This window comes from Corynebacterium sp. KPL4015 (assembly GCF_040225725.1).
GTDB classification, from domain to species: Bacteria; Actinomycetota; Actinomycetes; order Mycobacteriales; family Mycobacteriaceae; genus Corynebacterium; species Corynebacterium rhinophilum.
This window is the reverse complement of the sequence record NZ_JBEHGF010000002.1, coordinates 113919-164003: the sequence shown is the minus strand read 5'-3', so window position 1 is coordinate 164003 and position 50085 is coordinate 113919. Positions and strand designations below refer to the sequence as shown.

Genomic DNA, 50085 nt, shown 5'->3' with positions numbered 1-50085 from the left:
TGCAATATCGGAATCAGACCCTTGAACCCCTCATCACCTAGAATTAAACCAGTCCAACTTTCGGGGGCCAGTTCAAAGCCGAAGGGTGGGTGTTTAGCGCTCCAGCTTCAGCGTCTTCTGGGTGTATTCCCACATCTCGTTGTAGAAGTCCTCATCATTGGCCAGCTTCATGCCGTAGGACGGGACCATCTCGCGAATCTTATCGCTCCAGTCAATCATGCGCTCGCCAAAGCAACGCTCGAGCAGCTCCAGCATGACGGCTGGGGCAATGGAAGCACCCGGGGAAGCGCCGAGCAGGCCGGCAATATTGCCTTCCTGGTTATTGACCAATGCGGTTCCGAACTCGAGGGAACCGAAACGCGGTGCGCCTGCAGGCTTAATGACCTGTACGCGCTGACCGGCAATCACGGTCTCCCAGTCGCTTTCCTTCGCATTCGGGACGTATTCGCGAAGGGACTCGACGCGGTCAGAGAAGTCCTTGCGCACCTCATCAATGAGGTACTTGGTCAGGCCGAATTCCTGTACCGCAACACCCAGGTAGGAGGTGATGTTATCCGGGCGGATAGACTTGAAAAGGTCCAGGTAGGAACCCTTCTTCAAGAACTTCGGGCTCCAACCGCCGTACGGGCCAAACAGCAGGCCCTTCTCGCCGTCGATAACGCGGGTATCCAGGTGCGGCACGGACATCGGAGGAGCACCCACTGCAGCCTTACCGTAGACCTTGGCCTGGTGCTGCTCAATGAGCTCCGGGTTCTTGGCACGCAACCAGAGACCGGAAATGGGGAATCCGGCGTATCCTGCCACTTCCTTCACCTTTGCCTTGCGGAGCAAGTCTAGGGCGTAGCCGCCGGCACCGACGAAGACGAACTTCGCCTTCACCACGGTGATATCGCCGGTGTGCTTATTTTTGGAATAGACCTTCCAGTCATTTCCATCACGGTCGATATCGAAGACATCGTGGCCGTAACGGATCTCCGTACCAGATGCGCGCGCAGCGGTCAGGAATTGCTTGGCCAGGGCGCCGAAGTTCACATCGGTTCCGACTTCGGTCCAAGAGATAGCGACCTTATTGGAAAAGTCGCGGCCGTCAGCCATGAGCGGCAGCTTCTCCGCGAAGGTGGATTCGTCATCAGAGAACTGCATGCCGGGGAACATGTGCTTTTCACTCAGCACCTCGTAGCGGCGCTTCAGGTAGTCCGCCTGGATTTCACCTTGAGCGAAGGACACGTGTGGGACTGGGTTGATGAACTCGCTAGGTTCAGTCAGGATGCCGTTGTTGAGCTGGTGGGACCAGAACTGGCGCGACTTCTGGAACTTCTCGTTGGTGGCAATGGCCTTAGAGATATCAATGCGGCCGTTCTTCTCTGGCGTGTAGTTGAGCTCACACAGAGCAGAGTGACCGGTACCGGCGTTATTCCACGGAGAGGAGGATTCCAGGGCGGGGCCATCAAGGCGCTCAAAGATCATCTGGGTCCAGCTCGGCTCCAGCTCGCGGAGCATAGCGCCCAGGGTGGCGCTCATGATGCCGGCACCGACCAGTGCGACATCAACCTCATCTACAACTTGTGCTGTCTTCTTTGCTGAGGACACTGTGTTATAACCTCTTCGGATTGAAAATTTATATACATCGGCGCATTCTGCACCATATATTTTAAGCGCTTTGCGCCCCACACCGCGACTGTTTTGCACAGACAACCTGCCGATGTGTCACGCATTAACGCCTTACCTTACGCTTTTCTCCACTCGATTGGTTTTTCTCCCCCACCCTGGCCGCCACATTATAGGACGCCGTGTAATACACTTCACATTGAGTGGAAGTAATGGCAGGTCACGCAGCTACCGTAGCGAACCCCTAGAGTTGACTAGACTCGTGTCATGGCTACAGCAACTCCGTCATGGGGGCCCGATATCCTCGGCCCCGATTTTCAATCAGCCACCCTCGACCTTGGCCCCGATCCCGATGGCGAGGGGGACGTTGTCACCACCCTCGTCCATTACGCACCAGGATCAAGCGAAGGCTCCGGGGCGGCGGGCTCTGCCGATTCTTCATCGCCTTCCCGCCCGGCCCTGGTGTGGCTGCACGGGATGACTGACTACTTCTTTCACTCACACGTTGCAGAACACTTTGCGGCGCAAGGCTATGACTTTTATGCGGTCGATCTGCGCAAATGCGGCCGCTCGCATCGCCCGGGCCAGTCCTGGCACTACGTTTCAGATTTGTTCTTATACAACGCGGATCTTTCCGTGGCCCTCGATGCCATTGCGAATGACAAGGTAATCGTTATGGCCCACTCCACCGGTGGCCTGATTGCGCCGCTATGGATGGACTTTTTACGCCGCCATGATCCGGAGCGGTTCTCCCGCCTTAAGGGGCTGATTCTCAATAGCCCTTGGCTCGACATGATGGGCGTTCCCGGTTGGGCAGCCTCCGCGCTGAAGCCTGTCATATATTCCACCGCCAAAATTGCACCCAAGACCGCCTTGTTTGGGGGCAACCTCACTGCCTACGGCGAATCGGTGCACAGTGATTACTACGGCGAGTGGGACTATGACCTCAGCATGAAACCCCTAGCCGGGCATAAAAAATATATCGGATGGTTGGCCGCCGTATTCCACGGTTTCGATGCCATTCACAGCGGCCGTATTAACACCGGAGTCCCCGTATTGACGCTGCAATCTACCCGCTCCCTATTGGGAACTCCGTACTGCGATGCGGTCAATCATGCGGATTGCATCATCGATGTCGCCCAGACCCGGCGGTGGGCAAAAGAGCTCGACGCGCACTACACGCTGCATTCCATCGAAGGCGCGCGCCACGATGTCTTTTTATCCCTCCCCCACCCCCTAGAAGAGGCCTTCGCAGCGTGCGATGCGTGGCTTCCCACCATCGTGGAAGCCCCTACACCAGCATAAATACCCGAATTGGACACATGAATTAAGGTACAAATATGACCACAATTGATACAGCAAATACTCCTGCCACAGAGGAACACTTCGACCTCATCATCATCGGCACCGGTTCCGGCAACTCCATTGCTAACCGCGACTTTCACGATAAGAAGATTGCCATCATCGAAAAGGGCCGTTTCGGTGGCACCTGCTTGAACGTCGGCTGCATCCCCACCAAGATGTACGTCTACGCCGCCGATGTCGCCCTCGCCGCCCGCGAAGGCGAGCGCCTCGGCATTGATGCCCAGGTCAACAACGTGGAGTGGAGCTCCATCGTGGAGCGCGTCTTCCACAACCGCATTGACCAGATCGCCCAAAGCGGCGAGGACTACCGCCGCGGTGACAAGACCCCAAATATCACCGTCTACGATGAGCACGCTCGCTTCGTTGGCCCTAAGACCATCCAGACCGGCGATCACGTCATCAGCGCCGACCAGATCGTCGTCGCTACTGGCTCCCGCCCGGTAATCCCTGAGGTCTACGCCAATTCCGGCGTGAAGTACTACACCAACGAAGACATCATGCGGATGGACCGCCAACCAGAAAGCCTGATCATCGTAGGCGGCGGCTATATCGCCATGGAGTTTGCCCACGTCTTCGATGGCCTCGGCACCAAGGTCACCGTGGTCAACCGCAGCGAAACCCTGCTGCGCCACCTCGATTCCGATCTCTCCTCGCGCTTCAACGAGCTTGCCCGCGAGCGTTTTGATGTGCGGATTGCTAATGGCACCAAGCTGGAAGAAACCGACAAGGGTGTGAAGCTCGAGCTCGATAATGGCGATACCCTCGAGGCAGATGCGATCCTGGTCGCCACTGGCCGCAAGCCGAACGGCGATCTCATGGATGTGGACAACGCCGGCATCAAGCTACTGGACAATGGCCGCATTTCCACCGATGCTCATGGCCTCACGGATGCAGAGGGCGTATGGGCGCTTGGCGATGTCTCTTCGCCCTACATGCTCAAGCACGTTGCCAATGCCGAAGCCCGCACCATCCAGCACAACCTGCTCCACCCAGAGGATCTGCAGGAGCTTCCGCACGACAACGTTCCTGCCGCCATCTTCACCCACCCACAGATCGCTACTGTGGGCTTGAAGGAAGAAGAAGCTCGGGAGCAGGGCTTCGATGTCACCGTGAAGATTCAGAACTTCGGCGATGTGGCCTACGGCTGGGCCATGGAAGATACCACGGGTATTTGCAAGCTGATTGCGGACCGCAAGACGGGCCAGCTCCTCGGTGCCCACTTGATGGGCCCGCAGTCCTCCACCCTGATCCAGCAGCTGATTACCGTAATGACCTACGAGATCGACCTGCGCGACTTTGCCCGCAAGCAGTACTGGATCCACCCAGCTCTTCCTGAGGTCGTAGAAAACGCCATCTTGGGTCTCGAGTGGGACTAAAGCCCCAAAGGCCCCATAGCTAAAGCCGCCTCCCCGACCCTCGCGCAGTAATTCACGCGAGTGAAAAAGGAGGCGGCTTTCGCTGTGCCTCGGGCCTTTTAAGAAGGGCCGCAGCGGTTAATCCTCATCTGGGATGGTCAGGATTTCATTGCCATCCTCTGTAATGACCAAGGTGTGCTCGAACTGGGCGGTGAACTTACCGTCTCGGTTCTGCACGGTCCAGTCATCATCCCAAATATCGTAATCCAGCGAACCCAGGTTAATCATCGGCTCTACCGTCAAGGTCATGCCCGGTTCCAAGATATCGCGGTACGTGGTGGAATCGTGGTGCAAGACCACCAGCCCATTGTGGAAGGTGGGCCCTACGCCGTGACCGGTGAAATCACGTACAACGTTGTAGCCAAAGCGCTTGGCATAAGACTCGATAACGCGGCCGATAACGTTGATCTCACGGCCCGGCTTTGCGGCCTTAATGCCGCGCATCGTGGCCTCTTTGGTGCGCTCTACTAATAGTCGGTGCTCCTCAGATACGTCACCGGCCAAGAAGGTAGCGTTATTATCGCCGTGCACGCCATTCTTATAAGCAGTGACATCGATATTGACGATGTCGCCCTCTTCAATCACGGTGGTATCCGGAATGCCGTGGCAGACGATTTCATTAAGCGATACACAGGTGCCCTTGGTAAATCCCCGGTATCCCAGGGTGGACGGGTACGCACCGTGGTCACACATATACTCGTGCGCCACGCGGTCGACCTCATCCGTCGTTACGCCAGGCTTTACCGCCTTGCCGGCTTCCTTCAGCGCGTTGGCCGCAATCTTGCAGGCCTCCCGCATCTTCTCAATCACTTCGGGGGACTGTACAAATGGCTCGCCGATGGCCTCTTGTACCTCGTCTTTCCACACGTATTCCGGGCGCTCGATGTCATCTGGCACCGGCCGGATGGGGGTTGGTTTACCTGGCTTCAATTTTCCACGAGTACTCATAATTGCCCATGGTAGTCCTCATACCGGTTAGCGCAGTATCCGGGTACCGCGTCCGAGGCCGCGGCTTACTCCACCATCGGTGCTGGGCCATCATTGGGGCGCGAACGGTATTCATCCAACTTCTGCAGGAAATTATCCGTGATGGCTACCGAAGATTCAGAGCCGCCGCCCAGCACGATGAGCGTGGCGAAGGCGATATCGTCTTCTTCCCGGTAGCCCGTAAACCACGCGTGTGAGCCTTCATTAATCTCGGCCTCACCAGTCTTGCCGTAGATGGTTCCGCCTGCTTGCATGCCGCGGGCGGTACCGCTAGTAACCACTTGGCGCATCATGCCGCGCACGTTATTCAGCACGTGCTCTGGGATCTGCGCCGGCTTATCCGATGCCTTGGTCTCACGGCCCTCAATAAGCTTCGGCGTTGGGGTCTTTCCCGCCGCCACAGAAGCAGAAACCAAAGCCATGCCGAACGGACTAGCGAGGTCGTAGCCCTGACCATAACCGGCTTCGGTGCGCTCCAGTACTTCCTTGCCCTCCGGAATCGAGCCGGTAGTGGTGGTGAGCCCGGGGATTTCATAATCCACCCCAAATCCAAACTTCTTGCCGGTTTCCTTCAACTCACCGGGTGCCAGCTTGGTAGAAATATCGGCGAAGGTGGTGTTGCACGATTGGGCGAAGGCTTGGCTTAACGGAACATTGCCGAGCGAAAACGCGTTGTAGTTGGTCACCACGCGGCCATAGATATTCATCGTGCCGGGGCACGGAACGATGGTATCCGTGGTTAGGTCTTGCTTTTCCACACCTGCAGCGGCGGTAAGGATCTTGAAAACCGAGCCCGGCGGGTATTGGCCTTGCAGGGCGACGTCGCCGTCTTCGTCCGCCTTTTCGGTCTGCGCCACCGCCAGGATATCGCCATTGGAAGGCCGGATTGCTACCAGCATGGCCTGGGCGTCCGAGCGCTGATCCACCGCTTCTTGGGCCGCGCGTTGGACGTCATAATCGAGTCCAACCTTGATTGAGGGAGCGGCCTCTGGCGCATGCTTTTCGACATCGGAAAGCGCCGCACCATTTTCATTGACGACGGCGATGGACCAACCTGTCTCGCCGTCGAGCTCGTCATTGACGGCCGAACGCACGCGAGATAAGAGATCGGGCGCAAGGCCGCGGTCCCGGGTCACCAGCGCGGGTTCCTCATTAATGCGAACGCCGTCCATCCCCTCCATCTTGGCGCGGATGACAGACTCCTGTTCTTCTGTATAAAGCCCCACCGAATAGGCAGAATCTGCCTTTTCTAGTTTTTCGGCGAGATCCTTGGCGTCTACCTCCGCGATCGAATCGTCCTCGCGGTGCGCCGCAGCTAGGGCGCTGCTGACCTTGGAGGCCGTGGGGCGGACATCGGAAAGCGAGCTAGTATCCACGATGACGCGGTAATTCAGCCCAGGACTCATCAGCTCCACCCCATTGGAGGAGACGACGCTGGCGCGCGTAGCTTCCAAGGCGCGCAGCTCCAAGTGCTGGTGCGCGCCCAAGTCCGGGTGAATTATGCTGGGCTTCCACCGCACCGTCCATTCATCTTCGGCCTTGGTCAAGGTCATCTGCGTGGTATAGCTCAGGCTGCGTTCCTTGGGCAGATCCCATTTGACCTTATAATCCGCCGTGGCCATGGTTTCGTTCTGCTTTATCCCCTCGAGCTCAATATCGAGACCCTCTGCCTGCAAACCCGAGTACGTAGCATCGAGGGCCTGTGTGGCGTCATCGGGGGAATCTGTAAGCTCCTCCAAGCCCTCGTTATTTCGGCTCTCCATGCCTTCAATGAACTCTTCTGCCACCGGCTCTGCAGATACGGGCTTAGGGGTACAAGCAACCACACCAGTTGCAGCAAACGAGACTGTAGCAACCAGTGCGAATAACTTCTTCATGCTTTGGCACATTAGCAGCGCACGCAGCAAAAAGGACTGCCCCACACCGAAGTGCAGGGCAGTCCTTAAAAACTACCGCGTGGAAGGAAGCTGCTTACTGCGTCACGCGAACATCGGCCTTGGCGCCATCCACGGCTTCGATACCTTGCTCATCTGCAATGCGCATTGCCTCTTCAATGAGGGTCTCCACGATCTTGTCTTCCGGCACGGTGCGCACCACTTCGCCCTTGACGAAGATTTGGCCCTTGCCGTTACCGGACGCCACGCCTAGGTCGGCGTCACGGGCCTCACCAGGTCCGTTGACAACGCAACCCATGACGGCAACGCGGATGGGAAATTCCATGCCCTCGAGGCCGGCGGTAACTTCTTCCGCCAGCTTGTACACGTCCACCTGCGCGCGGCCGCACGACGGGCAAGACACGATTTCCAGCTTGCGCGGGCGCAAGTTGAAAGACTGCAGAATTTGATCGCCCACCTTGACCTCTTCTTCAGGCGGAGCTGATAGCGAGACGCGAATCGTATCGCCAATGCCCTCTGCCAAAAGGGCGCCGAAAGCAACGGAAGACTTAATGGTGCCCATGAACTTCGGGCCCGCTTCCGTCACACCCAAGTGCAGTGGGTAATCGGTCTGCGCGGCCAGCTGGCGGTAGGCCTCCACCATCAGGACTGGGTCAGAGTGCTTAACTGAGATGGCGATATCGCCAAAGCCGTGCTCCTCAAACAGGCCCGCCTCCCAGATAGCGGACTCCACGAGCGCCTCTGGGGTGGCTTTGCCGTACTTTTCCAACAGGCGCTTATCCAGCGAACCGCCATTGACGCCAATGCGGATGGGGATTCCCGCATCGCCAGCGGCCTTCGCCACTTCCTTAACGCGGCCATCAAATTCACGGATGTTGCCGGGGTTGACGCGGATTGCCGCGCAGCCAGCATCGATGGCCTGGAAGATGTACTTGGGCTGGAAGTGGATATCCGCAATGACCGGGATCGGGGATTTCTTGGCGATGGTCGGCAGAGCCTCCGCATCCACCGGCTTAGGGCAGGCCACGCGCACGATATCGCAGCCAGAGGCAGTAAGCTGTGCGATCTGCTGCAGGGTGCCATTGATGTCGTGGGTCTTGGTATTAGTCATCGACTGCACCGAAATTGGGTAGTCAGAACCAACGCCCACTGGGCCTACGTGCAATTGCCGCGTTTTCCGGCGCGGGTGCAATACTGGCGGAGGCCCGTCAGGAATTCCTAGACCGATAGGACTAGACATGAATGCTCCTTATTTCTAGCTCGTGGCTCGTTGCTAAATGTTATTGCACAATAAGTGTTGAACGTCCCCACTCTAGCACTAGATGGTTAAGCGCTAAAGTGCCCGCTCGCGCTGTACACGTGCGCTAAGCGTTGGGCACTCTACTCACGCCGCGCGGCGGGCACAACGGCTAACGAACCTAGCCAAATAGTCTGATCGGATTGACCACATCCGCGATGATGATCACTACGCCCAGCGCCATAAGTAGGGCCGCCATGACATAGGTGATGGGCATAAGCCGGGTGTAATCGGCAGGACCCAGCGGCTGCTTGCCCATCAATTTGCGAATGCCATCGCGAATCTTCTCATACAAGATGATCGCGATGTGGCCGCCGTCAAAGGGCGGCAGCGGAATGAGGTTAAAAATAGCGAGGAAGAAATTCAGCGTCGCCAGCATCATGAAGAACGATGCCCACAGGGAACGCTCCACGAGTTCGCCACCAACCCGCGACGCACCGACTACGGACATCGGCCCGTTCACATCCCTCTCGTGACCAAAGATGGAGGCCACCACGCCCGGTACCTTAGCGGGGAATTGTTTGATTCCCTCCACCGTGGCCTCGAGCGAATAGGTGGTGAAATGCCACGTTGCAGGAACCGCCTGTGTTGCTGAATACTTCTCGACGATGTCGAGGACCTCATTGCTCAGCCCGATCGATCCGGCATCCACCAATTCGCCCTGTTGATTCAGGCGCTTGACCGTTTCCAATTCGATGGAGAAGTCTTTTTCCGCGCCGTCGCGCTCTACGGTAAGCGTCACGGTCTCGCCGGGACGTTGCATTACCTCATCGCGCAATTGCGTAAAGGAATCCAGGTGCTGGCCATCAAGCGCGAGAATGATATCGCCTTCCTGGACACCGGCCTTACCAGCGGGCCCGTTGCCAGTGCACGATTCCAGCTCCTGGTTTTCTTTTTGGTCTGCGGTGCAGACTACGTCCCCCACCCGCGGGCGCACATCGGCATCGGGATTGGGTAGCCCAGCCGTCATCGCCACGAAATACAAGATGACAAAACCGAGGATCAGGTTGACCCCAATACCGCCTGCAAGGACGATGATGCGCTGCCACCATGGCTTTTTATACATCGCATAGGGCTTTTCTTCCTCCGTAAGGAATTCATCCTGCGCGGTCATCCCGGCGATATCGCAAAATCCACCCACCGGAAACGCGGCGAGACCGTATTCGGTATGCCCCTTACGGAAGGAGAAAATGCGCGGGCCAAAGCCGATAAAATACCGCCGCACCCGCATGCCAAAGGCGCGGGCCGTAAACATATGCCCCGCCTCATGGAGTGCCACGGTCAGCCCAATGCCAAGGGCGAACAACACAATGCCCAGCAAATTTGCCATTAAAGAAAGCTTTCTAGTCAGCTAAACGGTCAATGCGCGCATTCGCACGCCTGCGAGCCTCACCTTCTACGGCGAGGATTTCATCGAGGGTAGAGACTACACCAGCAAACTGGGAAGATTCCCCGAGGATCTCGCCTACGACATCAACAATCTCTGGGAGGTGGATACGCCCGGCCAAAAAGGCCGCCGCGGCCTCTTCATTGGCAGCGTTATAAATCACTCCCGTCCCCTTCGCCGCAGCCTCGCGGGCGAGGGATACGGCGGGAAAGGCGGCATCATCAAGCGGCTCAAAATGCCACGTATGCGCCTGGGAAAAATCGAGGGCCGGCTGCGCCCCCGGTACACGCTGGGGCCAATTCAAGGCTAGGGAGATGGGCAGCTTCATCGATGGCGGAGAAGCCTGGGCGATAGTGCAGCCGTCTTTAAAGGTGGCCATCGAGTGAATGACCGACTGCGGGTGAACCGTGACTTCGATGCGCTCTGGCTCAATATCAAAAAGCAGAGTCGCCTCGATGAGCTCGAGCCCCTTATTGATCAAGGTGGCGGAATTCAGCGTATTCATCTGCCCCATGGACCACGTGGGGTGCTGCGCGGCTTGCTGCGGGGTAACGTCCCACATCTGCTCACGCGTCTGACCGCGAAAGGGGCCGCCCGAGGCTGTGAGAACGAGCTTGGCCAGCTCGCCTTTTTCGCCCGCGCGCAGGCATTGTGCCATCGCAGAGTGCTCCGAATCCACGGGGATGATTTGACCTGGCCGCGCGGATTTCGTGACCAAAGTGCCGCCGGCAACCAAGGACTCCTTATTCGCTAGTGCGAGGTACTCGCCCATGTCCACCGTTGCCAGGGTGGCTTTGAGCCCGAGGGAGCCCACTAGGGCGTTGAGCACGGTATCGGCAGGAACCGAGCGCACCAGCTCTTCCGCCGCACCATCGCCAGAAAGTACTGTGCCGCCTAAAGCCGCAGAAACCTCCGCAGCCGCCGCAGGTTGGGCCACGGCAATGTGGTCAAACGAAAGGTGGAAGGCGCGGGCCTGCTCAATGATCTGCTGCGGATGAGAACCGCCCGCAGCAATGCCCACGACCTCAAACTTATCGGGGTTATCCGCAATTACTTCTAATGCTTGCGTGCCAATAGAGCCGGTGGAGCCGAGAATAAGTATTCGCTGAGTAGTCACCCCTCTACCCTAGCGGTCATTTATGTAGCCCTGCTATGGGGTGGAGCCGGGCAAGAAGGCGGGGGTGTTTAATCGCCTTTGCAGCCACGATGTTTTAAAATAGTAGGCAGTCAAATGGCATTGGTGTGCCCCTCGATAAATGGACACACGCGATAGCGAAGGAGAGCAAGTGTCTTCCCACAAGCCGGTACCGCAGGTTTATGACGGTGTTTCTACCGAAGATGTTCCATCCGCAGGCTTCGGTTGGTCCCGCATCAGCCGCTCTGGTGTGCAAATCGCGGGTTGGATCTCCGTGATTTTCATGATTGGTTTCAACTTTGGTAACCACAAGGGCCACGTGGAGACCGTCTGGCTCGTCACCCTAACCGTCCTTCTGGTTGTGGGCCTGCTCATCTTCACCTTCGAGCCAAAGCTCAACCAGGTGCGCACCATCACCTCTAATAATAAGCCGGCCGACCACCAAGAACGTGACTGGATTTATGACCAGAAGACCGTTTCCGGTGCCTACACCGAGTTGACCGACTCCCAGCTGCGCGCGTTGAATATCGAGCCTTCCCGCGTATCCCACCTGCGTGTTGACTCTGCCTCCGATGCTGCCGAGGTAAGCACCGGCAAGCACGCGCTGTAATCCTAGCTACGAAAACCGCCGAGTCTTCCTCATTGCGAGGAGGCCCGGCGGTTTTGTGGTTTGCCGGGCGTGTAGTTGTGCTGCCCCGCATACGCCAACACCCGCAAATACTAAAGACAAAGCCACCTAGGCACTTTTCAAACTATGCCTAAGTGGCTGTGGCGACCTGCCGGTTCTGGCTTAGGCCGACATGTCTTCTCGCTCATCGGCGGCAAGCTGGCCACAGGCTGCAGCGATTTCATCGCCCTTAGTATCGCGCACAGTGCACGGCACTCCTTGCGCCTGGACGCGACGCACGAATTCATCGAGGCGTGCCTTGGGAGCTGCGTCCCACTCTGAACCCGGAGTCGGGTTAAGCGGGATCACGTTGACGTGCACCTTAGAGCCAAGTTTCTGGTGCAACTTCCGGCCCAGCATATCGGCGCGGAAATCCTGATCGTTCTTATCCCGGATGAGGGCGTACTCGATAGATACACGGCGGGCGGATTTATCGGCGTAGTACCGTGCGGCATCGAGGACTTCATCAACGGACCAACGATTATTGACCGGCACCAAGTTATCGCGCAGTTCATCATCCGGAGTGTGCAGCGACACTGCAAGCGTGCAGGCAAGGTCTTCGTCCGCAAGCTTGCGAATGGCAGGTGCCAAACCCACGGTGGATACGGTCACATTGCGCTGCGAGAGCCCAAAGCCCGTCCCATCTTGGCCGGTAATCTGGCGCACCGCCTGAACCACACGCTTGTAATTTGCCAGCGGCTCGCCCATCCCCATGAAGACAACATTGGATAAGCGTCCGCCTTCGGCTGCCATCGCCGCGGCTGCATGACGGAACTGTTCGACGATTTCGCCGGTAGAAAGGTTGCGGTCTAGCCCGCCCTGGCCGGTGGCGCAAAACGGGCAGGCCATTCCGCAGCCAGCCTGAGAAGAAATGCACAAGGTAGCGCGGCCGGGGTACCGCATCAAGACAGACTCCAAAAGGGTGCCATCGTGCAAGCGCCACAAGGACTTAGTGGTCTCCCCATCATCCGTAGAAGTCGTACGAATAGGCTTCATGAGCTCAGGGAAGAAGGCGTCTTTGACCTCCTCGCGCTTGCCGGCGGGGATATCCGTCATCTCTTCGACATCGTCCGTGAGATGCTCGTAGTAGTGCTTAGCTATTTGCTTAGCGCGGAATTTAGGTAGACCGATTTCTGCGAGCTTATCAATGCGCTCGCTTTCAGAGAGATCCGCAAAGTGCTTCGGTGGCAGTCCGCGCCGCGGCGCGGAGAAGTTAAGTTTTACTGGTTGAGCCATAATGATGCCCATCATTCCACGGTTTACCGGAACTTTTCCAATTGTGAACGCCTCATTTTATAGCCAAGTGGAATTTTGGAAGGGTTTACAGAAATAATGGACATATGACCAATCCGAAATACCCTGAAGATGACTTTTCTACCTCCGATGATAAGGCCACCGCGGCAGAAGATAATGCCGCTCTGACCGAAACCGGAAGCAAGGAAGTCTCCACCGACACCGGCACCACTGAGCCTGCTTCCGCCCCACAAAAAGCCCAAGGCTCATTCGCCGCTAGCACTTGGGCAGCGCTCATCGTGGGCTTCCTCTTGCTGATCGTATTAATCATCTTCATTCTGCAAAACCAGCAAGAAGTTCCAATGAACTTCCTCGGCTGGTCGGGTCAGTTCCCGGCGGGCATTGCCTACTTGATGTTCACCATCGGCGGCGCGCTCATCATGGCGCTTGTAGGTGTGTGGCGCATGCTGGAATTGCGCCGCCAATTGCGCAAGCAGGCCCAAGGCTAAATAGCCCTACCGCCGCTTTCTCCTGCCTCGGAACGTTATTCCAGCAATGCAGTGGGAAGCGGCGGTTTTATATTCAGCCCCCTTTGACACGCGGTGGTTTCAGCTCGGATTAGACCGCAAGGTTTGCCATAAAACTAATGGCCACCCAAGTAACCATGGCAGAGGGCAGCATGCCATCAAGGCGGTCCATAAGGCCGCCGTGCCCAGGGAGAATGTGGGACATGTCCTTAATGCCCAGCTCTCGTTTAAATTGCGATTCCACCAAGTCACCCAGCGAAGCGCAAATAACAAGGCCAAGGCCCATCAAAGCACCTACCCACGCCGAGTGGTGCAAGAGGAAGTGGACGGAAAGCGCCCCAACGATGACGCCGAAGGCTATGGAGCCGCAAAAGCCCTCCCAGGACTTCTTCGGGCTCACGGCCGGTGCCATGGGGTGCGAGCCGAACATCACACCAACGATATAGCCACCCGTATCAGAGGCGACCACGCACAACATAAAGACTACGATGGAAGCGGCGCCGCTGGCCACTGGGGAAGAAATCAGCGACAGCATGGCTGCAAAGGTCGCGAAAAGCGGAATCCACGTCAGCACGAAGATACCGACGGACATGTCCCGCAGGTAATTAATGGGTGGGCGATGCCGACCGTTATGAAAAAGCCTGCCGAACATCAAAATGAGGACTGCTGTGACATATACGGCCACGAGGCCGGGCGCGCCAAGCGGCCAGGAAATCCACACCATGGCTTGACCCAAAATGATTAACAGGGTGCGCGGGATATAGTACGAGTTCTCCCGCAAGCGGGTAAGAACTTCCCACATGGCCCCGCCGACCGCGACTGCTACCACCGCATACCAAGCCAAGGGGCCAGCCCAGACGGCGAGGACGACGAGGGCGCCGAGCCCCACGCCTACTCCAATAGCCGCCGGCAAGTCACGGCCGGGACCATTTTTCGGCTGCGGCAATCGGCGGTTCAAGGCGTCACTCACCGTGACCGGCTCCTTTCACTTGGCGTTGTATGCGCGTCGCGGGGCTTGTCTATTTCCTATACAAAAATACTACGTATAGAAAAGCGCCGCCGGCCGATTGGGCGCGGCGGCAGCGGAAAAGTCCTAGACCTCCATCAATTCGGATTCCTTGTTTTCCACTAGCTTGTCAATCTGCTCGACGTAGCCAGCGGTAATCTTTTCCATTTCCTTCTCTGCGGCAAGGACCTCATCCTCGCCCTCTTCGCCATCCTTTTGGAGCTTCTTCAGCTGTTCCATGGCCTTGCGGCGAATATTGCGGATTGCGATCTTGCCGTCCTCGCCCTTGCTCTTAGCCAGCTTGACCATTTCCTTACGGCGTTCCTCGGTCAGCTGGGGAACGGTCACACGCAGTACGTGACCGTCGTTGGTGGGGTTAACGCCCAAATCCGAGTTGCGGATGGAGTTTTCAATCTCTTGGATCATGGACTGCTCGTATGGCTTGATGAGCAACATGCGCGGCTCTGGGACAGAGATGGTAGCCATCTGAGTAATCGGCGTCGGCGCACCGTAGTACTCCGCGATGAGCCCGTTGAACATCGCCGGGTTCGCGCGTCCGGTACGAATGGTCACCAGCTGCTCGCGGGTGTGCTCGACGGAAGCGGTCATGTGCTCTTCGGCTTCGAGCTGAATGTCATCGATCATGAGGCTGAATCATCCTTCAACGTTGAGGGGTAGCTGTATAAAAGGTAGCAGGTTCTGTGTCGTTTTAGAATTAGGACTGCACCAGCGTGCCGATAACCTGGCCGCTGGCCGCGCGGGCGATATTTCCCTCTTCTAGGAGGTTGAAGACCAAGATCGGCATGTCATTGTCCATGCACAGGCTAAAGGCGGTTGCATCGGCAACCTTGAGACCCTTTTCAATGACCTCGCGCGGAGTAATTTGGGTGTAGAGCTCCGCATCCGGGTTCGTGCGTGGGTCATCGGAGTACACGCCATCAACGCCCTTGGCCAAGAAGAGCACATCGGCGCCAATTTCCAAGGCGCGCTGCGCGGCCGTGGTGTCCGTGGAGAAATACGGCATGCCCATGCCGGCACCGAAGATAACCACGCGGCCCTTCTCTAGGTGTCGGTCAGCGCGCAGCGGCAGGTACGGCTCGGCGATTTGCGCCATGTTGATAGACGTTTGCACACGGCAATCAACGCCCTTTTGCTTCAAGAAGTCCTGCAGGGCCAACGAGTTCATGACTGTGCCCAGCATTCCCATGTAGTCAGAGCGGGCGCGATCCATGCCGCGCTGCGAGAGCTCTGCTCCGCGGAAGAAGTTGCCGCCGCCGATCACCACGGCGATTTCGATCCCCTGCTCAGCTACTTCAGCGATTTGGCGAGCTACATTTTCGACAACGTCCGGGTCAATTCCGACTTTGCCTCCGCCAAACATTTCGCCGCCGAGTTTCAGCATTACTCGTTTGTATCCGGTTCGCTTTTCGTCTGCAGAAGTCACGCCTTCATCGTCTCCTTTTGCGCGGGCTGATTTTATTTCTTTTCCATCTTACCTACACTGCCGCCGCTTCCCCACACTGCACCATAGGCCAGCAGCCGCCGCTTCCCCAGTGTCCCTAGACAGCACAAAAGCCCACAGAGAGGACACTCCTCCCGTGGGCTTTAAAGGCTAAAAAGCGGGCTTAAACTTAAGCGCCAACCTCGTAGCGGACGAAGCCGGTAATGGTGGTGCCGGCCTCTTCTGCGACCTGCTTGACGGTCTTCTTGTTATCGGACAAGGAAGCCTGCTCCAGCAAGACAACGGACTTGTAGAAGCCGTTCAGGCGGCCTTCCACGATCTTTGGAAGAGCAGCCTCAGGCTTGCCCTCCTCACGAGTGGTGGCCTCAGCGATGGAGCGCTCCTTCTCGACGATCTCTGCAGGAACGTCTTCGCGCTTCAGATACTCAGCGTTCATAGCTGCAATCTGCAGTGCGGCAGCGTGTGCGCCTTCCTTGTTGCCTTCGTAGGAAACCAAGACACCGACTGCAGGAGGCAGGTCAGCGGAACGCTGGTGCAGGTAGACAGCAACATTGTCGCCATCGACAGTGACTGCACGACGTGCCTGCAGCTTCTCACCGGTCTTTGCGGACTCCTGGTCAACGAACTCGGAGACCTTCTGGCCGTCGATCTCTACGTTGTTGAGTTCTTCCGGGGAGTTAGCCTTGGCTGCGGCTGCAGCTTCAACAATCTTGTTAGCGAAGGACTGGAAGCCTTCGTTCTTTGCCACGAAGTCGGTCTCACAGTTGATCTCAACCATGGTGTTGCCGGATACGGCAACGAGACCTTCGGTAGCCTCGCGGTCAGCACGCTTGGACACGTTCTTAGCGCCCTTGATGCGCAGGAATTCAACGGCCTTGTCGTAGTCGCCGCCGTTTTCTTCCAGGGCCTTCTTGCAATCGAGCATGCCGGAGCCAGTTGCTTCGCGCAGTGCCTTCACGTCTGCAGCAGTGTAGTTCGCCATAGTTAGGGCGATCCTCCTTGAAAATCAATCAGTGTTCGTTGAGACAGCGTAGCCGAAGTAGCGGTCTCGCGCCGTCTTTGGGTGGGGAAATCTACCCCATTTTGCCTTCATCAATGCGGTCGTACTGAGGCTAATTGTAGCCGCCTCCAGCATAGATAAAAGTAACCCCCACCGCCGTAGCACACGGTGGTAGGGGTCAGGTAAACAGCCTTGTACAGGAATTATTCCCTAGCTGCCCCACACCAAAATGTGCGTGGGGTATTCAATTAAGTGCAGTTAAGAAAGAATCCTCACAAGAGGCAGGCCTACTGTGCAGGCTTGTCTGCGGGTGCTTCCTCGGTCTTTTCTGCAGAAGCAGGATCGGATGCGGCTGCAGCAGCCTCAGCATCGCGCTGTTCCTTCTCTGCGGAATCGCCGGCAGCTTCCTTAGCGGCTGCAAGCTGACGCTCCTCGCGAGCCTTCTTACCTTCTTCGACGGCAGAAGCCACGATGCCGGACAGCAGCTTGGTGGAACGGATTGCGTCATCGTTGCCCGGAATCGGGAAGTCAACATCATCTGGGTCGCAGTTGGTGTCCAAGATGGCAACAACCGGGATGTTCAGCTTGTGAGCTTCCTTAACCGCGATGTGCTCCTTGTTGGTATCAACAATCCACAGTGCGGACGGGGTCTTAGCCATCTCGGAGATGCCGCCCAGAACGCGCTCAAGCTTGGCGCGCTCGCGGTTAAGCATCAAAACTTCCTTCTTGGTACGGCCCTTGTAGCCGTCCTCACGCTCATCCATAGCCTGAAGCTCCTTCATGCGCTTCAGACGCTTGGACACGGTCTGGAAGTTGGTGAGCATGCCACCCAACCAACGGTGGTTGACATAAGGCATGCCGACGCGGGTTGCTTCTTCAGCAACTGCTTCCTGCGCCTGCTTCTTGGTGCCAACGAAAAGGATGGTGCCACCGTGAGCGACGGTTTCCTTAACGAATTCGTATGCCTCATCGATGTAGGTCAGCGTCTGCTGCAGGTCGATGATGTAGATGCCGTTACGGTCAGTGAAGATGAAACGACGCATCTTCGGGTTCCAGCGACGGGTCTGGTGGCCAAAGTGCACACCAGCGTCGAGGAGCTCGCGCATGGTTACAACTGCCATGATTCGCTCGCTTTCTTTTAATTGTCTTTCGGTTTTTCCAAATGTGCGGTGTTTTATTCCGCACCCTAGCAACGAAGGCCCTGCTAACACCTTGTTTCCAAGGACCACGTCAGCTATCGGACCGCCACATCCTTAATGCAGGATGCGACAACTTCGTCGCGCGTAGTCAATGCCTCCGTGATGATTACCACCCAGCGGACACACTGCTATAGAAGACAATAATCCCAGCCAGCTGGATTTTCCAAACCGAACGAGCACTTTTCCACAAGTTCCTCTGGCCGCTGCATCTCGATTGTCACTCGAGTTTCTTCCGCCCCAACGCTGTCAATTTATCCACAGCTAATCCACGCTTCGCAGGACAATATTGGCCCAACGCTTCACACTGTGCCCCATGAACCGTTTGCTACGACCACACAACAACGCCGCTTGCCGATGCCCCCTTCTCCCCTCCGTCACCACCATCCTGACTGGTGCGCTAGTGCTACTGTGCGCTGCGCCCGCTGCCGCATATGTCGATCCCGCCTCCGGAAAGACGCGCCCGGTTCGGGTGCTACGCGGCTTTGATAAGCCCGAGCATAAGTGGAGCGCCGGACACCGCGGCGTCGATATGGCCCTGCGAATAGGCGGTACCGTCGTCGCCGCCGAATCAGGCACCGTAGCTTTTGTCGGCACCGTAGCGGGCACCCCGGTTATTTCGATTGACCATGCCGATGGTATTCGCACCACGTATCAACCCGTGCACGCGAGCGTTACCCAAGGCCAAGAGGTGCGCGAGGGCCAAACTATAGGCAAGCTCGGCCACCCAGTAGACGGCACACCAGGGCTGCATTGGGGCGCCCGAATCGCCAAAGACAGCTATATCGACCCACTAAGCCTGCTAGATATGCCGGTCATCCGGCTTAAGCCTTTATGAGAATTACTCAGGCCCGCGGGTGCGCCTGGGAATAGACCTGCTTTAACCGCTTTGCGGAGACATGCGTATAAATCTGTGTGGTACTCAAGGATGAATGGCCCAGTAGCTCTTGGACCACGCGCAGATCCGCCCCGCCTTCTAGGAGGTGAGTAGCCGCAAGGTGGCGCACCCCGTGCGGTGTTAGCCCGCTTGTGCCCGTAACCGCTGCGGCTTTTTCCACGATACGTCGCACCTGGCGCTGATCAATGCGCGCTCCCCTACTGCCCACAAAAATGGCCTGGGTATCTCCCCGCGCCAGTTCTTTGCGCCCGCCATCTATCCACTGCTGCAGGGCATCGGTTGCGGCGGTACCGAAGGGCACGACCCTTTGCTTGTTTCCCTTACCAGTAACGCGCGCGGTGGAACGCTTAAAGTCCACGTCCCCGATATCGAGGCGGGCCAATTCCGCAACGCGCATTCCGGTGGCATAGAGCAGCTCCAAAATGGCGCTATCGCGCTGAAAATGGGCTTCATCGACTGAAACGGCGTTGCCCACAAGTTCACCCGCCTGTTGCGGCGCCATGACCGTTGGGAGATGCTGGCCCACCTTCGGTGTTACCAATCGTGCCGCGACATCACGGCTTAGGTAGCCTTCCCTTTCCGCCCAGGTAGAAAAGGCTTTAACTGAGGCAGTCCTGCGTGCCAGCGTTGCGCGCGCTTTGCCTTCTGCAACCGCGTTGCCCAGCCACCGCCGCAGGTTATTGAGATTAAAGTCCGCAAAAGTATCGATGTCTTGGGCCAGGTTTTTTAAGTCCGCGCGGTAGCCACGCACCGTGGCCTCCGCACGGCCTTTGACCTGGAGCTGGAAGTCCGCAAAATCCTCGATGGCCTCATCCATTTGTCCCACCGGAGCATTGCTTTCTGCAGCCTTCCGTTTATCACTCATACCCCATGAGTTTACTTCCTTTTCAGCCCATCTCTAAGCGAACCCAGTTATTTCCTTCCCGCACGATCACGCACATTTTCTCTAGGGTAAGCAATAAGTGGATAGTAAGAGGAAGGCGGAATCCCGCGTCGCGTGCAATATCTTCAGCGGTGGCTGCAGGGCGTCCCGGCGGCGGGGTAGCATCAAAAACACGTAACTCATTCCGCGATAGCCGCTGCGTTAAGGACGCCGCAAAATTCATCTCATATTGCGCCTCCGGATCGACCGTCCCGGCGCGGCTGACTAGGGCGCGAACTTCATCGGCGCTGGCGACCAACTGGGCCCGCCCGTCTTGGATGCGCTGGTGGCACCCGAGCGAGCCGCTCGTCGTAATTGGTCCCGGCACGGCCATGGCAACGCGCCCTAAAGCTTCCGCCCAGTTGAGGGTATTAAGCGCGCCGGAACGATACGCGGCTTCCATGACCACGATTCCTTGGCTCAGCGCTGCAACAAGGCGGTTGCGAATAAGGAAGCGATGCCGCTTGGGTGCTGTCTCGGGGGCAAATTCGGAGACGATGCAGCCATTATCGGCAATCTGATCGAAGAGTCCACCATTGCGGGCCGGATAATTCTTGTCGATTCCGCATGCGGCTACCGCAACGGTGCGCCCCGCATTGTGTAAGGCGGTCTCATGCGCCACCGTATCTACTCCCAAGGCGCCGCCGGAGACGATCGTCCATTCGTGGTTTACCAGGCCTGAGACCACGCTTTGGGTTGCCTGCCACCCATAGCGCGAAATGGCGCGCGTGCCCACGATCCCTACGGCCTGCCCTACCTCGGGTTTGAGTGCTGAGCCGCGTACCCACAAGCTATGTGGCGGCACTGCTTGTTCATCGAATGTGGCCGGCGCGTCCGCGCCATTCTGGTAGAAACCGAAGGCGGAAGAGAATTCCTCTGTCGGCCACTCCGGGCTATCGGCCGTAATCAAGCGCGCCCCTACGCGCTCTGCCGCAGCGAGATCTTCTTTTTGCCGCACACAATCAAACCGCGAGGCGGTGCGGGCCAAAAGCGGCCCGATCCAATCGGCTCGGTGATAAATCCCGTGGGCAATCTCTTCCGCCGAATGGTGCTCCAGCAAGGCCTGCAAGGAGGCAGACGGGCCCTCAACCACGCGATTGAGATATACCCACGTGGCAAGTGGAGTGGATAAATCAAGCTCACTCATGCCGAAATCCTCCCCACCGTCTGGCTCGAGCGAAGGTCGAGGGCTTGGCCCACTTCCGCAAGATCCGGCCTAGAGCTTCCGTGCAGATCGGCCAAGGTCCACGACACGCGCAGGATGCGGTCGATACCGCGCTGCGAAATCTCGCCTTCGGCTAAGTAGGCAGACAGCATGATCATCGCGGACTCGGAAGCTGGGCGGTGTCGGCGCAAATAGGACGAGGACACGGCGCCGTTGACGCGTGCCGGAATGTCATCAGCTGCCCAGCGTGCCCGGGCGCGGTCACGGGCTGCGGCGACGCGCTCAGCAATGGCAGAAGATGATTCTTCGCCCTCCGCGTTAATGGTGGCTGACTGCCCAGACAGGGTGACCACCATGTCCAAGCGGTCACGCAAGGGCCCAGACAGGTTCGATAGATAATTAAGCCGGTCATGCGGATTGCAGGTGCATTTAGAGGGATCCTCGGCAGCGCACCGGCAGGGATTGGCGGCCATAATGAGCTGGAAACGCGCCGGGTAGTCTATTTCTTGCTGCGCGCGTGCTAGGCGGACATGGCCTTCTTCTAAAGGCGCCCGCATGCCGTCGAGGACCGGTGCGCTTACCTCGCTGACTTCATCGAGGAAGAGCACCCCATTATGGGCCAGGCTCACCGCACCTGGGCGAGGATGGCCACTTCCACCACCAAGGAGCGCTGCGCGGGTGACCGAAGAGTGCGGGGCGATGAAGGGTGCGTGGGACACCACTTCACCAGGGGTTCCCGTCAGCGAGTGGACCGCAGTGGTTTCCACCATCTGGTCTGGGCTTAGCGCCGGAAGAATGCTGGGCAGGCGCGAGGCGATCATGGATTTTCCCGAACCCGGTGGGCCGATCATCAACAGGTGGTGCCCACCGGCGGCGGCGACTTCTGCAGCCCACTTGGCATGGTGTTGCCCGGCTATATCGCAGAAGTCTAGCCGCTCCTGTGCGGGCGCCGCTGCAGGCTGGTCAGAGCAGCACTCGGCCGCGCGGGGCAGGTCGCGCTCTCCTAGCGCCCACGCAAAGGCATCAAAGAGCGTAGCTGCAACCAGCACATTCATATCGGGCACGAGGGTGGCCTCGGCGGCATTTCCTGGCGGAATAACCAGCGTAGTAATGCCCTCCTCGCGGGCGGCAAGAAGTGCTGGGATAATGCCGGGGACTGCTCTAACCGTGCCGTCCAGCCCCAGTTCCCCGAGCACCAAGGTTTCTTCGAGAACCCGGCTGGGTGCCTGCACGAAGCGCGCGTAATCAGCGCCGTGCTGTTCTACGTGGGCGGCGAGAATCGCAAGGGCCATGGGCAGGTCAAAGTGGGAGCCTGATTTTGGTAAAGAGGCCGGCGACATGGACACGATGACCTTGGTTTTCGGCCACGGCAGGCGGGAGTTCGCGGCGGCGGTCTTGATGCGGTCGCGGGATTCAGATATCGCAGTATCCGCATGCCCCACCACATGGATTCCGGGAAGCCCGTGCCCCACATTCGCTTCGACGTTGATAACGCGGGCGAGCACGCCGTGTAGGGAGACTGCTAAACATTTACCGAGAGCCATCCTCGACCCCCGTAAAGTGTTCTAGCTCAAAGCCCTCGCCTTTGGCCACGAGGGCTATGACATCAAAGCGCACTGTGGAAAATGGCTTGCCATCTAACCATTGGACGGCGGCCCTGCGCATGCGCGAAAGCTTGTGTGGAGTTACGGCCTCAGCTATGCCAAAGCTCGCTGTAGAGCGGGTTTTCACCTCGACGAAGACGATGGTGCCATCTGGCTCGCGGGCGATCAGATCGATTTCTCCCACGCGGTAGCTAACATTGGCGACGATGATCTCGGATCCGCGCTGGCGGAGGTAGCGCGCGGCGAATGATTCGCCCCGCTTGCCTAGCTGTTGTCTATGCCGAGGACGTTTCGTGGCCAAGTGTTTATCTGATGCAAATTGCATGTGCGGTCTCCTTTTCTTTCGTGCTGTTTTGTACTGCACGCACAGAACACCGCAGGATGCGGGCAGGCTACAAGCCCGAAAACCAGAAAACCGCCGCAGCTGTGAATAACTTCGACATCACGAAGAGTTATCCACAGCTGCGGCGGAATGCAGCGGGCGCCGAGTTGACAGGCGCGCTAAGCCCTAGTCCGGCATGATGAAATCCGGCTTATCCAATTCCTCGATATTGACGTCCTTGTAGGTAATGACGCGGACGTAGCGCACAAAGCGCGCGGAACGATACATATCCCATACCCAGGCATCGGACATGCGCACCTCGTAGTACACATCGGGCCCGGCGGTATGGGGAATCAGTTCTACGGCATTGGCCAGGTAGAAACGACGCTCGGTTTCTACGACATAAGAAAACTGGCTGACGACATCGCGATATTCGCGGTAAAGGGACAGCTCTACCTCTGCCTCGTAGTTTTCGAGTTCCTCTGCACTCACTGTGGACCTCCAAAAGATGGGATAGCTCGCCCTAGCTTAGCGCGCAGAAACCACAATTTTCGCTAGGCACGCGCAGTGAATTGGGCATGGGCGCGCTGCACATTGCTGTAGCTCATGCGGTGTTCTGGGCTCGCCCCCAAAGCGGCAATCGCGGCCTCGTGCGCCTTGGTGCCATAGCCCTTATGCCCAGCCAAGCCATAGCCCGGAAAACGCTCATCCAGATCCCGCATGAGGTGATCCCGGCTTACCTTGGCCAACACGCTTGCCGCCGCGATGCATCGCGCCGCCGCATCCCCGCCAATAATGGGCAGGTGAGGTTGGGTAAGGCCGGGGATATAGAGGGCATCGGAAAGCACATAGCCCGGGCGCTTGTCCAGGCGCGCTACCGCCCTGCGCATGCCTGAGGTATTCGCGTGCTGGATGCCGCGCTTGTCGATGTCCCCTGCCGCAATATGGACCACCGCCCAGTCCACAGCCTTGTCTTTAATGATGGGAAAGAGCTTTTCTCGTTGGCGGGGCGTGAGCTTCTTGGAATCGGTTAAGGTATCCAATTCTCCCACGATGCGCTCGGGCAGGATGCAGGCGGCGATGGTGATGGGGCCGCAGCACGCACCGCGGCCGGCTTCATCCACCCCAGCGACGGGGCCGAGCCCCGTTCGGGCCAGCGCCACCTCAAAGGTGCGCTGCTGTTTAAGCCGCCGCATTCTGGATATCCGGATCGTCGATGCCACCAAAGCGCGATACGGGCAAGACCACGGCTTCTACCTTGCCGCGCACATTATCGACCGGCACGGTGCCTTGCAGGTGATCTCCGATGTGCGCGCGGGAATCAAGGGAATTGGTGCGGTTATCCCCCATGACCCACATATTGCCTTCCGGGACGGTCACGGGGCCAAAGTACTCGCCGCCACAAGCCTGCGAGCCGGAGCCAGGATCCACCGGAATCTCGGGAGGATCCAACGTGAAGCTCTGATCTATCGGTTCACCATCCACCATCACCGCGGAATCGCCCTCTTCGCACTTGACCGTCTGGCCCTCGGTGGCGATAACGCGCTTGACCAGGATATTTTCCCCATTGGGCAAAAGCCCCACGGATGCAAGGGCATTTTGGGCACCGCGCACCAGCACGTTTTCGGAGCGCTGAACTTCAAATTCGGTATTCCAGGATTCGGGTCCTTCAAAAACCACGACATCGCCTGGATCTGGGTCGTGGAAATAATAGCTCATTTTCTGCACCGCGATGCGGTCATTATCGCAGCCAGTACAGCCATGCAGCGTGGGTTCCATCGACGCGGAGGGAATGACATATATCCGGCCGACGAAAGCCTGCAGTAGGACTAAGAGCACGAAGCCGCCTATGACCGGTGCGAGGAAATCGCGGGTGCGCAGGCGCTGTTGTTGCGGCTTAGCTTTGGATGTCTGGGTCATCGACCCCACCAATGCGGTTGAACGGCCAGAATACGAACTGCACCTTTCCGCGCACATTCTCTACGGGGATCGTGCCGTGGAAATTATCACCCATGTGGTAGCGCGAATCAGCAGACGCGGTGCGGTTATCCCCCATGACCCAGATATTCTCTTCGGGCACCTTCACTGGGCCGAAATACGGGCCGCCGCATGCTTCCGATCCGGTCGACTCATCCACTGGGTAGGTCGGCGGATCCTGTACGTAGTCCTGGTTGATGGGCTTGCCATCCACCATGACGGCGGGATCGCCCTCTTGGCACGACACCGTCTGCCCACCGGTGGCGATAACGCGCTTGACCAGGGTATTTTCATCTGGCGGTGCCAGGGAAATAAAGCTCAACGCATCCTGGATGCCATGAATGACGGAATTGGATGAGCGCGGAGACACGTAACTCCCGTTCCAGTCGTCCGTGCCCTTAAAGACCACAACGTCTCCTGGCTCTGGGCCCTTATCGCCGTAGTAGGAGACCTTTTCTGTAAAGATGCGGTCATTTGTGCATCCCTCACAGCCGTGCAGTGTCGGCTCCATGGATCCTGAGGGAATCACGTATTGGCGGCCAATGAAGTTTTGGAATAGCCCCACGACCACCAGCACGGAAATGACGACCACGAGAGTCTCCAGCCACCACGGCATTTGTTTTTTCTCCGTGGCTACCTTCTCTGTGGCCGCTTCTTTGCCCTGCGAGATGCTTTCGTTATTCACCCGTCAGATCCTAGCAACTGCATGCCCGCAATACGGATTGGCTCCCGTGACTGCGGGGCGATTCACAGGAAATCGAAATGATTTGAAGAGAACGCAATAAAAATCTCCCTCCCTTTCCCGGCACTGTGGATGTGGGAAAGGAAGGGAGAGAAACGCTGCGCGCAGCGGCGCTAGAACTAGCGACGCTCCTTGATGCGAGCCTTCTTGCCGCGCAGATCGCGCAGGTAGTACAGCTTCGCACGGCGGACGCGGCCGCGGCGGGAGACCTTGATGGACTCGAGGTTCGGGGAGTGAACCGGGAAGGTACGCTCTACGCCGATACCGAAGGACACCTTACGCACGGTGAAGGTCTCGCGGATACCGGAGCCCTGGCGGCGGATGCAGATGCCCTTGAAGAGCTGTGCACGCTCGTTGTTGCCCTCAATAACCTTGACATTGACGTCGAGGGTATCGCCGGGGCGGAAGGACGGGATGTCGTCGCGCAGCTGTGCTGCATCGACCTTGTCGATAATGTTGGTCATACCAATATTCCTTTTCAGTTTGGGACAGAGGACCCTGGCGGCTTGAAGCCTGACCGGTTCGTGCCCGTTACATAGAACGATGGACTATCTTTCCATAGGAACCGGCCAATTCCAAATTCCTCTGCTTCGCAGATTTACTACCCTACCTGGGGCGAACGGGCCGGGCGCAGCTTAGGCAGGCATGGGAGAGCGGAAGCGGGAATGGTGCTCATCGAGGATCTTCGCCGTGCCCAGGTGCCGTGCTCGGAAGACGAGGTACGAGGCCCCCACCGCAATCACCGTGATGCCAAAGAGGATGATAATCCCGCTCCAGAACGTTCCATCATGAATGCCATCGGTGGCGCGGGTAAAGGCATCCTTGGCGTAGGACATCGGATGGAAGGGGTGCAGCAGGCTCAGCGCACGCGGAATCGCCACGACCGGCCATACCCCGCCAAAGACCATGACGCCCAGGGCGAAGGCGCCGGCGGCAAAGATCGAACCAATCTTGCGCCCGAAGGTAACCAGGAAGAACTGGTAGGTCGCAGCGCCTACGGCGGATATCGCAGCAAGTACGAGCGCGATCATGGACCAACTTGCCGGCTGCCATCCCAGGGTAGAAGACATCAGGGCCATAAACGCTAGTACGAGGAAGTTCAGCCCGGTCAGCGCGGCAAAGGCGCCGAAGACGCTGCGGGCAGGGCTAGTTATCCGGGCTCCCCTACGCGCCATGTAGTACGGCAGCGTCATCGCCAGCAGCAGCATCACGAGGAAGCCGAATACGAGTACGAAGAGCATGGAGGCGCCGCCGGTAATATTCTTCTCGGTCGGGTCCGCTGGGTTTACCACCGTTTGCACGGGGTGGACATTGGATGCGGTGAAGTTGATGGGTACCGCCATGTTTTGCGCGGAATCCTCAGGACGGGAAACGGTGGGAGCTTTAGCTGCACCTTCGGCAAGCTTCGTGGATAGTTCGCCAGAGCCTTCCTTGAGGCGATCCATGCCGCCCTTCAGCTCAGCTCCGCCTTCTGCCAGCCGGCCGGTGCCCCCCTTAAGCGCGCCCGTGCCATCGTGGAGGCGAGATGCGCCATCCTGCAGGCGGGACGCGCCGTCCTGCAGCTGCGAGGTACCGTCACTAAGCTTCCCGACTCCGCCGCGCAGTTCCTTGATGCCATCAGACAGGCGGTGTGCCCCGCCGTTCAGGGTGGTAAGGCCGCCCAAATATTCCGATTGCGGATCGGACAGGTTGTAGTGCAGCTGGCCGGTACCTGCGGAAAGTTTTTCCAGCTGCCCCACCAAATTCCCACTCGATGCGGGATCAAGCTTGGATACGAGCGAATAAAGCTGGTCTGCTTGTTGGGTCATGCCGAGCCCGCGCAAAATGTCTACCAGCTGGGTAAGACCAGGCACCACGGCTTGGGCTTGTTTCAGCACGGGGATGAGCATGCCCGTGAGCTGATTGACACCGGCATCGATTTGGCCCGCACCATCGGCGAGGCGGCCGGTACCGGCAAGGAGCTTATCGGAGCCATCGGCAAGCCGGGTGGCACCGTCATCGAGGCGCGCGGCGCCATCGCTCAGCCGGCCCGCACCATCATTCAACTGGCCGACGCCATCATTGAGCCGCGTCGTTCCGTTGAGGAGCTCGGCCGTGCCGTTATTAAGCGTTCCCGCACCGTTGTCGAGCTTATTGATTCCGTCAATCGCGCGCCCGCCGCCCTCTTGCAGCTTGCCGACGCCCTCATCGAGTCGCCCCGCGCCGTCCGCGGCATTGTTCAGGCCGTCGCTCAACTTAGTAAGCCCTTCGATGACCTGGTCAGCGTACTTTTTGGAAATGGCGTTTTCCACGCTGGTTTGCACCTGCGGAATGAGGCTGGAGGAAATCACTGAGCCATTCGTGCCGTAGTAGTCATTGGTAGCGAAGTTTATCTCAGGCTTTTCGGGCTTTTCGCTGATAATGGTGACGGCTTGTTCGGAAAAGTTCTTCGGGATCGTCACCACCATCAAGTACTTGCCCTTGACCAGGCCCTCATCGCCGTCGTTCTTATTGACCTCAGAGAAGTTGAGGTAATCGGTATCCAGCAAGCCCTTGACCACCTGGTCGCCATAGTTGGTGTGCTTGCCCTGCTTATCCACGCCCGCATCTTCATTAACCACGGCAAGGTCAATATTGCGCATGTACTTGGATGGATCCCACATAGCCCACATCATGGTTCCGGCCACGATGATGGGAGCAACGAGGAGGAATACGATAAGCACCCGCGACAAAGCGCTGCGCGGGCGCCAATCCAAGAGGCGGTGCCAGCCCAGCACTCCCCGACCCTTGGGTTCCTCGCCGCTTATCGAAGGCATCTCTGCGGTGTCCCCGGCACCTTGACCGCTATCGGCCGCACGACTCATAGTTGTCTCCTTATGGCAGTAGTTCAGCGTCCCCCTTGCCCCGCTCTACTCAGCAGTGCCTCGCTGAAACAGGAAAAGAAGGACGCCATTTACTTAGTTTTGCCCAACTTACCATTAATAGGCGCGGGAGTCCGCATCGACTGCGAAGTGGCGGTCATATTTTTCGGCGCATGCGCGGTTGGCGGGGATATTATCCCCACCGCGGCCTCAGGCAGCGGCCCACCCTGCGGTGCCGGTAGGCGACTGCACAGAGAAGTTAGAAGCCGGCTTTCTTCAGGGCATCGGCAATGGTCCCCTTGGCTGCCGGGCGCCCGCGGGAACCTCCACGATCGGAGTTGCGGCCACCCTTCTTCCCTGCTGCGCGCGAGGGCTTTTGACCGCCGCGTTTGCCGGATCCGCGCGGCGAATCGCCGCCGCGACGCTTCCGTGCAGGCTGGCCTGGTTCATCATCCAGCCGCAGCGACAGGCCGATGCGCTGGCGATCAACGTCAACCTCCATCACCTTGACCTTGACCACCTGGCCAGAGCGCACGACCTCATGGGGATCAGAAACGAACTGATGGCTCATGGCAGAGACATGGACGAGTCCATCTTGGTGCACGCCGACATCGACAAACGCACCAAAGGCCGCCACGTTGGTGACCGTGCCCTCTAAAACCATGCCCGGAGTAAGGTCAGAGACCTTATGTACGCCTTCTTTAAAGGTGGCGGTCTTAAACTCAGGGCGCGGATCGCGGCCCGGCTTATCTAGCTCGGCGATGATATCGCTCACGGTAGGGATACCGAAGGTCTCGTCCGCAAAATCGGCGGGATCCAGCTTGTCCAGCACCCGGTTATTGTCAATGAGCTCGCCGATGCCCAGCCCCGTCTGCTCCGCAATCCTTGTCACGATGGGATAGGCCTCGGGGTGAACCGCCGACGCATCGAGCGGGTCCGCTCCCCCATTAATGCGCAGGAAGCCGGCGGATTGTTCAAAGGCCTTCGGGCCTAAGCGCGGCACCTTCTTCAGCTCCTTGCGGGTAGCAAAAGAGCCATTGTCATCGCGGTAGGCCACGATATTGGCGGCGATGGTGGGGTTAACACCCGCCACGCGCTCCAATAGCGGCGCCGAGGCCGTATTGAGGTCGACGCCGACGCCATTGACGGCGCTTTCTACCACGCCATCCAACGTCCGGGCCAGCGACGTCTGGTTCACATCGTGCTGATACTGGCCCACTCCGATGGCCTGAGGATCGATTTTCACCAGCTCTGCCAGCGGATCCTGCAGGCGCCGGGCAATAGAGACCGCCCCGCGCAGCGAGACATCCATATCGGGGAATTCCTCCGCCGCCAGCTGCGATGCGGAGTAGACCGATGCGCCGGATTCGGAGACCACGACGGGCGTCGGCCGCTGACCCCCAGCCTGTTTGAGCAGGTCAGCAATCTCGTGCGCGAGCTTTTCTGTTTCCCTGGAGGCAGTGCCATTGCCGATGGCCATAAGGTCAACCGAGTGCCGCGAGCACAGTGTGGACAGGGTCTGTACCGCCTGCGACCACTGGTTTTGCGGCTGATGGGGATAGACGATGGTGGTATCGAGCACCTTGCCCGTTTTATCCACCACGGCGCATTTGGTTCCGTTGCGGTAGCCCGGGTCAAGGCCGATGGTGGCGCGCTGGCCCGCGGGGGCGGCAAGCAGCACATCGCGCAGGTTCGTGGCAAAGACCTTGAGCGCGCCTTCTTCTGCTACTTCTTTCAAGCGCATGCGCACATCTAGACTGGAAGAAACATACAGCTTGGTGCGCCATCCCCAGTGCACGGCGTTATCCAACCACGCGGAGCTGCGTTCCAACTCGAACCGATCCGCGATGAGGTTCTCGTAGTCGGCGTCGTCACCGGCATCGAGGTGCAGCTGCAGCACTCCCTCGTTCTCCCCGCGCAGGAGTGCCAGAATGCGGTGGGAAGGAAGCGAAGAAAAAGGTTCGTTGAAGTCGAAGTAATCCTTGAACTTCGCCCCCTCGGCTTCCTTTCCTTCCACCACCTGCGCCTGCATGGCACCCTGGTTAAACATGCGCTCGCGCACACTGCCTACCAAGTCTGCATCGAGCGCGAAGCGATCGATAAGAATGGAGCGCGCCCCCTCTAGCGCCTTCTTGGTATCCGCGAAACCTTCCGTAAGAAAACCCTGTGCCAGTTCCTCCGGCTGGGCCTGCGGCTGCGCAATCAATATGTCGGTCAGCTCTTCCAAGCCGGCTTCGCGCGCGATATCCGCCTTTGTCTTGCGCCGCTTTTTATACGGCAGATACAAATCCTCAAGCCGGGCTTTGGTATCGCAGGCAAGGAGCTGGCTGCGCAGGTCATCGCTAAGCTTGCCCTGCTCATCGATGGCGGCAAGGATTGTCTCTTTGCGCTCTTCTAGCTCGCGCAGGTAGGTGGCCCTCTCTTCGATGGTGCGCAGTTGGGCATCATCCAAACCACCCGTGACCTCCTTGCGATAGCGCGCAATGAAAGGCACGGTATTTCCCTCCGCAAGGAGCTTCAGCGCCGTCGAAACCTGGGTTTCTTGAGCGCCGATCTCCGCCGCGATGGTGGCCGCAATATTCACGTAGATTCCTCACACTTCTATTTCAAAGCTTGGTACGGGACCCACCCAATCTACCGCATGCCTTGTCCACCGCCCCGGCCTGCCACCGCCGGACACACAAAAATCCTCTCTCTCCCGCACGCTACAAGCAGGAAGAAGAGGAGCAAAAGACGCGCTATTTTAGTGGATGACTACCTGGGCCCTATCGCCGCCAGAGCAGCTCACCCGCGAGGAGTTCCCGGAGCAGTACATCGTATAGGTACCACCGGTAGTCGGTGAATAGACGCTCAAGGTGACATCCGTTCCGCCACCGGACACCCAGTTATTCATAAAGGTGTTGTAGACATTTTTTGCAAATGCCTCTGACGTTTTACTGGTGGCAGCGTAATAGCTCGTGTAGTCGCCCCACGAGTGCCCATTGCCGCTACTTACAGGTGCCTGTGCTGGGGCGGGCGCAGGTGCCTGCTCAGTCTTGGTCACGGTAGCTTCACTACCCGACGACTTCTCGTCGTCCTTGTCATCAACGCTTGTGGAGTCCGCCTTTTGCTGAAATTGGGTTTCCTGCGCGGTGGCGTTGGAATTATCGCCATTTCCCTGCACGAAAAAGACTGCCGCAGCGGCAATGGCAAGAAGTGCCACAACTCCCAAAATGATCGCCGCAATCATGGCCCCATTCCCGCGGCTTTGTTGCGGCTGAGAATACGCGGGGTACTGGTTGTACTGCGGCTGTTGGTTGTATCCGCCAAAATCATTTCCATTGGGAGAAGTCATGCGAGAGAGTCCTTGGAGAGCAAGTAAAAAAGCGAGTGTGTGCTGCACTTACAGTAGCACTACCCAGCACCGATACAAGTTTTCCAGGGAATTTTTCTTAATTTTCTTCGCTGGATTCTGCACTCCACACCGGCTCGGCCGACCACGCGAATTCGGTATGCCCGATTTCTGTACTTCCCAACCACGCCGCGGTGGGCGGTAAGCACTCAGCAACCATCGGCGCGACGGAGGGCAGGGCTGCTGTGGTATCGCCATTGACGATGACCCGCCACAGCGGCGTGCCCTCCGCTGCGGTTCCATTGCTGAATTCATATTCCAGGGCCAATGGGCTAGCTTTCGGCGGCGACGGGGAAACTACGGTGGCAAAAATATTTACCGGCACAAAACCAGCATCGCGCAGTTTCTCCGGCATACCAGCCAGGCTTTCTTCCCATTCTTCCTGGCTCATCAGCACAGAAAGATCCACGCTCACCCGCACTACTGTGCCTTGCCTTTCGGTTCACGCTCGCTCAATTGCGCTACAAATGCCTTATCCGCCTTACTCAATTCCACCTGATCCAATAACTCCGGGCGGCGCTGCCACGTGCGCTCCAACGCTTGTTCCCTGCGCCACCGATCTACCAGACCATGATTTCCAGAAGTCAAAACCTCCGGCACCGCAAGCCCGCGCCACTCGCGCGGTTTGGTATAGCTCGGGCCTTCCAATAGGCCATCTGAAAAGGAATCCTCTTCATGCGAGCGCTTATTACCCAATACCCCGGGGATAAGGCGGACTACGGCTTCTGCGATCACCAATACGGCGACCTCCCCGCCAATGAGCACATAATCCCCGATGGATACTTCCCGAACGCGGTAGCGCTTCTTTGCATCTTCAACCACGCGCTGGTCGATGCCTTCGTAACGCCCACAGGCAAAAACAATGTGCTCTTCAGTGGACCATGCCCGCGCATCCGCTTGGGTAAACGGCGCCCCAGCCGGGGTGGGAACCAGAAGCAGCGGAAGCTCGCCATCTTCGTTCTCACTATCTGGCTCGCCTTGTGACGCTTCAGCGTCATACGCCTGGGCTTCGACACCTTCTAATTCATCGTGGCGTGGGCGGTTGAGGTGCGGCAGGGAGGAATCGAGGGTGGGGGCGGTGGTCCCGAGTGCGACATCGTCAAGCGCAGGGCCCCATACCTCAGGTTTCATGACCATTCCTGGGCCGCCACCAAAGGGGGAGTCATCGACCGATTTATGAGCATCCGTAGCCCACTGCCGCAGATCGTGCACGCCCACCTCAAGACGGCCCTGCTCGATTGCCTTGCCTAAAAGGGCATGGCGCAGCGGCTGCAGGTATTCCGGAAAGATGGTCACGACATCGAGCCTCATAGATCCAACAATCCTTCTGGGGGTTGGATGGTGCACGAGCCGGCTTCCAAGTCCACCTCGGGGACGATGGCATGGACAAAGGGCACCAAGGCGGAGTTGCCCGAAGCCAGCTCAACCTCTAAGAGGTCTTGGCTAGGCCCGTGCACGACGGAGGTCACAGAGCCGATGTCTTCCCCCTCGTGGATAACGCGCAGGCCTTCGAGCTCGTGGTCATAAAAGCCCTCGTCGTCATTCTCTAATGGGGCAGCGAAAAATTGGGTGCCGCGCAGGCTTTCCGCCTGCGTGCGGTCGGCAATTTCCTTGCACGTCACCAAAAGCCTGCCCTTGTGGCTGCGCACCGCAGAGATAGTCAACTCGTGCTCCTTGCGGCCCTGCCTTCCCCGCAGTGTTTCTCCTACCGCAAAGCGCACCTCAGGCTCATCGGTGGTGGGCTCTACCACCACTTCTCCCTTGATCCCATGCGACTTAATGACGCGCCCAATCATCAATTCCATGGCGCAGAGTTTACCGCATACACCCAGTTGCTCTTATTTCCTGCCGCGCTCCCCACAATCTCGCTCTTAGGCATTACGCTTGAAGCATGAACGACTCTTCCCACCCGTCCTCCGATCCTCGCAGTGCGCATCAGGAGGCACCGAACTCCCCCTTGACCGACCTTGATCTGGTGGCTTTGGCGCCTCCCACCGATCCTGAACGCGAGCGCCCTGGGGTTAAGCGAGTCTTAAACGGTGAGCGCGCAAACCTGATCCTTTTCAGTTTTGCCCCTGGTCAATCCCTGCCAGATCACAAAGCCGCCCATCCGATCACCGTGCAGGCGATACGCGGCGAAGTGAATTTCACTTGTGGGGAGAACACGGTCGCACTAGCCCCAGGTAACATTGTGCACTTACCCGCCTATATAGTGCATAGCGTTGCCGCACCCCTACCGGATGTGAACTCGGACTCACCGACAGAACAGTCAGACGGGCAACCGGCACTAATGCTTTTAACGATGCTTACAGGCTAATTGGAATACACACACCGTTAGGACAGATTTTGGATACATCGCAGTCTCATAACAAGCCTTACCACCACGGAAACCTCCACGACGAGCTGCTACGGATCGCCGTGCAATTAGGAAAGGAAAAAGGCCCAGAGGCTATTACCATCCGCGCCGTCACCCGCGCGGCAGGAGTGTCCCCCACCTCGGCCTACCGGCACTTTAAGGATCAGGAAGAACTGCACGATAAGGTAGCCGAACTAGCCACCGACGAGCTCGTGCGCCGCCTTCACCACACCACCGATAAAGCTGGCGTCCTCGCCTTCCCCGATCACCTCGTGCAGGTTGGGTATGCCTACCTCGAATTTGCCTTGGATGAAACGAACTTCTTCCGTTGCATGTTGGAGTGGAAGGCGCTTCGCTTTATGCTCGGCGTAAACCCCTCAACTCCCGATGATCCAAAAAGCGAGCACCTGAATCTGATTCAGCGCTACTTCGATCTCTTGGCCCGTCACGCCCAAGCCCAAGGCCAAACGCCCAATAAAGAGTATTTCCTACACAATAGCTTGCTGTCTTGGTCCGCCGTCCACGGGTTTACCGTACTTGCCATTGACGGGCCCCTGTCTAAACTGCCGCGGGAGGAAATCTATCAGCTATTCAAACCCGTCGTCGCAGGCAGCTTGCGCGGGATGGATTTTAAAGATCCAGGCGATGTATACGCCAATTACCCCGAATTGCGGCCACGCTCTGAATAGCGCTAGCCACTAGCCTCAGTGGCGGCCGCGCGCTGGCCGAGCGCGCAAAATCCCCCACTCGTTATCGCGCATAAAGGCAACGATGACAGGTGGGGGATGAAGCTTATGCACAGCGCCCTAATCAGTAAAGGGCGCTAGAGACCGAGCAGATTACTCTGCGGACTCCTCAGAAGCTTCTGCTTCAGCGTCTGCCTCGCCGGCAGCAGCAGCGGCAGCCTCAGCTGCAGCAGCCTCTTCAGCTTCCTTCTTCTTCTTTGCTTCTTCCTTGGCCTTCTTCTTTTCAGTGATGGCCTCGATGGTTGGGCCGTTATTAGCCTCAGCCAGTGCCTCGTTGAAGAGGTCCAGCTTGGACTTCTTCTCTTCGGCAACCTTCAAGGTGCCTTCTGCGCCCGGCAGGCCCTTGTGCTTCTGCCAGTCACCGGTGACCTTCAGTAGTGCCAAAACAGGCTCGGTAGGCTGTGCACCAACGGACAGCCAGTGCTGTGCGCGCTCGGAGTCGATCTTGATGAGGGAAGGCTCTTCCTTCGGGTGGTAGATGCCAATGTTCTCGATGACCTTGCCGCTGCGGCGGGTACGAGCATCAGCGATAACTACGCGGTATTCAGCGGCGCGGATCTTACCTACGCGCTGCAGTTTAATTTTGACAGCCATGATGGCTCCTTTTCTAGTCACTGGGCAGTTCAGACACGCGCTTTTTAGCACGCCGGTTCAACCCTTGGATTTTATCTGCGCGTGACGTACCGGCCGACCGTAGACGGGAACGGTGTTACGCAGAATGAAACGTCTCATTATCGTCAGCAGTTCACACCACTGCGATAACCCGAACCATTTTAGCGTGTGCAGGCAGTATTTTAAAATCTCCGCGTCTCCCGCATTCTACCTTGCCTCGTTATGCCTCCGAGACCATTAAAGAGTACCCTTATTAGCCGAACGTAAACCTTTGACCCAGAAGGCTTAGAAGTACGCCACGCTTGTTTCCCCATGAGCAAGCGCACGAAATGACGTTTTATGACAAATGATTCTCCACGCAACTTTCGATACCGCTATGACCTCGATGGTCTGCGCGGTATCGCAATTGGCCTCGTAGTTATCTACCACGTCTTTGTCGGTCGTGTCTCTGGCGGCGTGGATGTCTTTTTACTGCTTTCCGGTTACTTCTTTTTAGGCTCACAGCTGCGCTATGCCGGCAAGCCCAACGCGTCATTGAACCCATGGTGGCCAATCTGGCGCACGTTGCGCCGCTTGGTACCAAGCCTTGTTTTGGTCATCGGTGTGACGTATATCTTCGTGCGCCTTTTCACGCCGCAGCTCATGCGCACTGAATTTACCCAGCAAATTACGGCAACCATGCTGTACTACCAGAACTGGGAGCTGGCGCGCCAACACGCTGACTACACTGCGGCCGCCGCCGATACTTCCCCGCTGCAGCATATGTGGTCGATGTCCGTGCAGGGCCAGTTCTACCTGATGGGCATTGCCTTTGCCCTCATCCTGGCTGCGATAATGAAATGGCGCCCGCAGCAATCTTCACTGCGCACAAACCGCTTCCCCACGGTCAACCAAATCGCCGGCCCCATCCTCATCGTGGTGACCATCATTTCCTTTGCCTATGCCTCGCGCCATGGGCTACACGGAACTCCAGAAAACTACTACTCCACGTGGTCACGCGCCTGGGAGTTGACCCTTGGTGCGGTTCTAGCCATCTACGGTTCTGCATGGAAGATTCCTGCGCGTTTTTATGATCTGTTTACTGGCCTTGGCCTTTTCATGCTGGTCTTTACCGGCGCCATCATCGCAGAGACCACCGCCTACCCAGGACCGCTCTCGCTTTTGCCTTTGGGCGGTGCCGTACTCATCATCTTGGGCGGTGGCGGCAAGATCTCCAAGGCCATGGCCTCTAAAAAGGCGCGCTGGCTAGGCGATGTCGCCTATCCACTGTATCTATGGCACTGGCCGCTGCTTATTTTGTCCACCTCGTACTTGGGCCAGCAGACCCCGTCGTGGTGGCTGGGCATCATTATTATTGCCATCTCCCTGCTGCTTGCAGATATCACGCATCGCTTCATCGAGCGTCCCCTGCGCCAGCACCGCAAGCGACCCTTGGCAGAGGATCTTCCAGCCCACAAGGCAGTCTCCAGTCTGTCCACTCGTGCCGGTGCCGGTCGAGCCATCGGCGGTGTCGTGGTCGCCAGCTGCGTCACGGCGCTGCTTCTCATTCAGCCGCTGTGGCTGCGCACCCTTAATATCGCCGACGCGGAAATGCTCAATCCCCAGCAATATCCCGGCGCTACCACGTTCATCAATGACATCACCCCGCCGGACGGAGTAGAGATCAAACCGGATCCTATCGTGGCTAGAGGGATCCAGCCGCCGGTTGCTGCAAACTGGTGCTTCGTGCCCGATAGCCAGCCCGCTGATTTCTTCTTTGAAACGCGCAGGGACGGCAAGACCCCCTGCATTTTCGGCGACACTACTGCCGAAAAGGAAGTCTATTTGGTGGGAGGATCCCACGCGGAGCAATACTCCTCTGCCCTCGACCGCCTCGGCCGAGAGATGGGTTTCAAGCTGGTTCCCCTCTTGCGCCAAGGTTGCCCCATCGAGCTTGGCGATGACGTCACGGTCAGCCCCGAATGCGCCGAGTGGGGTGAACTGGTCATGGACCGCATTGCCGAAGCCCAGCCAGAGTTGGTTATCTCCAATACCACCCGCCCGCAAAACGAATTCGGGCATGGCCCAGATGCTGTCCCCGCCGGCTACCAAGCCTTTTGGGAAGAACTATCCAAGCGCGATATCCCCTTCCTGGGTTTCCGCGATAACCCGTGGGGATTCGATGAGGACGGGGAGCCGCGCGAATTCGATGAGTGCTACGTTGCCACTGAGGACTCTGTGGGCTGCGGCATGCGGTTTGAGCAGGTTTACCAACCTTACGATCCAGGTGCCGTTGTTCTATCGCAGTACGAAAACATGCTGTCCCTCGATACCGCGCCGTGGTTCTGCGATGCTAATGGCGATTGCCCGGTCATCATCGGCAACACCATGGTCTACCGCGATATGCACCACATCACCAACGCCTTTGCTGATTCCGCGATGCCGATGATCCGAGAAGCCCTCACGCCCTTCTTGAACGGCGAAAAGGTCCAACAAGAGGCGCCAGAAATCTCCCCGGAAGAGGCAGAGGCAGCACTAGAGGAATCGCCAGCTGCCCCCACCACCGGTGGCACGCGGCGCGCCAACCCGGTGCCGTATCCCAATACCCTGGAAAACGACCCGGTGTAGACGCTCCCCCCCCGCGACGGCACACACAAAGGTGGCCCATCACCTGAGAGGTCATGGGCCACCTTCTGTTTATGTCTCTGCGCGGCTACTTTTTGCCCTTGCCAAAGTTGAGGTTATCGAGGTCGATATTCTCCATGCCCTTGGGCATCTTGGGCATGCCGGGGATCTTTCCACCGCCAAGGCCACCGGCACCGCCGGCACCGCCCATTTGCTGCTGCAGCTGCTGTAGCTCTTCCATCGACGGCATACCGCCGCCCATTCCTGGCATACCACCCGGCATCTTGGGGCCGCGGTTGCCACCGCCGCCCTTGCCCTTCTTGCGCTTACCGTTTTTGCCCTTGCGGCCCTTTGGCTTTTTCTTGGTGGCAGAACGTCCGCCACCGCCCATGCCAAATTGGCCGGCCATCTTGGACATCATCTTCTTGGCCTGGTTGAAGCGCTCAATGAGCTGGTTGACCTCAGAAACGCTTACACCGGAACCATTGGCGATGCGCTTGCGGCGCGACGCGTTCAAGATCTTCGGGTTCTCGCGCTCTTCTGGGGTCATACCGCGGATGATGGCCTGGATGCGATCCAGCTGCTTTTCATCCACCATGGCGGCCATTTCATTCATCTGCTTGCCGCCAGGCATCATCTTCAGCAGGTTGCCAATCGGACCCATCTTGCGGATCATCAACATCTGGTCCAAGAAGTCATTCAGCGTGAGCTCGCCGGAGCCAAGCTTAGAGGCTGCTTCTTCGGCCTTCTGGTGATCCAGGGTGGCTTCCGCCTGCTCAATCAGGGAGAGCAGGTCACCCATGCCCAGAATGCGGCTAGACATGCGCTCTGGGTGGAAGACATCAAAATCATCGAGCTTCTCACCGGTGGACGCATACAAAATCGGCTTACCGGTCACCTCACGAATGGACAGCGCTGCACCACCGCGGGCGTCACCATCCAGCTTCGTGAGAACCACGCCGGTAAAGTCCACGCCATCGCGGAAGGCCTCCGCCGTTTGCACGGCGTCCTGACCAATCATGGAGTCGATGACGAACAGGACTTCATCCGGATTGACGGCATCGCGGATATTGCGCGCCTGCGTCATCAGGGTTTCATCGATGCCCAGGCGGCCGGCGGTATCGATGATGACCACATCGTGCTGCTTCTGTTTTGCTTCAGCAATACCGCGCTTGGCGACGTCCACCGGGTCCCCGTGCGAGGTACCCATCTCGTGGTCATTGGAATCCAGGGAGGTACCAGGATCTGGGGCGAAGGTCGGGACCTCCGCGCGCTCGCCGACGATCTGCAGCTGCTGCACGGCTCCTGGGCGCTGCAAGTCACAGGCCACGAGCATCGGGGTGTGTCCCTGCTTCGTGAGGTGCTTGGCCAATTTACCGGCCAAGGTGGTTTTACCAGCACCCTGCAGACCGGCCAGCATGATGACGGTCGGTGGATTCTTGGCCAAGTTCAACCGGCGGGTTTCTCCGCCTAGGATCTCAATGAGCTCCTCATTGACGATCTTGACCACCTGTTGGGCGGGGTTGAGCGCCTCAGATACTTCCGCGCCACGGGCGCGTTCCTTGATGCGCTTGATAAACCCGCGCACCACCGTCAGAGAAACGTCAGCTTCCAGCAAGGCCAAACGAATCTCACGAGTCGTGGCGTTGATATCCGCCTCAGTTAATTTGCCCTTGCCGCGCAGGCCCGCCAGGGCTGACTGTAGGCGGTCTGATAGTGAGTCAAACACTACGGATGCGCTCCCTTAAATTAGATCGATCTAAAGTTCAATTATTCAATCTTAGTCCCTAGCCAGGGCCCTGGTCACATTCCCCACCACCTGGGCGCGCGAAACCGAAGCTCCAAAGAACACATGCACAATCATCGTGGCGCCCAGGATCTCATGGCGCAGCCACATAAACTCCGGCAAAGACTCCACCAAATAGCCCAATGCACCTATTCTCTCGACGGTACGAATCTCCAAAATACCACCCACGTTAAAGGCCGCCGTCGTGGGCTCACCTGCGATATCGGGAAGCTCTTTGTACGTACGCGAATTATAGGACTGGATAAACCTATCCGGTTCCGCGGCCTCTGTGAGCGTCTTTTGCACAGTGCGGATGACAAACTCCGCCTGATAGCTACCAGCATCACCCTGTACGAAATTGGCCCGCACAATCGTCCACCCCAAGGCTGAAATCAGCGCAAAAATGCGCTTAAACTCTGCCTTATTGGCACCGGACCAGGTCACGGTGACCACTTCCTCCTGCCAATCAACCGCAAGCCCTACCCCATACTCGTCCTGCGGAACACGGACTAAGGGGCGGGTGACTATGCGCGGCTTATTCGCTTCCAAAGCGCGGGCGACGATAGGGCCTGCGCCTGTGCGGTGCGAGCAGACCACACGCCAGGGCCTGTTGATAAGGCATCCGCCTTGGATAAGGTCTCGAGCAGCGAAATGGTCAATTGATCATAATGGCACGCATTCAATAGGGCATCGCGCGCGGCATCCGAACTCGGATCCATCGTCGCTGCCAATCGCGCCAGGCTCGTATGCTCTGCCACCACGGTTTGCACGCGGGAAATATCTGCAAGATTAAAGCGCATGCGCGCGGCCTGCCGCGCCACCATCTCTGCTCCTACTTGCTCGTGCGGGCGGTCATGTCCCTTGCCTAAATCGTGGTACAACGCGGCCAGGAGGAGCAGATCCGGGCGCGCCACCGAGGTCCGCACCTCGGCGCAGCGCGTGACGGTGGCGACGAGGTGGTAGTCAACAGAATGCATGTGGCTGCGTTCTCTGGGCAGTAATCCGCGCACATGACCCCATTCTGGGACCAAGCGCTCCCACAGCCCATAGCGATCCAGCTCCGCAATCACCCGCGGGGTATGAGACGGCGAAGACAAAATGGCGAAAAAGTCATCCACGGCCGCCCGCGGCCACCGCTCCGGTGGAGCCGGCAGCTCCTGCAGTACCCGCCATGTCGTTGCGGAGACGGAATAGCCTGTCCGCGCTGCGGCCGCCGCGACTCGGGTCAACAGCCATGGGTCTGCACGATTGGGTGTGCGGGCCAAGGAGATAACGGCACCATCAGCCACGACGTCCACGTCAAGGGGCCTGCGCACACGGTCGCGCCCCTGCGCCGGACCAGCACCCCGGCTACCCAAAACGCCGCGGGCTGTGGCCAAGCTACGCTCTACCGCTTCATCGACAGCAGAAGCTGCAGTAACCAGTGCCGCCGTTAGCTCATAGCGGCTGCTAAAACCTAATTCATCAGCGACATCTGCGGCAAAGTCCGGATCCAAAATATCGCGGTGCCGATGAGCCTTGACGTGCAGCAGGGTCCGTGCATCGAGTAACAACCGCCGCTCTTCTTCCAGCACAGGCAGATCGCACAGGTTTCCTAGGGCCAAAGCACGCAAGAGCTGAATATCGCGCAATCCCCCGCGCCCGTTTTTCAGATCTGGGTTAGTCATGGTGGCAACGGCGCCAGAACGGTTCCACCGTGCGATGGCGGTATCGACGAAGCGGTCAAACCCCCGCTGCAACTGTCGACGCCACGCGTGTAGGAGGCGTTGACGAGCGTCATCGACAAGCGGCTTCTCGCCAGCAATATACGTCAGATCCAATTGTGCGAAGCCAGCTGAGGCATCCTGCAAGGCGATCTCGGCGCACTCCTGCGGGGTACGCAGGGCAAAATCCAACCGATACTTGGCATCCCACACCGGATACCACAAGTCCTCTACCAAGCGGGGATCTGGCTCGTAATCCTCCGGAAAGATCAAGATGACATCAATATCGGAATAGGGAGTCATCTCCTGCCTGGCTAAAGAGCCAGTGGCAGCTAGCGCCGTGTGCGGCGGCAGATCTAAATCCTGGAGCAGGCGCACCGCCGCGTCATAAGCCTCGCTGCGAAGAGCGGATGCTGCCACCATTTTTGCTTAAAGGGCGGTCTCGCCGCGCTCCCCGGTGCGGATACGGATGACGTCTTCTACCGGGGTAATCCAAATCTTGCCATCGCCAATCTTGCCGGTATAAGCGGCATCCACGATGGCGTCAATGAGCTCTTCCACCTGGTCATCAGCGGTCAAAACTTCTAATTTCACCTTGGGTACAAAGTCCGTCGCGTATTCGGCGCCGCGGTAGACCTCGCTGTGCCCACTCTGTTGCCCAAAGCCCTGGCTTTCGGTCACTGTAAGGCCGTGTACATCCTGCTGTTTTAATGCCTCCCGGATATCCGGCAGAGTAAACGGCTTAACGATGGCGGTAATTAGTTTCATTTAATCCTCCTGAAGAAAAGTATAAGTCGGCGGCCAGGCGCGGCGCGGATATGCTGCGTTCTAGTCTAACCCCGCACGACTTCCGAATGTGCCCGAATTACAGTTGCAGCCGGTAAATTAAGGCTGGATCCGCTGCTGTACGCACCGCATCTGCCCAAAAGAAACGCGGGCCGTACATCCTCCATGGAGAAAGTACGAACCCGCGCTGCACACTAGGGAAAGATAACCCTAGATTTCGTCTTCATCAGCGTAGACGGTCTGAATTTTCTCATTATTGTGTTTGGCGTGTTTAACGTCAGTAACCGCAACACCGTAGATGGAACGCCCCAGGTAGAACGAACCCACCGAGCCGATAATCCAGACACCAAAGCACGCGATGAGGCCCTTGATAAGGAGGCCTAGTGAAAAGCCATCCTGCCCAAAATCCACCACTAGCTTGGCGAGGATAATAAGCGGCACCGCCAAACCCACGGTCGGACCCATCAGGTTGGCACGGGTCAAGGCATCCGGTGCGCGCCACAAGGAGACCACGGTTGCCACCACGAGGATCGTGGCCACAATGAGCAGAACCGAAGCAATAATCTCGTATACAGCCATGGCTTATCGCCGCCCTTTCGAAATAATGCGGGCCATAGACAAGGTCGGCAAAATACCGGCAGCGATGGCGCCAATCAGGGCAATGTCATAGGCTAATGGGGCATTATTGATCATTGACCAACCGAGGTACATGCAGATCATGCCGTAAAAGACAATGTCTGACATCACCGCGCGGGTGAGCTCGTCACGGGTGCGCAGCGCCAATAGCACCCCGCACCAGGCTGCCCCGCCCATGATGAACACGCACACCAGTACAACCCAACCGAATGGGGACAATGTTGCAAAATCAATCATCGGTCGGTCTCCTTCCTGCGTTGAATTTTCCGGGCGAGGTGCTTGGGCTTTTCGACGTCCGCCTGGCTCTCCGAAAGCGGAGTGTCCTCCGCCCGCGCGAGATCCGGTGAGCGCATATAGCGGCCGAGCGTATCCAAGGGGAATTCGTAGAAAGCCTCATCGAGTTCCGTCGTATCCCCTTGCCCAGGCACGCCATAGTCGATGCTCTTGACGCGCGGGGCCAAGTGCTCTTCCATATCGGCTAAGTCAGCCACAATCGCCGCAGGATCGGAACCCTGGACCGCTTGTACTAGCACGATGCGGGGCAAGCCCTTCCGCGGCGGTTCGCGGAGCCCCAAGGACAGCGTGCCAGGGGTAGCGGTGATGGACGAGGTGAACCAGAAGATCTCCCAGGCGCTGGTAACGCGCAGTGGATACCGGATGATGACCGGGTGGTATTCGTTATCGGGCTTAAATGCTGACATCGCCAGGGTGAACCCAGCAACGAAAATTTCTTTGATGAGCCAGAGTGCATAGGCTACGGCATGCATTTATCGGCCCTCCTGAATGTCATCGATATTAGGTAGTGCGGCTGAGTCATCGTCCAAGATGGTGTCAGTATAAGCCGTCGTGTCCAGCAATTGGTCTGCTGCGGTTTCCACCGCATCAATGACCACGCCGGAGAAAATGAACATGCCCAGCGAGACCAAGATGAGCGCTGCAGAAGGCGCCATCAATTTCTTGCGAATGATGAGCTCATCGGGAACCTTGTCCGAGGGCAAATCGTGTCCCCAGAATGCTTCGCGCCAGACGCGCAACATCGCCAAGAATGCTGCGAAGGAGGCGATGATTATGGCGGCAATCGCAATCCAGGCCCAAGCCCCGCCATTGCGGGCGACCTCGAAGACGATCATGAGCTTGCCCCACATGCCGGAGAATGGCGGGAAGCCCACAACGGAGAAAGCACCAGCGGCAAAAATCCAGGCGATAATGGTATCGCGGCGCGCGAGGCCAGATAGCTTGGTCAAGTCACCCGTGCCGTAGGTCTCTTCGATGGCACCGGAGGCCAGGATCAACGAGCCAACGGTCACCATGTGGTGAATCGTGTACATGATACCGGCGGCCAGGGCGCGGCTCGGATCTTCCGAGGTAAAGGCCAGCATCACCAAGATGAATGGCATACCGTTGAGCATCTGGTAACCCAACACGCGGCGAATGGTCTTTTCGGTCAGGCCACCAAACGCACCGATCATCATAGAGATCAGCATGAGGACGATGATGATCACGTTCCACCGCTGCTCAAGATCGAAAAGCTGCACGTACAGCCGGTAAAGCATGTACACAGCAACCTTCGTGTGCAGGCCGGAAAATAGTCCCATCACCGCGGCCGACGTTCCAGGATAGGTACGCGGCAGCCAGGACTGCACTGGGAATACGCCAGCCTTGGCGGTAATCGCAATGAGAATAATGCCCGCAGCGACGGTCACCGGACCGTTGCCGGCGGCGGCCCCCTGCAGGGCGGCCAAGTTAACCGAACCGGTGACGGAATAGATATAACCGACACCAACCACCAGCAGCGTGGAGGCGAAAAGGTTAACGAGGACGAACGCGCGACCAGCTGCCAGGCGCGACCACGTACCAGACATGGTGATAAGGCCGTACGACGGCAGCAGCATGACCTCAATGAACACGAAGAAGTTAAAGAGGTCAGCGGTCAGGAGCGCACCGCACACACCGGTGATAAGAATCAGCGTGAGCGAAGGGTAATAACGGGATTTAGTCTCCCCGCCCACGATGGCGAACCAGTTGGCGCCAAAGGCAACGATCATCGTGGTGATGATCATCAGCGCGGAGAAGGCATCCGCAACGAGCGGAATACCCACATTGCCTACGTAGAGGCCCACGGTATGCGCCACTACCCCATTGTTCATGGTGTAGATCAACAGCCCCAGGCCGGCGAAGACACCGACTCCAGGGATGATGAGCATGATCGCATCGCGGACGGCGCGCCATGGCGCCAGCAAGGCAAGAGCCGCGGCAATGAGGGGAATTGCCGGGAAAAGTGGAAGAAGTTGGGCTACAACATCAGCCATTATTTTTCATCCTCCTTCTTCCTCTGTACCCCGCGCTCAGCCACAGGGGTGTCGTGGTCTACTCGGCCAATGCGATCGAGCTCATTTGCGGATTCTTCCAAGATTGCTCGATTCTGGGCATCGCGGCCCAAGGTAGAAAATGCGTGGTCGATGGTGTTGTCATCGACGGGTTCCACCACATCGGTGTCATCGTTTTTGCCCATTGCAGCCATGGTCAACAGGATGGTCGAGGTTGCCATGGAGATAACAACTGCCGTTAGAACGAATGCCTGCGGTAGCGGATCGGCCATCTGGTCATGGGGGACTTCCGAGGGAAAGGCTTCACCTCGGTAGGAGTACACGCCAGTGGCCAACAAGGTCAGGTTGGCACCGTGGCCGAATGCCATCATGCCCAATACAATGCGGACCAAGCCGCGTTGCTGAATGAGGTAGACGGCGCCACCGATGAGGATGGCGATTGTTAACGCGAGAATCATTACTTCTCCCCTCCTCGGTTGGCGTTAGAACGGCGACGTTGCTTTGTCTTTGTCTTTGCCTCTTTGGGGCTGAGCAAAGCCAGCGGATCCGTCGAAGGGTTGATTGGGTCTGGGTACGGATCGTCCGCATCCTCAACGGCAATCCGCGGCGTCGCCGGCAGGGCCGAGTCATCATCATGGACCCATGGCAGGTAGTCCCGCTCGGTACCAGGCCTGAGGTAGCCACCCAAGGCATTGATGGCCATCGTGAGCATACCCAGCACCGCCAGATAAATACCGAGGTCGAAGATGAGGGACGTCGTCCAGTGCTGGCCAAGGGCCTCACCGTGCAAGGCGGTAAGGAAACCACCATTGCCAAAGCCGTCGTGCCAGTAGCCAATAAAGCCTGCCAACAGCGCGGTAATGATGCCAATACCGGTAAGGTGCACGGGGGTCATGCGGCCGAAGACAATTTCATCGGAGCCGCGGGACAGGTAGGTAAGTCCGATGGCCGCACCCATGATGAGCGCAGCTGGGAATCCACCGCCGGAAGAATTGTGTCCGCGGAAGAACACGATGACGGACATGATGATGAGCAAAGGAATGACAATATTGATTCCCTTGCGCAGCGGCACGGAGTTCAGCTGTGACTGGCCGAACGGCGCCGGGCGCGTGCCCGAGCTGAACGGGAAGCGCGGCAGCGTGGTGGTAATGGCTGCGATAACGACGGCGGCCATGCCCAGCACGGACAGCTCGCCCAAGGTATCGAGTGCACGGAATTCCACGATGATGGTGGCCACGACGTTATCGCCACCCGTGATATCCGGTGCCTTGTCGAGGTACCACAGCGCCAGGTCCGAGCGTTCGTGCCGGCCCATCAGGCCCCAGACTCCGAGGAAGGCCGCAACACCGGCCAATACGGCGATGACGATGGAGCCCACCCTGCGAGATTTATCCGTAACCGGCTGGAAGGTCTCTGGCAGGTAACGCAGCACCATCATCATGACGACCACAGACAGTGCTTCCACCATGAACTGGGTAAGTGCCACGTCCGGTGCACCCAAGAGGAACATCTGCAAGGTAACGCCTGTACCCGCAATGCCGATCATGACGGCGCCGGTAAGGCGGTTCTTGGTGCGCACCAGCCCGAATACGGACAACGCAATAATGCCCAAAGGCAGAAGGTCCCACGGGTTGTCTAGCCCATCGACGCGCGGTTGCAGCGGTACGCCGTCGACTCCCTCGCCGAACAACGTAGTACCAGCAAGAACAATAACCACGATGACAATCGGCAAAATGTGGCGAGACGGATTGTGGGAATCGGACATTTTGCCCAATACCTGGCCGAGCTTGGCGCAGCCATCTTGCAGGCTTTGCAGGAGCTCGTTGCCGCTGCGCGGCATGAAGCTGCGTCCCTCGAAAGCCGGCCACATCTTCTTGCGGACAAAGATGGCCGCAATTCCGGCTACCAGCACGAGGATCGAAATGATAAATGGCACGTTGATTCCATGCCATACCGCAAGGTGAGCATGCGTTTCCATGCCCACGGCGCCAACGGCATGCTCCAAAGGCTCATCGAAAATGCCCAGGACGAAGACGAGCGGCAGGGACATAAAGCCCGGTAGCGCTGCAGGAAGCCACAGGGAAACTGGGGCTTCGTGGACATCGTCCATGGACCGTGGCCCATCGAAGAATGCGCCGAAGACGATCTTTGCAGAGTAGGTGAAGGTAAAGAAGGCACCGATTCCTGCCACGGCAAGCAAGATTGCTTGGCCTGCGCCGCCAATGGGGGCATCCTCAAAGGCAGTGAGCATGCCTTCCTTGGACACAAAGCCCAGCAGTGGAGGTACCGCAGCCATGGATGCGGCGCCGATGACTACAGAGCCAAACGTCCACGGCATCTTATTCCACAGCGGGCCAAGGCGTCGGATATCGCGCGAACCTGCTTCATGGTCAATGACGCCGATGAGCATGAACAGCGAGGACTTGAAGAGCGCGTGTGCCAAGGTGTGTACCAGTGCCGCACCGATGGCGAATGGGGTGCCGACACCGATAGTGGCGACAATCCAACCCAGGTGGGAAACGGTGGAATAAGCGGTCAGCTTCTTCAGGTCCGTCTTTTGTACCGCGAAGACTGCGGACATTACCGCCGTGCCCATACCGACGACGATGAGCACCCAGTTCCACACCGCAACGTCGTAAAAGATCGTGGAGAAGCGAATGAGCAAGTAGATGCCCGCCTTGACCACGGCCGCGGCGTGTAGGAACGCCGAGACTGGCGTAGCGGCGGCCATGGCTTCTGGCAGCCAGAAGTGGAATGGGAATTGAGCGGACTTGGTAAAGGCAGAAGCCGCGATTAGCACGGCAACGCTTGCGGTCACACCTGGACGTTCATCCCATACCGAGGATGCGAGGATCTCAGAAATGGTGGTCGAACCGGTGGTCACTGCGGCAATGCCTAATGCCGTCAATAGCGTAAGGCCACCGATAAACGTCAGAATTAAGGTGCGCTGGGAACCTGCCTCTCCCCCAGAGCCAGAACGCGCGATGAGCATGAAAGATGCCAAGGAGACAAGCTCCCAGGCGAGGAATAGGACAACAACGTCATTGGCCAGAACCAGTAACAAGATGGACAGCGTGAATGCCGTCATCAGTGTATAAAAGCTCGTATTTCCCTCGTTTTTAGGGAGATAGGCTGCCGAGTACGTCAACACGACAGCGCCAATGACAAGAGCCAACATGGCGAAGAAGATGCTCAATGCATCTCCACGCAGAGCGAAACTTACGTCAACCCCCGGCGCAATAAAATCGCGTACCCAGGTGGCTTCGAAACTGAGTTCCTCCCCGGCTGCAATGGCAGAAAAATCCTTAGCAATGAGCACCGCTGCAATGAGAAAAAGGCCAGCTAATGGATAGCCCGCCTGTCGGTCCATGACCTTTACGGTCACCGGTGCCAAGATCACTGCCAATGCCGCAAGGAGGACAGCAAAAAGTAGCGTCACGAAATACTTGCCTCACGAACCTTGGTCTTGGATTGGTGCGAATTTCGCACCGAATCACTAAATACAGCCCTACCAGATTACCATTGCTCACCAACCCAATCCAGATCACAGTAATTCAGGGCATCCCATGCTCGCGGGGCATACACGCACGGCACATAGGCGGGAGAAAACTCCCCAGCGCCCGCGGCTTTCTCGCTTTTGTAAGCAGCCGGGGTCCTGGGGAGTTATCTAAGCCGGTTGAAGGAGTCCCTATTTCTCGCCTAACAAGGCATCGACAAATCCTTCGACTTCGAATGGCGCAAGATCATCGGCACCCTCACCCAAGCCCACAAGCTTGACTGGAACACCCAATTCTTCTTGCACCTGGAAGACGATGCCGCCCTTCGCCGTGCCATCCAGCTTGGTAAGCACCACGCCGGAAATATCCACAACCTCGCGGAAAATGCGTGCCTGTGCCAGACCGTTTTGACCCACCGTGGCATCGAGGACCAAGAGAACCTCATCAACCTCGGTCTTCTTTTCTACAACGCGCTTGACCTTGCCCAGCTGATCCATCAGGTCGGTCGAGGTGTGCAGGCGGCCGGCCGTATCAACCAAAACGACATCGACCTGCTGCTCCACACCGGTGGCCACGGCATCAAAGGCCACGGAGGCAGGGTCTGCGCCTTCCTTGCCGCGTACGGTTTCGGCGCCCACGCGGCGCCCCCACGTTTCTAGCTGATCGGCTGCTGCGGCTCGGAAGGTATCTGCCGCACCCAGCAATACGCTGTGGTCCATCGATACGAGGACGCGGGCGAGCTTACCGGTGGTGGTGGTCTTACCGGTGCCGTTAACGCCCACGACCATCACGATGGCCGGCTTGCCGTCATTAGGCATCGCGCGAATGGAGCGATCCATTTCTGGGTGGCAGGCCTCGATGAGGCATTCACGCAGCATCGCACGTGCTTCTTCTTCGCTCGACACGCCACGCTCAGCGATCTTGTCACGCAAAGAATCGGTGACCTTCATCGTGGACTTGGTGCCAAGGTCCGCCATGATGAGGGTATCTT

46 protein-coding genes (1 of these 46 cut by a window edge) are annotated in these 50085 nt (G+C 58.0%); 7 read left to right on the top strand and 39 right to left on the bottom strand.

The window, feature by feature from the left end:
- Positions 1-93: 93 nt before the first annotated feature.
- Positions 94-1590, bottom strand: a complete 1497-nt coding sequence (gene mqo / locus ABRP64_RS01605) for a malate dehydrogenase (quinone) (RefSeq protein ID WP_284782151.1) — start codon at positions 1588-1590, stop codon at positions 94-96.
- A 285-nt stretch (positions 1591-1875) separates the two neighbouring features.
- Here mqo and ABRP64_RS01600 point away from each other — a divergent pair, with 285 nt between their 5' ends.
- A complete protein-coding gene (locus ABRP64_RS01600) occupies positions 1876-2913 on the top strand; it encodes an alpha/beta hydrolase (protein ID WP_349865169.1) in 1038 nt (345 codons plus the stop codon).
- Between the two features lie 35 nt (positions 2914-2948).
- Positions 2949-4349: a mycothione reductase gene (gene mtr, locus ABRP64_RS01595; RefSeq protein WP_349865167.1), complete on the top strand. Its 1401-nt coding sequence runs from the start codon at positions 2949-2951 to the stop codon at positions 4347-4349.
- A gap of 117 nt (positions 4350-4466) precedes the next feature.
- On the opposite strand, the gene map is transcribed toward mtr, so the two are convergent.
- The 5 genes from map to dxr all read right to left on the bottom strand — a co-directional run bounded on the left by map (position 4467) and on the right by dxr (position 11071).
- Positions 4467-5336, bottom strand: coding sequence for a type I methionyl aminopeptidase (map, locus tag ABRP64_RS01590; protein WP_284784337.1), 870 nt, complete (start codon positions 5334-5336; stop codon positions 4467-4469).
- A 65-nt stretch (positions 5337-5401) separates the two neighbouring features.
- Complete coding sequence (locus ABRP64_RS01585; protein WP_349838376.1) at positions 5402-7252, bottom strand: penicillin-binding transpeptidase domain-containing protein; 1851 nt, start codon at positions 7250-7252, stop codon at positions 5402-5404.
- Positions 7253-7346: 94 nt separating this feature from the next.
- Complete coding sequence (gene ispG / locus ABRP64_RS01580) at positions 7347-8510, bottom strand: flavodoxin-dependent (E)-4-hydroxy-3-methylbut-2-enyl-diphosphate synthase (RefSeq protein ID WP_284851985.1); 1164 nt, start codon at positions 8508-8510, stop codon at positions 7347-7349.
- Between the two features lie 178 nt (positions 8511-8688).
- Positions 8689-9897, bottom strand: a complete 1209-nt coding sequence (locus ABRP64_RS01575) for a M50 family metallopeptidase (protein ID WP_284769601.1) — start codon at positions 9895-9897, stop codon at positions 8689-8691.
- Between the two features lie 13 nt (positions 9898-9910).
- Positions 9911-11071 carry a 1-deoxy-D-xylulose-5-phosphate reductoisomerase gene (dxr, locus tag ABRP64_RS01570; protein ID WP_284782161.1) on the bottom strand — a complete coding sequence of 387 codons (1161 nt, stop codon included), beginning with the start codon at positions 11069-11071 and terminating at the stop codon, positions 9911-9913.
- 139 nt (positions 11072-11210) lie between these two features.
- On the opposite strand from dxr, the gene ABRP64_RS01565 reads away from it, so the two are divergent.
- A complete protein-coding gene (locus tag ABRP64_RS01565; protein ID WP_284769599.1) occupies positions 11211-11699 on the top strand; it encodes a DUF2631 domain-containing protein in 489 nt (162 codons plus the stop codon).
- 180 nt (positions 11700-11879) lie between these two features.
- Here ABRP64_RS01565 and rlmN read toward each other — a convergent pair whose 3' ends face one another.
- On the bottom strand, positions 11880-12992 hold the full coding sequence (gene rlmN / locus ABRP64_RS01560) for a dual-specificity RNA methyltransferase RlmN (protein WP_284769598.1): 1113 nt from the start codon (positions 12990-12992) through the stop codon (positions 11880-11882).
- Positions 12993-13096: 104 nt separating this feature from the next.
- Between rlmN and ABRP64_RS01555 the strand changes: the two genes are divergently transcribed.
- Positions 13097-13498, top strand: a complete 402-nt coding sequence (locus tag ABRP64_RS01555; RefSeq protein WP_284769597.1) for a LapA family protein — start codon at positions 13097-13099, stop codon at positions 13496-13498.
- Positions 13499-13607: 109 nt separating this feature from the next.
- On the opposite strand, the gene ABRP64_RS01550 is transcribed toward ABRP64_RS01555, so the two are convergent.
- The 5 genes from ABRP64_RS01550 to rpsB form a co-directional block, all read right to left on the bottom strand.
- On the bottom strand, positions 13608-14486 hold the full coding sequence (locus ABRP64_RS01550; protein ID WP_284769596.1) for a phosphatidate cytidylyltransferase: 879 nt from the start codon (positions 14484-14486) through the stop codon (positions 13608-13610).
- 123 nt (positions 14487-14609) lie between these two features.
- Complete coding sequence (gene frr, locus ABRP64_RS01545) at positions 14610-15167, bottom strand: ribosome recycling factor (RefSeq protein ID WP_284769595.1); 558 nt, start codon at positions 15165-15167, stop codon at positions 14610-14612.
- Between the two features lie 70 nt (positions 15168-15237).
- Positions 15238-15924: a UMP kinase gene (gene pyrH / locus ABRP64_RS01540; protein ID WP_284769800.1), complete on the bottom strand. Its 687-nt coding sequence runs from the start codon at positions 15922-15924 to the stop codon at positions 15238-15240.
- A gap of 229 nt (positions 15925-16153) precedes the next feature.
- Positions 16154-16966: a translation elongation factor Ts gene (gene tsf / locus ABRP64_RS01535; protein ID WP_284769594.1), complete on the bottom strand. Its 813-nt coding sequence runs from the start codon at positions 16964-16966 to the stop codon at positions 16154-16156.
- Between the two features lie 305 nt (positions 16967-17271).
- Positions 17272-18105, bottom strand: coding sequence for a 30S ribosomal protein S2 (gene rpsB, locus ABRP64_RS01530; RefSeq protein WP_284769593.1), 834 nt, complete (start codon positions 18103-18105; stop codon positions 17272-17274).
- 391 nt (positions 18106-18496) lie between these two features.
- Between rpsB and ABRP64_RS01525 the strand changes: the two genes are divergently transcribed.
- Positions 18497-19018: a M23 family metallopeptidase gene (locus ABRP64_RS01525; RefSeq protein WP_284796013.1), complete on the top strand. Its 522-nt coding sequence runs from the start codon at positions 18497-18499 to the stop codon at positions 19016-19018.
- A 7-nt stretch (positions 19019-19025) separates the two neighbouring features.
- Here ABRP64_RS01525 and ABRP64_RS01520 read toward each other — a convergent pair whose 3' ends face one another.
- The 15 genes from ABRP64_RS01520 to rimM all read right to left on the bottom strand — a co-directional run bounded on the left by ABRP64_RS01520 (position 19026) and on the right by rimM (position 33846).
- Positions 19026-19943 carry a tyrosine recombinase XerC gene (locus ABRP64_RS01520; protein ID WP_284850024.1) on the bottom strand — a complete coding sequence of 306 codons (918 nt, stop codon included), beginning with the start codon at positions 19941-19943 and terminating at the stop codon, positions 19026-19028.
- Between the two features lie 22 nt (positions 19944-19965).
- Positions 19966-21147 carry a DNA-processing protein DprA gene (gene dprA / locus ABRP64_RS01515; protein ID WP_349865165.1) on the bottom strand — a complete coding sequence of 394 codons (1182 nt, stop codon included), beginning with the start codon at positions 21145-21147 and terminating at the stop codon, positions 19966-19968.
- A complete protein-coding gene (locus ABRP64_RS01510) occupies positions 21144-22709 on the bottom strand; it encodes a YifB family Mg chelatase-like AAA ATPase (RefSeq protein WP_284864393.1) in 1566 nt (521 codons plus the stop codon). The genes dprA and ABRP64_RS01510 overlap by 4 nt, the downstream gene beginning before the upstream one ends.
- Positions 22696-23094, bottom strand: a complete 399-nt coding sequence (locus ABRP64_RS01505; RefSeq protein ID WP_349865163.1) for a YraN family protein — start codon at positions 23092-23094, stop codon at positions 22696-22698. The genes ABRP64_RS01510 and ABRP64_RS01505 overlap by 14 nt, the downstream gene beginning before the upstream one ends.
- 183 nt (positions 23095-23277) lie before the next feature.
- Positions 23278-23583: a DUF2469 domain-containing protein gene (locus ABRP64_RS01500; RefSeq protein WP_005278666.1), complete on the bottom strand. Its 306-nt coding sequence runs from the start codon at positions 23581-23583 to the stop codon at positions 23278-23280.
- Between the two features lie 62 nt (positions 23584-23645).
- Positions 23646-24296 (bottom strand): ribonuclease HII, encoded by a 651-nt coding sequence (locus tag ABRP64_RS01495; RefSeq protein ID WP_284864433.1) that lies wholly within the window; start codon positions 24294-24296, stop codon positions 23646-23648.
- Positions 24274-25011: a signal peptidase I gene (gene lepB, locus ABRP64_RS01490; protein ID WP_284864395.1), complete on the bottom strand. Its 738-nt coding sequence runs from the start codon at positions 25009-25011 to the stop codon at positions 24274-24276. Before lepB (ABRP64_RS01490) ends, ABRP64_RS01495 begins: the two co-directional genes overlap by 23 nt.
- Positions 24989-25684 carry a signal peptidase I gene (gene lepB, locus ABRP64_RS01485; RefSeq protein WP_284782257.1) on the bottom strand — a complete coding sequence of 232 codons (696 nt, stop codon included), beginning with the start codon at positions 25682-25684 and terminating at the stop codon, positions 24989-24991. The genes lepB (ABRP64_RS01490) and lepB (ABRP64_RS01485) overlap by 23 nt, the downstream gene beginning before the upstream one ends.
- Positions 25685-25929: 245 nt before the next feature.
- A complete protein-coding gene (rplS, locus tag ABRP64_RS01480) occupies positions 25930-26274 on the bottom strand; it encodes a 50S ribosomal protein L19 (RefSeq protein ID WP_005278655.1) in 345 nt (114 codons plus the stop codon).
- Between the two features lie 171 nt (positions 26275-26445).
- Complete coding sequence (locus tag ABRP64_RS01475) at positions 26446-28653, bottom strand: YhgE/Pip family protein (RefSeq protein WP_349865161.1); 2208 nt, start codon at positions 28651-28653, stop codon at positions 26446-26448.
- A 256-nt stretch (positions 28654-28909) separates the two neighbouring features.
- A complete protein-coding gene (locus ABRP64_RS01470) occupies positions 28910-31234 on the bottom strand; it encodes a Tex family protein (protein WP_349865159.1) in 2325 nt (774 codons plus the stop codon).
- A gap of 159 nt (positions 31235-31393) precedes the next feature.
- Positions 31394-31984 (bottom strand): hypothetical protein, encoded by a 591-nt coding sequence (locus tag ABRP64_RS01465; RefSeq protein WP_284782175.1) that lies wholly within the window; start codon positions 31982-31984, stop codon positions 31394-31396.
- Positions 31985-32081: 97 nt separating this feature from the next.
- A complete protein-coding gene (locus ABRP64_RS01460) occupies positions 32082-32456 on the bottom strand; it encodes a hypothetical protein (RefSeq protein ID WP_349857040.1) in 375 nt (124 codons plus the stop codon).
- A 5-nt stretch (positions 32457-32461) separates the two neighbouring features.
- A complete protein-coding gene (gene trmD / locus ABRP64_RS01455; protein ID WP_284864398.1) occupies positions 32462-33352 on the bottom strand; it encodes a tRNA (guanosine(37)-N1)-methyltransferase TrmD in 891 nt (296 codons plus the stop codon).
- Positions 33349-33846, bottom strand: coding sequence for a ribosome maturation factor RimM (gene rimM / locus ABRP64_RS01450; protein ID WP_284782180.1), 498 nt, complete (start codon positions 33844-33846; stop codon positions 33349-33351). Before rimM ends, trmD begins: the two co-directional genes overlap by 4 nt.
- A gap of 541 nt (positions 33847-34387) precedes the next feature.
- Between rimM and ABRP64_RS01445 the strand changes: the two genes are divergently transcribed.
- The gene (locus ABRP64_RS01445) at positions 34388-35086 is read left to right on the top strand and encodes a TetR/AcrR family transcriptional regulator (protein ID WP_349865157.1); all 699 of its coding nucleotides are present in this window, start codon (positions 34388-34390) and stop codon (positions 35084-35086) included.
- Positions 35087-35236: 150 nt separating this feature from the next.
- Here ABRP64_RS01445 and rpsP read toward each other — a convergent pair whose 3' ends face one another.
- The gene (gene rpsP, locus ABRP64_RS01440) at positions 35237-35737 is read right to left on the bottom strand and encodes a 30S ribosomal protein S16 (protein WP_005283672.1); all 501 of its coding nucleotides are present in this window, start codon (positions 35735-35737) and stop codon (positions 35237-35239) included.
- Positions 35738-36094: 357 nt separating this feature from the next.
- Between rpsP and ABRP64_RS01435 the strand changes: the two genes are divergently transcribed.
- On the top strand, positions 36095-38362 hold the full coding sequence (locus ABRP64_RS01435; protein ID WP_349865155.1) for an acyltransferase family protein: 2268 nt from the start codon (positions 36095-36097) through the stop codon (positions 38360-38362).
- 85 nt (positions 38363-38447) lie between these two features.
- Here the strand turns inward: ABRP64_RS01435 and ffh are convergent, their stop codons facing one another.
- The 11 genes from ffh to ftsY form a co-directional block, all read right to left on the bottom strand.
- Positions 38448-40088, bottom strand: coding sequence for a signal recognition particle protein (ffh, locus tag ABRP64_RS01430; protein WP_005278622.1), 1641 nt, complete (start codon positions 40086-40088; stop codon positions 38448-38450).
- 51 nt (positions 40089-40139) lie between these two features.
- The gene (locus ABRP64_RS01425; protein ID WP_349865153.1) at positions 40140-40694 is read right to left on the bottom strand and encodes a hypothetical protein; all 555 of its coding nucleotides are present in this window, start codon (positions 40692-40694) and stop codon (positions 40140-40142) included.
- The gene (locus ABRP64_RS01420) at positions 40670-42271 is read right to left on the bottom strand and encodes a [protein-PII] uridylyltransferase family protein (protein ID WP_349865151.1); all 1602 of its coding nucleotides are present in this window, start codon (positions 42269-42271) and stop codon (positions 40670-40672) included. The genes ABRP64_RS01425 and ABRP64_RS01420 overlap by 25 nt, the downstream gene beginning before the upstream one ends.
- Positions 42272-42277: 6 nt before the next feature.
- Positions 42278-42616: a P-II family nitrogen regulator gene (locus ABRP64_RS01415; RefSeq protein WP_023022932.1), complete on the bottom strand. Its 339-nt coding sequence runs from the start codon at positions 42614-42616 to the stop codon at positions 42278-42280.
- A gap of 228 nt (positions 42617-42844) precedes the next feature.
- Positions 42845-43213 carry a Na+/H+ antiporter subunit G gene (locus ABRP64_RS01410; RefSeq protein WP_005283678.1) on the bottom strand — a complete coding sequence of 123 codons (369 nt, stop codon included), beginning with the start codon at positions 43211-43213 and terminating at the stop codon, positions 42845-42847.
- Between the two features lie 3 nt (positions 43214-43216).
- A complete protein-coding gene (locus ABRP64_RS01405; RefSeq protein ID WP_005278611.1) occupies positions 43217-43507 on the bottom strand; it encodes a cation:proton antiporter in 291 nt (96 codons plus the stop codon).
- Positions 43504-44037: a monovalent cation/H+ antiporter subunit E gene (locus ABRP64_RS01400; protein WP_005278609.1), complete on the bottom strand. Its 534-nt coding sequence runs from the start codon at positions 44035-44037 to the stop codon at positions 43504-43506. The genes ABRP64_RS01405 and ABRP64_RS01400 overlap by 4 nt, the downstream gene beginning before the upstream one ends.
- Entirely contained in the window at positions 44038-45579 is a 1542-nt protein-coding gene (locus tag ABRP64_RS01395) for a monovalent cation/H+ antiporter subunit D family protein (RefSeq protein WP_284782188.1), read from the bottom strand.
- Complete coding sequence (locus ABRP64_RS01390; RefSeq protein ID WP_284769575.1) at positions 45579-46055, bottom strand: sodium:proton antiporter; 477 nt, start codon at positions 46053-46055, stop codon at positions 45579-45581. Before ABRP64_RS01390 ends, ABRP64_RS01395 begins: the two co-directional genes overlap by 1 nt.
- On the bottom strand, positions 46055-49036 hold the full coding sequence (locus tag ABRP64_RS01385) for a DUF4040 family protein (protein WP_349865149.1): 2982 nt from the start codon (positions 49034-49036) through the stop codon (positions 46055-46057). The genes ABRP64_RS01390 and ABRP64_RS01385 overlap by 1 nt, the downstream gene beginning before the upstream one ends.
- A 249-nt stretch (positions 49037-49285) precedes the next feature.
- On the bottom strand, positions 49286-50085 hold the 3' end of the coding sequence (gene ftsY / locus ABRP64_RS01380; RefSeq protein WP_349865147.1) for a signal recognition particle-docking protein FtsY. The gene runs 1168 nt beyond the window's last position; 800 of the gene's 1968 nt are visible here — the last part of the coding sequence; the start codon falls outside the window, past its right edge — the gene reads right to left on this strand; its stop codon occupies positions 49286-49288.

Bases quoted from the DNA above. Each gene is read 5' to 3' on its own strand.
- ABRP64_RS01600 (WP_349865169.1), top strand. From the start codon at position 1,876: ATGGCTACAGCAACTCCGTCATGGGGGCCCGATATCCTCGGCCCCGAT.
- mtr (WP_349865167.1), top strand. From the start codon at position 2,949: ATGACCACAATTGATACAGCAAATACTCCTGCCACAGAGGAACACTTC.
- map (WP_284784337.1), bottom strand. From the start codon at position 5,336: ATGAGTACTCGTGGAAAATTGAAGCCAGGTAAACCAACCCCCATCCGG.
- ABRP64_RS01585 (WP_349838376.1), bottom strand. From the start codon at position 7,252: ATGAAGAAGTTATTCGCACTGGTTGCTACAGTCTCGTTTGCTGCAACT.
- ispG (WP_284851985.1), bottom strand. From the start codon at position 8,510: ATGTCTAGTCCTATCGGTCTAGGAATTCCTGACGGGCCTCCGCCAGTA.
- ABRP64_RS01575 (WP_284769601.1), bottom strand. From the start codon at position 9,897: ATGGCAAATTTGCTGGGCATTGTGTTGTTCGCCCTTGGCATTGGGCTG.
- ABRP64_RS01565 (WP_284769599.1), top strand. From the start codon at position 11,211: ATGGACACACGCGATAGCGAAGGAGAGCAAGTGTCTTCCCACAAGCCG.
- rlmN (WP_284769598.1), bottom strand. From the start codon at position 12,992: ATGGCTCAACCAGTAAAACTTAACTTCTCCGCGCCGCGGCGCGGACTG.
- ABRP64_RS01555 (WP_284769597.1), top strand. From the start codon at position 13,097: ATGACCAATCCGAAATACCCTGAAGATGACTTTTCTACCTCCGATGAT.
- frr (WP_284769595.1), bottom strand. From the start codon at position 15,167: ATGATCGATGACATTCAGCTCGAAGCCGAAGAGCACATGACCGCTTCC.
- pyrH (WP_284769800.1), bottom strand. From the start codon at position 15,924: ATGCTGAAACTCGGCGGCGAAATGTTTGGCGGAGGCAAAGTCGGAATT.
- tsf (WP_284769594.1), bottom strand. From the start codon at position 16,966: ATGGCGAACTACACTGCTGCAGACGTGAAGGCACTGCGCGAAGCAACT.
- rpsB (WP_284769593.1), bottom strand. From the start codon at position 18,105: ATGGCAGTTGTAACCATGCGCGAGCTCCTCGACGCTGGTGTGCACTTT.
- ABRP64_RS01525 (WP_284796013.1), top strand. From the start codon at position 18,497: ATGAACCGTTTGCTACGACCACACAACAACGCCGCTTGCCGATGCCCC.
- ABRP64_RS01520 (WP_284850024.1), bottom strand. From the start codon at position 19,943: ATGAGTGATAAACGGAAGGCTGCAGAAAGCAATGCTCCGGTGGGACAA.
- dprA (WP_349865165.1), bottom strand. From the start codon at position 21,147: ATGAGTGAGCTTGATTTATCCACTCCACTTGCCACGTGGGTATATCTC.
- ABRP64_RS01510 (WP_284864393.1), bottom strand. From the start codon at position 22,709: ATGGCTCTCGGTAAATGTTTAGCAGTCTCCCTACACGGCGTGCTCGCC.
- ABRP64_RS01505 (WP_349865163.1), bottom strand. From the start codon at position 23,094: ATGCAATTTGCATCAGATAAACACTTGGCCACGAAACGTCCTCGGCAT.
- lepB (WP_284864395.1), bottom strand. From the start codon at position 25,011: ATGACCCAGACATCCAAAGCTAAGCCGCAACAACAGCGCCTGCGCACC.
- lepB (WP_284782257.1), bottom strand. From the start codon at position 25,684: ATGCCGTGGTGGCTGGAGACTCTCGTGGTCGTCATTTCCGTGCTGGTG.
- rplS (WP_005278655.1), bottom strand. From the start codon at position 26,274: ATGACCAACATTATCGACAAGGTCGATGCAGCACAGCTGCGCGACGAC.
- ABRP64_RS01475 (WP_349865161.1), bottom strand. From the start codon at position 28,653: ATGAGTCGTGCGGCCGATAGCGGTCAAGGTGCCGGGGACACCGCAGAG.
- ABRP64_RS01465 (WP_284782175.1), bottom strand. From the start codon at position 31,984: ATGACTTCTCCCAATGGAAATGATTTTGGCGGATACAACCAACAGCCG.
- trmD (WP_284864398.1), bottom strand. From the start codon at position 33,352: ATGAGGCTCGATGTCGTGACCATCTTTCCGGAATACCTGCAGCCGCTG.
- rimM (WP_284782180.1), bottom strand. From the start codon at position 33,846: ATGGAATTGATGATTGGGCGCGTCATTAAGTCGCATGGGATCAAGGGA.
- rpsP (WP_005283672.1), bottom strand. From the start codon at position 35,737: ATGGCTGTCAAAATTAAACTGCAGCGCGTAGGTAAGATCCGCGCCGCT.
- ABRP64_RS01435 (WP_349865155.1), top strand. From the start codon at position 36,095: ATGACAAATGATTCTCCACGCAACTTTCGATACCGCTATGACCTCGAT.
- ABRP64_RS01420 (WP_349865151.1), bottom strand. From the start codon at position 42,271: ATGGTGGCAGCATCCGCTCTTCGCAGCGAGGCTTATGACGCGGCGGTG.
- ABRP64_RS01415 (WP_023022932.1), bottom strand. From the start codon at position 42,616: ATGAAACTAATTACCGCCATCGTTAAGCCGTTTACTCTGCCGGATATC.
- ABRP64_RS01410 (WP_005283678.1), bottom strand. From the start codon at position 43,213: ATGGCTGTATACGAGATTATTGCTTCGGTTCTGCTCATTGTGGCCACG.
- ABRP64_RS01405 (WP_005278611.1), bottom strand. From the start codon at position 43,507: ATGATTGATTTTGCAACATTGTCCCCATTCGGTTGGGTTGTACTGGTG.
- ABRP64_RS01400 (WP_005278609.1), bottom strand. From the start codon at position 44,037: ATGCATGCCGTAGCCTATGCACTCTGGCTCATCAAAGAAATTTTCGTT.
- ABRP64_RS01395 (WP_284782188.1), bottom strand. From the start codon at position 45,579: ATGGCTGATGTTGTAGCCCAACTTCTTCCACTTTTCCCGGCAATTCCC.
- ABRP64_RS01390 (WP_284769575.1), bottom strand. From the start codon at position 46,055: ATGATTCTCGCGTTAACAATCGCCATCCTCATCGGTGGCGCCGTCTAC.